This window comes from Marinobacter azerbaijanicus, assembly GCF_030250645.1.
GTDB lineage: Bacteria > Pseudomonadota > Gammaproteobacteria > Pseudomonadales > Oleiphilaceae > Marinobacter > Marinobacter azerbaijanicus.
The window spans coordinates 461,374-519,044 of record NZ_JASSVS010000003.1 but is presented as its reverse complement, the minus strand read 5'-3'; the positions used below and the strand labels follow the sequence as shown (position 1 = coordinate 519,044).

Here is a 57,671-nt window from a genome sequence, read left to right as displayed (position 1 = left end):
ATTGAGCGCAAGGTCATCCCCCAGTACGCCAGCGGTTTTCTTGGTAGCGGCTTTGGTCATCAGCGCAACGTCGTCCAGGACCGTTGCAATGTCATCAATCAATACCAGAAGACTGCTGCCAGCCATATTCCATTCCTTTGTGATTCAACTGTTCCGGGGGTAACCATGAAATCCTTTATCAGGCGTCCAGTCCCATGGCCTCTGCAGCAATGCGGTTCTTGATAGGGCCAAGCTGATTCAGCCAGCGCATTCCGGTATTGCGCAGCCAACGCACGGAGAGCTCATCACGGCCAAACAGCTGCTTGAAGCCTTCCATGGCTGCCATCATAGCGAGATTCTCACCTTTGCGGCGACGCTGGTAGCGAGCCAGCACCAGATCATTGTCAGGGGGAATGCCTGCTTTTCTGGCCCGCGAAAGCTCATCCAGCAGGGCGCGCACATCACCATAACCCAGGTTAGCACCCTGCCCCGCCAGGGGATGGATGGTATGAGCCGCATCGCCCACCAGCGCAAATCCGCCAGCGATGTAATCCTTGGCGTGGCGCTGGCGTAACGGAAACGCGAATCGGCGCGAGACCGCCTCTACCGATCCCAGTTCGCGCTCAATGGCTCTTTCAAGTTCTGCCCTGAAGGCGTTGTCATCAAGCGCCATCAGGCGGCGGGCCTCTTCCGTATCCTGAGACCACACAATCGAGCAGAAATGCTCGTCACCGGACTCCGCCATTAGCGGCAGGAACGCCAGCGGCCCGGTAGGCGAAAACCGCTGCCAGGCGGTAAAACGGTGACTCTGGGTGGTCTGTACCGTACATACAATCGCCTGCTGGCCATAATCCCATTCCCGGGTTGGTAATCCCACCCATTGGCGCAGACGGGAATGGGCACCATCGGCAGCCACCACCAGCTGGGCAGCCACCACACGGCCATCTTCAAGGCGAATGCCCCGCTCCTTGCCATCCTGCCACCAGCCAGAAACCTTGACGCCATCAATCAGCTCAACACTGCTGTCGGCCAGGGCGGCAAACAATGCCCGTACAATGCGGCGGTTCTCAATGATGGTGCCCAACGCCGGAGCCCTGAGCTCTGCAGCCTCAAATTGGATACGGCCGGTGCCGTCGCCGTCCCATACGGTCATGGTCTGATAGGGGCAGTGCCGACCGGCTGTGATATCCGACCACACATCCAGTTGCTGGAGCAGGCGCTGGCTGGCAACCGAAATGGCGCTCACCCGCGGGTCAAAACTGTTCACGTCAAAGGCTTCGGCTGCCTCCTGCAGCAATGCGTTGCGGCTACTGCCTTCTACCAGCCCGACGTTCCAGCCCTGCCGTGACAGCCCCAGTGCCAGAGCGGAACCGACCATGCCGCCCCCTACAACAAGGATGTCGAAGTATGCCTGTTCATTCATGGCTGCTACGTTCCGTTGATGTGGTTCCGGGCGATCGGATTTCAGCACGTCGACCACCCAGGCCCATGGCCTGACGGGCAAACCAGCGTTTGGCGCCGGGCAGCAGGTCCAGTCCCATCAGGCCGGCATCACGTGCGGTGGTCACCAGCGGCAGGTCGGTGCCAAAGAGCTGAATCAGGGAATCGGAGAAGCGTACCGTCTGCTGCCAGTCCTGGCGATGGCGGTTCTGATAGCCTTTCAGCACCGGGAGACTGCCCAGGGCCTGCTGGCGCTCTGTTGCCAGCCGGAACTGCTCGACCAGGGCCATCAGCCCACGCAGGGCCAGGTTAAAGCCCTGCCCGGCCACGGGGTGCAGGGCATGGGCAGCATTACCGACCAGGACAACACCGGGGCGGACAGACTCATCCACTGTTTTCAGGGTCAGGGGGTAATGGCTGCACTCGCCAATGCGGGTAAATCGTCCCAGCCGCCAGCCAAACCGATGTTGCAGGCGCTGGCACTTGTCGTCGTCGCTCAGCGCCAGAAGCTCGTCCAGGGCGTTACTGTCCAGTGTCCATACCAGCGCAGCCGTGTTTCCCGCGCGGGTTGTTGAACCATGGGGCAACAATGCCATGGGGCCGGCGTCCGTGAACCTTTCAAAGGCAGTGTAGTCATGGCTGTGGGAGGTGGACACGTTGGCGATGAGCGCGTGCTGATCGTAGGCCTGTTCATCGACCCGGAAACCCAGCTTTTCTCGCAGTCCGGAGCGGCCGCCATCAGCCACCACCAGGCATTGTGCCGTCAGCTCCCGCTCGCTGTCCGCAGAGCCCAGAGTCACGCGAACGCCGTCGGGCAAGGGTTGCATGTCCCTAACTTCCGCAGGCGCTTCCCAGATCACGCTGGTCTGCAGCAGCTCCCGCATCAGGCACAATCCCATCCAGCGATTATCTGCAACGTAACCCAGAGCTTCCTGGCCATGATCATCCGCGTTCAGACGTGTGGCACCAAAATGCCCACGATCCGATACATGGATGTGACGAATCGGGGTTGCGTGTTCCGAGAGGCGCTGCCACAGCCCCAGCTCTTCGAACACCAGCCGTGAACCCCACGCAAGCGCCGTGGAACGGGCATCGTAGCTGGGCTGGTAGCTCTCCGGTAACGCGTCCGGAGACAGCGGAAACGCCTCAACAACGGTCACCCGTAATTGTGGCAGGGTTCTCGCCAGCGCCAATGCCAGGGTTGCTCCCGCGAGACCGCCACCGGCGATGATGATGTCAGTATCGTGCTGATTCACGGTCAGTCGGCCATCAACGCTTCAATGTCGTGGATAGTTTTGGGAGCAGCATCGGTCAATACCCGGCAGCCCTCCTTTGTAACCACAACATCGTCTTCAATACGGATACCGATACCACGCCATTTCTCATCTACATCGGTGTTGTCTGGCGCCACATACAGTCCGGGCTCAACGGTCAACACCATGCCGGGCTCAAGCTGACGCCAGGCATCGCCTACCTTGTAGTCACCCACATCGTGCACATCCATGCCCAGCCAGTGGCCTGTGCGGTGCATGAAGAAAGGCTTGAATGCCTGATCTTCAATGGCCTGTTCCACTGTTGTGTCCCTCAGCAGGCCAAGATCGATCAGCCCCCGGGTTAGCACTTTCAGTGCCGCCTGGTGGGGATGGTCCCAGTGATTGCCGGGACGCACTTCATCAATGGCCGCGTACTGCGCTGCCAGTACAACCTCGTAGAGGGCACGCTGCTCGTCGCTGAACCTGCCGCTGACAGGGAAGGTGCGGGTAATATCGGAGGCATAGCACTCCAGTTCGCAACCGGCGTCGATCAGAACCAGATCGCCTTCCTTCAATGGCGCACTGTTTTCAATATAGTGCAGGATACAGGCGTTCTGACCGCTGCCAACAATGGAGGGGTAAGCCGTAGAACGGGCACCGTTCTCCATAAACGTATGGATCAGTTCGGCTTCCAGGCTGTACTCAAAACCGCCCTTGCGGGCACGCTTCATGGCCCGCTTGTGAGCCTCGCAGCTGATCTCGCCCGCCTTTGCCATGACCCGGATTTCCGCCGCGCTCTTGTAGAGGCGCAGATCATGGAGCAGGTGTTCCAGGGCAATGAACTCACCGGGAGGATGGGCGCCGGAGCGAACCTTGCTACGGATGACCTTGACCCAGTCCATCACCCTGGCGTCAAAGCTGTGGTCCTTTCCCAGCGGGTAGTACACCCGGCTTCGGCCCTCGATCATGCCCGGCAGAATATCGTCGATATCGGAAATCGGGAACGCGTCGTCAAGACCAAACTTCTCAATGGCACCTTCCTGACCGGCAAGGAAACCATCCCAGAGCTCTTTTTCAGGGTTACGTTCCTTACAGAACAGTACTGACTCTCCATGCTCCCGGCCCGGGATCAGCACCAGTACCGCTTCCGGTTCGCCAAAACCGGTCAGGTAATGGAAGTCACTGTCCTGGCGAAACGGATGCAGCACGTCGCGATTACGCACCCGCTCGGGGGCGGCCGGCAGGATGGCAATACTGTCTGGTGCCATCAGCTCCATCAGCCGGCGCCGGCGGTCGTTGAATTCCTTCACAGGTATCAGTGAGGCCATGATCTCTCCCACGGTTTGTAGCGTTGCTCAGTGCAGCGTCGGGGTGTTCGGTGATGGCTTCTCCGGCGGGTTGAATTCAGTAAACACCGCAAGCGCACCCAACCGAACATATTCGACAATTTCCATCAGTTGCTGTTCGCTCTCATCGTCCGGTTCGTCATCGTCGGCGACCTGGCTGATGGCCACCATATCTTCAATCAGCTCGCGAATCTCGTCCGGTGCCTCACCCAGGGATTCACCGGCGGAGAGGGCCATACCCTCAAGGAAACCCCGCACCCAGGAGGTAAGGGCCTCCAGGCGCTGTTCGATGGCGTAATCGTCATCGGGCAGCAAAGGCTGAAAGCTCATATCCGTCGCTTTCAGAAGCTCCAGCGTCTGCTCGTAGGCGGCGACCATGAAATCCCGCAAGTCGTCTGACTCATCGGTCGCAGTCGGGGGCAGGCCCATGTGTTCGCAGACCATCGCCAACCATTCATCTTCATTGATACGGTCGCCGGCGGCAAGTCGGCCACAAAGGACCCCGTGAAGCTCGGACGGATGACTGAAAGCCTTGTGGGCAGTGAACACATTTGCCCAGCGCTCAAAGGCTACGGCGCGGGCGTTGGAGGTGTCGGTTTCGGACATGAAACGGGACGATCCTGTATGAATGAGTGAAGGGCCTATCCTAGCATTCAGCCACGTTTAAGGCACTTGCCCTCTTGATTCCGGGCCGGGAAAGAGTAAATTATGTTATAACATATCAAAATTGACGAGAGCATCGGACCCATGCCCTTCCGGATATCCATCAATCGCACCCAATATACCCGCCGAACCCATCAATTTCTGGCGCTTGGCTGCCTGATCACAGCCAGCACCCTGGCACCAAACCTCCTGGCTGCCAACAACCCCGGCGCCCACCAGCATGGCCATGCCCTTTTGCAAATGGCCGTGGAAGAGAACCGTATTGACCTGATGTTCAGCTCACCGACCCACAACCTGGCCGGATTCGAGCATGAGGCACGCACGGAAGACGAGAGAAACCTGCTGGCTGACGTCAGGGCCTGGCTGGAAAGCACACCACTGATCAATACGGATACCGGCGACTGCCGGGTGAGCGCCGCCACAGTTGAACTGGGAGGGAATGAAAATGGGCACGGCGATGATGATCATGGCCATCACGACGAAGACCACCATGACCATGACCACCACCAGGAAGAGGAGACAACCCATCGGGACTACGATGTATCACAGCTGCTGGTATGCGACCGCATTGCCAGCCAACAGGCATTTACCTCGGCCCTGTTGGATCGGTTCCAGGAACTGGAAGAGCTTACAATTGAGTGGGTAAGCCCATCCGGTCAGGGCAGCGCGCGGCTGACTTCCTCCAACCCGGTTTTTAGCATCAGCAACTGACCGGCGGCGCCCCGCGACGGAATCACTCCTCGTAGGGCGTGACGTTGTCCGCAACGATGGAATAGGAAGACGAAGCGATATCGTTCTCCGTTCGCTGAATCTGCAGCGTGCCCTCAATCCAGACCGGATCGTACAGGGCTTCCAGTTTGAAGCCCTCTTTGTACTTCACATGGATGATCTGGTTCGGGGGCGGAGGTGGCACATGGATACAGGCACCGTAATAGGGCACCAGGAAAAACTCGAGAATACGCATATCCTGGGTGGTTTTCAGTGGCACCACGAAGCCCGGGATCCGGCCCGACCGACCATCCATTTCAGGCACCACACGGCCGGTCATGATTTCGTCTGGCAGTGCAGCGGGACCATCACCTTCGTGGGTGACTTCTGGCATACTCTCGAGCAGATTGAGATCCTCTGCCGGCATCAGCTCCAGCCAGTCGATCTCCTCTGATGCCTCTTTTGCGTTGGCTGAGGTAAACAGACTGAAAACCGCAACCAGCACCACAACAGACAGGGAACCAGACAAGCGGCGCGGCTGCAAACGGAACTCCAAAGGCTTTGACATAAAACTGACTACTCCTGTGACATTGCAGGAATCATACACCGGATGACCAATGCCTGACATGACCAGCAAGACAGACGTACAAGGGGATAGTTCCACACCCCGGCAACAGGCGCTCCACATCAGTAACCTGGCCTTTCGCTGGGATCAGACCCAGCCGCCACTGAGCTACCCGGACATCACGCTGAATGCCGGCGAACACCTGTTCCTCAGAGGCCCCAGCGGCAGCGGAAAGAGCACACTTCTGAGCCTGCTGGGCGGGCTGATCGTGCCCGATGCGGGAACGCTGACATTGCTGGGCACTGAACTGGCCGGCCTGACCAGTGGCCAACGGGACCGCTTCAGGGCCGACCACATGGGTGTGATCTTCCAGCAGTTCAATCTTGTGCCCTACCTGACCACACTGGACAACGTTATGCTGCCCTGCCGGCTTTCCCGCAAGCGTCGGGCGCAAGCCCTGCCTACCCCGGCGAAGGAGGCGGAATCCCTGCTGACCGAACTGGGCATTCCCGAGAGCCACTGGCATCGCCGTGTCACCGGCCTCAGCGTTGGCCAGCAGCAACGTGTTGCGGCAGCGCGGGCCCTGACAGGAGCCCCGGAACTTATCCTGGCAGACGAGCCCACCTCCGCCCTGGACAGCGACAACCGCGACCGGTTCATAGAGCTGCTGCTCGGGCTGGCTGCTGAGAAACGGTCATCAGTCGTCTTTGTCAGCCACGATCAGGGCCTGGCGAAGCGGTTCGATCACCAGATCGCACTGGAGACGATACAATGAGTATAAGGCTGGCATTTTCACTGGCTATGGCGAGTCTCTGGTACCGGCGCAGGGTGCTGGCTCTGGTCACCCTGACCCTCACCCTCAGCATTACCCTGCTGTTGGGCGTTCAATATCTTCGCACCGAGGTCAAACAGTCCTTCTCCAACACCATATCAGGCACCGACCTGATCGTGGGTGCCCGAAGCGGTCAGTTAAATCTGCTGCTGTACACCATCTTCCATATTGGCGACGCCACCAATAACATTCGCTGGAGCACCTACCAGAAACTGCAGGAAGACCAGCGTATAGACTGGCTGGTTCCCATCTCACTCGGTGACAGCTATCGCGGTCATCGGGTTGTCGGCACCAGTGATCAGTTCCCGGAACACTTCCGTTACGGTCGCGATCAGAAACCCGAGCTGCTCGCAGGTGAATGGTTCAGCGATGTATTCGAAGTGGTGCTGGGAGCCAGGGTGGCTGACCAGCATGACCACCAGCCGGGTGATGACATTATTCTTTCCCACGGCGGCGGCAAAACCAGCTTCTCCAACCACAAGGACACTCCCTTCAGGGTCACTGGTATACTTGCACCCACCGGCACACCAGTGGATCAGGCGGTTTACGTCAGCCTGCAAGGCCTGGAAGCCATTCATATCGGCTGGGAATCCGGCGTTGCCATCCCCGGGCGGACGGTTACCCCCGAAGAGGCCAGGAAGCGGGACCTGACACCGGACGCCATAACGGCTGCACTTGTTGGCATCGACCGCAAGGTTCTGACTTTCCAGGTCCAGCGACAGATCAACGAGTCACAGGCTGAACCACTGTCAGCGATTCTTCCGGGTGTGGCACTCAGCGAGTTATGGCGCATTATGGGCCAGTTTGAAAAAGCCCTTCTGGGCATCACCGGCTTTGTGGTGATCATCAGCCTGATCGGGCTCATTGCGGTATTGTTGACACTCCAGGTGCAACGAAGACAGGAAATTGCCATCCTCCGGGCCACCGGCGCCTCCCCCATGCTGATTGCCTCTCTTCACGTGATCGAGTGTGTGATACTGGCCGTGTCCGCTTGCGGGCTTGCGCTGATCGTTGGGGCGGCGGGCATTGCCGGGCTCAGCCCCTGGCTGCTGGAAACCTGGGGCATCCAGGTGACCCTGAGGCCACTGAACCAGACAGAATGGCTGATCATCACCAGTGTGCCCCTGGCGTCACTGATCGTGGGCCTGGCTCCGGCACTCCTGGCCTGGCGCGGCAGTCGTAAACAGGGGCTGGGCCATGTGATGCCGGAGTGATGGCAATCACGCATCACGGGCCATGACATCCCTGTAAATTGACCAACTTGCAGTCCACACTTATAGTTAGTTCACCTCTTTGATACAGGCGTTGGACGACTCATGGAACAGTCCGAACTACAGGCATTGGCGGACAAACTCGACAGACTGATCGAACACTGTCAGAAACTGGAACGTGACAACGCGATGCTGCGCGAGCTGCAGGACGACTGGAACCGTGAGCGTGCGCAACTTATGCACAAGAATGATCTTGCCAAAAACAAGATCGAAGCCATGATAGGACGCCTGCGGGCCCTGGAGCACCACTGATGCCAAAGCAGCCGACAACCGTCGAAGTAAAGATTCTCGACAAGGAATATCTGGTCGCCTGCCCTGAAGAAGAACAGGACGCCCTGTTGCAGGCCGCCAGACACCTGGATATCAAAATGCGTGAAATCCGCTCCAGTGGCAAGGTCTTCGGCACCGAGCGCATTGCGGTAATGGCCGCCCTGAACATCACCCACGATTTGCTGGAACGGGACACCATGTCGGACGCCGCCAGTTCGATCCTCAATGCCATGGACAAGAAGCTCGATACGGCCCTGAACGAATCCTCTGGTAACTAAGCATTACACAAGGATCCGATTCAGGTGTTGCAATCAGCCCCGGCAATGCCCGTATAATGACAACAACTTCCTGGGCTGTTCGCTGGTCGGATTCGTCCTCGAGCCGATGCGCACTACCCAGGTGGCTACTCTAGGGCATTGTGAGCACGTCCCCTCACGGGGAAAGCCTAATATGTCACAGCGGCCACCGACCTTGAACTTTGGGTTCAAGGGCCACATCCGATAACGGCAGCCCGGGAAGCTTATTTTGACCAACGTTATCTCCCCCCAGCCTTTTGAAGACCATCCTGATACCCGATCACGCACCAGACTTCGCAAGACCCTGCGGAAAAAACGCCAGTCCCTGTCTGTGGAAGAACAGCAGGTAGCTGCCGAACAGCTTGCCCTGAATCTGCTGCGACATCCCGATCTTTACCGGGCGCGCCATGTGGCAATCTATCTGCCCAACGACGGCGAAATCGATCCCCGGGTCTACGCCCATATTGCCCGCAAGCGCGGCATCCGCTTTTATCTGCCCGTGTTGCACCCGGTTCATCATGGACGATTGGTTTTCAGCCACTACACGGACGACACAGTGCTCACAGCCAACCGTTTCGGTATTCCCGAGCCACCCTTCCGGAAGGGATTGCGCCGGCCGCCATGGGCGCTGGATGCGGTTCTGTTTCCATTGGTCGGTTTCGATGAGTTCGGAGGAAGGCTTGGAATGGGGGGTGGTTTCTATGACCGTACCTTCGCGTTCACACGAGTACGACCACGGCTGGCGCCCAAGCTGATCGGGCTGGCCCATGAATGTCAGAAGGTATCGGAATTACCGCTGGAGCCCTGGGACATTCCCCTGCACGGCGTGGTGACTGACAGGAAACGTTACCGGGTGAAGGTGAAACATTCGTTGTAAGATTCAGTCCCGAACGGACGACACGATAACGGCTTCGCTTCCGGAAGCTGTTGGCTCGTCATCAGACGCCTGAAGCGAAGTAAAGCCGGTAATAACAAGGCCAACGGCAAAAATCAGCACAACCGTCCGGATAATGTCAGGCTTGCGGCCCATGTGGGAATCTCCGGTATCCGAAAGAGTAAAATTGATCTAAATCAGGGAGCTATTCTTGTTTTAAAGAATCAGACGAAAGACTAACACCTATCCTGCATTTTACAATTTTTCACAGGTTAAATATTTGTAAGGTTTCTCAAAGTCTGCTGAACAGGGTAGGGAGGCCCCTCCCGAAACTGTGCGGAGCCATGGATGGCGGAGCTCAAGCGTCACATGGATGTGCTTGAGCGTGTTTCGGGAGGGGCCTCCCTACCCTGTTCCCGCACCCAGTTCTGATCCGCATTATTCAGACTTTGTGTTACCAGCTCCCAAAAACAGCTGGTAAGCCTCGTTATCAGTCATGTTTTCGTAGCGGAAACCAACCTTGTCCAGCATTCTCTCGAAGTCTTTTACTTCGTCGTCTTCTACCTGAGCGCCCAACAGAACGCGGCTGTAGGCAGCACCATGGTTGCGGTAGTGGAACATGGAGATGTTCCAGCGGGTGCCCAGCGACATCAGGAATTTCAGCAGGGCGCCGGGGCGTTCCGGAAACTCGAACTGGAAGACCTTTTCGTTGGTGATAGTGGGCGCGTGGCCGCCGACCATGTGACGGATGTGCTGTTTGGCCAGGTCGCTGTCGGTCAGGTCAATCACCGAATAACCGGTTTCACGAAGATCCTGGATCAGGTCTTCGCGACCGTGGCCGCCGGCCTGGATCTGGATGCCCACAAATATGGTCGCGTTGGTAGCATCGGCGTAGCGGTAGTTGAACTCGGTGATGCTGCGCTTGTGCAGGGCGTTGATAAACGTCTTGAACGCCCCCGGCTTCTCCGGGATGGTCACCGCCAGGATGGCTTCGCGTTTTTCACCAATTTCCGTGCGTTCGGAAATGTAGCGCAGGCGGTCGAAGTTCATATTGGCACCGCTGAGGGTGGCAATCAGGTTTTCGTTCTCGATCTGCTCACGCTCGATGTACTTCTTGATGCCCGCCACGCCCAATGCGCCCGCAGGCTCGGCAATGGAGCGGGTATCTTCAAAGACGTCCTTGATGGCAGCACAGATTTCGTCGGTGGAGACGGTGATCACCTCGTCCACATGGTCCTTGCAGATCTCCCACGGGTACTTGCCGATCTGTTTGACCGCCACGCCGTCGGCAAAGATACCCACTTCATCCAGAATCACCCGCTTGCCTGCCTTCAGGGCCGCCTGCAGGCAGTTGGAGTCTTCCGGCTCGACGCCGATGACCTTGATTTCCGGGCGCAGGTACTTGATGTAGGCTGCCATGCCGGCAATCAGCCCGCCCCCACCAACGCAGATAAAGATGGCGTGGATGGGCTTGCTGAACTGCCACATGATTTCCATGGCCACCGTGCCCTGACCTGCGATCACATCCGGATCGTCGTAGGGCGGAATGTAAGTGTAGCCATGCTTCTGGATGAGCTCCTGGGCGTGGGCAGCGGCCTCGTCGAAGGCGTCGCCTCTCAGCACCACCCTGGCGCCATGGTCCCGTACCGAACGCACCTTGATCTCCGGTGTGGTCTGCGGCATCACGATTACCGCCTTGATGCCGAGATTCTTGGCTGCCAGGGCAACACCCTGGGCATGGTTGCCGGCTGAGGCACAAATCACGCCTTTAGCTTTCTGTTCCTCCGAAAGCTGTGCAATACGGTTATAGGCGCCACGAATCTTGAAAGAAAACACCGGCTGAAGATCTTCACGCTTGAGCATAATATTGTTGCCAAAGCGCTTTGAGAGGCTGCGGGCCTCGGTCAGCGGTGTCTCGATGGCCACGTCGTAGACGCGGGCGTCGAGGATTTTCTTTATGTAGCGTTGCGGCATGGTTCCGTCCGGAGGTTGATGTTTTGTTGGAAAAACGCACAGTGTAGAAACTTTGGCGGGGTTCCGTCTATAAGCAGGTCGCCCGGAAGCGCTATAATGACAGCCACTGTGACCATTTCCCGCAAAATATAACGGAGTTCCCTCGATGAATCAGGACGAACTGAAGAAAGCCGTCGCCCAGGCCGCACTGGACTATATCAGGCCCCATCTTGACCAGGACAGCATTATTGGCGTGGGTACCGGCAGCACGGCCAACTGTTTTATCGACCTGCTGGCCAACGTTCGCAATGATTTCGATGGCGCTGTTGCCAGTTCCGACGCCACAGCTGAGCGCCTGAAGAGTCACGGTATTCCGGTGTATGACCTGAACAGTGCCGCACCGCTTGAATTTTATGTGGACGGTGCCGATGAGACCAATGAACACCTGGAACTCATCAAGGGAGGCGGTGGTGCCCTGACCCGCGAGAAGATCGTTGCGGCGGTATCCAAGACGTTCATCTGCATTGCCGATGAGTCCAAGCTGGTGGGTATCCTGGGTGAGTTTCCGCTTCCGGTGGAGGTGGTGCCCATGGCTCGCAGCTATGTTGGCCGCGAAATAGTGAAGCTGGGCGGTGATCCGGTTTACCGCGAGGGTTTCATTACGGATAACGGCAATATCATTATCGATATCCATAACCTGGATATTTCCCGGCCGATCCAGGTGGAAGAGAAGCTGAACAACATTGTGGGCATTGTGACCAACGGGCTGTTTGCCCGTCGGCCTGCGGATTTGTTGTTGCTCGGTACTGCAGATGGCGTTAAAAGCATTTCCCGCCAGGACGGCTAGCTCCGGGAAGCCGCAAAGGGGTAGGGCTGTCAGGGGCACGCTGTAAATACGTCCCTGTACGCTCGACAAAAACATCCATGTTTTTGACGTCCCCTGACAGCCCTACCCCTTTGCGGCCCAGACTCTTTTCGGGCCTGCCTGAACCAAGCGCTTGCTTGGTTTTTCAATTTGGGTGAGACTGCTTCTATGGTTTTTGATCACAGGGAGCATCACCGTGTCCGATTATTTCAACGATACCCATGAGCAGGTTCGTCAGAGTGCCCGCAAGTTTATTGCCACGCATGTCCTGCCTTTCATCGACGACTGGGAAGAGGCCGGTGAGTTTCCCCGGGAGCTCTATAAAAAGGCTGGTGATGCGGGACTTCTTGGGGTCGGTTTTCCGGAAAGTCTCGGCGGTGTCGGGGAAGGCGATGTGTTCATGAAGGTCGCTGTTTCGGAGGAGCTGATGCGTTCGACCTCCGGGGGGCTGGTGGCCGGTCTGGGGTCGCTGGATATCGGTCTGCCGCCGGTGGCGAAATGGGCCCGGCCGGAAGTGAAGGAAGCCATCGTACCGCCGGTGTTGCGCGGCGAGAAGATCGCCGCGCTGGCGGTCACCGAACCCGGTGGTGGCTCCGATGTGGCCAGCCTCAAGACGAAGGCGGTCAGGGATGGCGATCATTACATCGTCAACGGTAGCAAGACCTTTATCACCAGCGGCATTCGTGCCGATCACTACACGGTGGCAGTGCGCACCGGTGGCGAAGGTCACGGGGGTGTCAGCCTGTTGCTGATTGACCGCGACATGCCGGGCTTCTCCAGGGGCAAGAAGCTTCGCAAAATGGGCTGGTGGGCCAGCGATACGGCGGAACTGTTCTTTGAAGACTGCCGGGTACCGGCCAACCGCCTGATCGGCGCCGAAAACGCCGGCTTTATTGCCATCATGAGCAATTTTCTGGCGGAGCGCCTGAGCCTCTCGATTATGGCGTACATGACCGCCGAAATAGCCCTGGAAGCAGCCATGGCCTGGGCCGGGCAGCGGGAGGCGTTTGGTCGCCCGGTCAAAGGCTTCCAGGTAACACGCCATAAGCTGGTGGACATGGCTACCCAGGTGGATGTGGCGCGGGAGTACACCTACCGCTGCGCAGCGCTGATGCAGGCGGGCAAGAACCCGATCAAACAGGTGGCGATGGCGAAGAACTTTGCGGTGGAAGTTTGCGAGAAGGTCACCCGCGAAGCGGTGCAAATTCATGGTGGTATGGGGTATATGCGGGAATCGGTGGTTGAGCGGCTGTACCGGGATGCGAAGATTTTGTCGATTGGTGGCGGTACCGATGAGATTATGAAGGAGTTGATTGCGAAGCAGATGCGATTGTAGTGTTTCCGCTTGTTCTTGTCGGATTACGCCTGCGGCTAATCCGGCCTACGTAAAAAACTAACCTGCCGGCAGGCGACTCGGAGCTTTGAGGCCTCTGGTGGGGACAGGCTTCCAAAACCGTGGAGGGCCAGGGATGGCCCGACCGAGCCTACATGGAAGTACTTGCGGCGTGTTTTGGAAGCCTGTCCCCACCAGAGGGCATGCACCGAAGCTTGCAACACCCCAAAGCGAGACCAACGTTTAGTTTCGATCCATACCATTGTGCCGTATAATTGCGCCCACTTTTTAAACGCAGTCAAACGCACTTCAGATAAGGATCACCCATGAACTTTGACAACATCCCGGTTGGCAAGAATCCGCCAGAAGACATCTACGTGGCCATCGAAATCCCGGCAAACAGCTCTCCGGTCAAGTACGAACTGGACAAGGACATGGGTGCCCTGCTGGTAGACCGCTTCATGGCCACCCCCATGTTCTACCCGGCCAACTACGGCTTCATCCCCCACACCCTGGCCGATGACGGCGATCCTATCGATGTACTGGTCGTCACTCCATACGCCGTACAGGCCGGCTCCGTTATCCGCTGCCGCCCGGTCGGCGTACTGAACATGGAAGACGAAGCCGGTGGCGATGCCAAGCTGATTGCGGTTCCCCACGACAAACTGACCACTTCCTACCACGACGTGAAGGAGATTGATGACCTGCCGGAACTGCTGCGGGACCAGATCCATCATTTCTTCGAAAACTACAAGACTCTTGAGCCAGGCAAGTGGGTCAAGGTTCAGGGCTGGGGCAATGCAGCAGAAGCCAGAAAAGCTATTGAAGACGCCGTGAACGCCTACAAGGGCTGAATCCATCGCCTTCAGGCGAAGATAAAAAAACCGGGCTGAAATTTGGCCCGGTTTTTTTATGGCAGAGTGCTTTGCTGACGTTAACCCCGGGTCAGCAGGTCACGCATGTCGCTGATGGCAGCGCTGGCACGGGACAGGTACGCCGCCATGGTCAGGGAGTGGTTGGCAAGCACACCGAAGCCGCTACCGTTAAGAATCACAGGGCTCCACATTTCTCCCTGTGTACCTTCCAGTTCGATAATGATCTGCTTGGCGCTCGACAGGGCATTCTTGTCTCTCAGCACCTTGCGGAAATCCACCTCGACGGCGCGGAAAATGTGCAACAGAGCCCAGGCGCTGCCGCGGGCTTCGTAAAACACATCGTCTATTTTTGTCCAGGGGGTTTTCACTTCTTTACCCAATACATCTTCTGACAGCGGATCGTTGGGGTTGATATTGGCAACAGCATCAGACACCGACGCCTTACCAACGCTTTCCCCCAGCGTGCGGGAAAGGCTTCCCAATCGGGTTTCCAGGTCCGCCAGCCAGTTTGCAAGGTTGTCTGCCCTGGCAAAGAACTGGGCATCGGGCTGGTCAGGACGGGAAAGCCGGTCAAGGTAGCTGTAAAGGGCCTTGATACCCCGACGATACTCCGCCTCTGTGGACGGAATCGCCCAGCTGCCACTGTCGAAGTGGAATTGGGGCTCGGCAATCGTCAGGTCGGGATCTTCGGCGGACTGGCTTTGAGAACGACTGATGTCTTTGCGCATTGCCCGGGAGAAGTCGCGAAGCTGTACCAGCGCGCCGTATTCCCAGTTGGGCATGTTATCCAGCCAGACTCCCGGCGGGAAAATATCGTTGGAAATATAGCCCCCAGGCTTGTCGAGAAGCGTTTCAGCCACCCGGATCATGGTTACCGTGGTAGCAAAGCCAGTGACCGGCTCACGCTGCATCTCGCTGGCAACCGCCCGGGTGTGCTCACGAACCGAGAATATCTCCGGCTCACTGCTCCAGATCATCCCAAGTACAATTGCAACCAGCAGATAAACAACAAGAACAGCCAGGATGAACTTTCCGACCACCCCACCACCGCCGAAAAAATCCCGGAGGTCGTCTTTGCGATCACTGAAATACTGTCTGATGTTTCCTGGCATTGGCTGTTTTTCCCCTGTCTGTCCGTTGTTTCCGTCTGCGATCGTCAATTACCATGACGCAAAGGCAGGTTTTATGCAATTTGCGACGTCACTGCGAACGACCTCCCTGCCCCGCCTCAAACGGCCGCCCGAGATGGTACCCCATTGCGCCATCGATACCGATACCGCGCAGGGCCGAATATTCACTCTCGGCCTCTACGCCCGTGACGTACACCCGAACACCGCGGCTGTGTGCAATTGTGGTGACGGACTCAAGATAAAAACGATTGTCCTCGTGGCTGTCAATGTTGTGGATGAAGCTGCTGTCAATACGCAGTGCCTGGAATCTCAGATTCCTCAGGTAACTGAACGGCACGCCGCCAACCCCGAAACGGTCGACAATCACCGGCACCTGCAATCGATTCAGGGCACGCACCCAGAGCCCCACCTGAACACGGTGATGATGAATGGCCTGTTCGGAGATCCCGATCTGCAACCGCTGGCGCTCTGGGCCCGACGTCGCCAATTTCTCCAGAAGTTCCTGACGAAACTCGTCGCTGGCGACCGAGACCACCCCCAGGGCCATGGCCAGGCGTATCCCGGGCTGGGCCCGAAGCATCGACAGAGAGTGCTCCAGCACCCAGCGGTCAATATCAGGAATCATGCCAAAGCGTTCGGCCATGGGCACATAGATGCTCGCCTTGATCCATCCATCGGTCGTTTTCATCCGGGAGAACACCTGATGAAAAAGCACTTCACCGTCACCCTCGCGAACCATCGGCTGCAGCCAGAGCGACAACTGGTTATTCCTGATGGACTGTTCAATGATTGTGCGCCAGGTTTCACTATTGTAGTGCTCATGCCTCTCGGTATCAGCGGCATGGCAGGCGGACGATGCTTCTGCCTGGGCCTGGCGAAGGGCCTCATCGGCAGCTGCCATCAGGTCACGGACATTGCGATTCCCCGCAGCCTGGGCAATACCTGCATGGACCGAAACCTCCATCGGGGCTGACAGGTCACAGTAGATACCGTCAAGTTCCTCAACCAGATTGCGACTCCATATCAAGCCATCTGCCCGCGAAACACCGGGCAGAAACACACCGAATCCGGCGCCGGTTAACCGCCCCGCAAAGGAGTCGCTATGCTGACGGGTAAAGGAATCAATTGCAGCAGCAATGCGAACCAACAGGCGATCGGCCTCTTCACGGCCATAGGTCTGGTTGTACAGGACAAAATCCGCCAACTGGATCAGGAGTAGAACGCCGGGCGCTGCCCGCTCTTCGGACTCCACTTCCACCTTGAGCCGCTGTTCGAATGCCCTGCGGCTGGCAAGACCGGTCACGCTATCCTCGTTGTTGATCTTCCGCAGGTGCTGGATCAGCTTGGCCTGGCCCTCGAACAGCTGGCCAAGGTCGTCTGCCATCTGGTTCATGGCGTGAGTGACCTGGTTCAGTTCGCGGGTGGAGGTGATGTCTACCCGACGCCGGAAATCACGCCGACCGAGGGCTCGGGCCTGCCTTTCCACTGCCCTGAGTGGTCGCAGGAGGCGGGTAATAGTCCAGAACAGGCCGACCAGCCCAGCAGCGGCTATCAGTGTGGTGCCGGCGGCTGTGCGCACGGTGACCTTCCAGAGATCCTCGTAGGCGCGGCCAGGGTGACTCACCACCCGTACCTTGCCTAGCCGGCTCCAACCTCGCACTACTTCTGCCTCCCCCACAGGCAAGGGCAGGTCAGCCAGGGAAACAAACCAGTCCGGTACATCTATTTCTTTAAGTGATGCCTCCCTGCCGGCAATTTCCTCACCGTTGTTGTCAAGGTAAACCACAGACAGGTACCGGCCACTGTCGAATACCGCGTCAATCAGCGATGAGGCAGCCACCGGGTCGCGACCGTCAATGGCATTGGACAGGGACAGACCGATCGCGGTGGCACCATCCCGTGAGTGCCCGCGAAGCTGGTCTGTCATGTAATCCCGGAACCGGTCAAAGCTCACACTTATGGCGGCAACCAGAACCAACAGCAAGAGCCCCCCGGCAAACAGCAACAACAGGCTACGCAGGGTAATCACACCCCGCTGTCGGGGAAATTGAAGTGTTTTTTGCATCCGTGCCATAACTGGCAACCCCTGACTGAAGGAACGGTTACCGGGGAGCTGATGTGACCTGCACCGCATAGTTGACAAACATTTACATAGAGTCACCTACGCCGACAACAATAAACACTATAGACTCTCCAAAACGACTAATGTTGAAAATATCTGTCCGTGACGGAGATGTGCGGCAAGGAACGAAAAAAATACAGGCCGGAGCACAATGAACGACGAAAGCCAGAAAGACAAACTCAGGCAGCACTTCGCTCGCCGTGTCACCACCCAGGCGAGGGTTGTCCTGGATACATGGCAGAAGATCCACGAAGACGCAAGCCAATCCGCCGCATTCAGAAGTGATTTTGCCAGGGCTGCCGACAAGCTGGTCCGCTATGCCAGACGGTTCGAGATGGAAACCCATGCCGACTCCGGGCAAAAAGTGTTTGATCTGGTTGGCGAATGGCCCGAAGGCGAGGCTCTGCCAGACGGCCTCGACCGCAAACTGCAGGATGCCATTGAACAGCTCTCCCGATGCACCCTTCGGCGCACCGACCAGACAACCAGTGAGACGCCCCAGCAGTATCGACGCACCCCGGTTTACATTGCGCTGTCCAGCGAGGAAATGGCCAGCCGGCTTATTCGCCAACTGGAATTCTTCGGCTTCCGTGCATCAGCTTTCCATACGGCGGAGAAACTGATCGAAGCCTGCGCTCTGCACAAGCCCGAAACCATCCTGATGGACGTCAACTATGGTGGAGAACCGTTGAGTGGCATTGCCACGATTGAACGCCTGCAGGAACGTCACGATACGCCTATCCCGATCATTTTCATGAGTGATGAGGACGGCACCATTGAGACGCGACTGCGAGCCTCCCGCTGTGGTGGCGAGGAGTTTTTCTATCCGGCGGTAGACCCGGGCCAGTTGATCGAAAAAATCGAGACCTACACCCACGGCAATACGGTGGAACCCTACAAAGTGCTGGTTCTGGATGACTCCCGGGCCCAGGCAAAGTTCATGGAGACGGTGCTCAAAAAGGCCGGCATGACCGCTCACATCATCACCGACCCCATGCAGATCATTCATGCGCTGGAAGACTTTTCTCCGGAGATCATCATCCTCGATATGTACATGCCGGGTTGTACCGGCATGGAGATCGCCCGTGTAATCCGCCAGCAGGACCGCTTCCACAGCGTCCCCATTATCTATCTTTCTGCCGAGGAAGATGTCAGCAAGCAGCTCCACGCCATGAGCCTCGGGGGCGATGACTTCCTGACCAAACCTATCGATCCCAAACACCTGATTGCCACTATCCATAACCGTGGCAGGCGTGCCCGGTCGCTGCTGGCACTGATGATTCGTGACAGCCTGACTGGCCTGTTCAATCACACCCACACGCTGCATCTTCTGGACCAGGAGATTGTAAAGTGCCGACAGAAAGACCAGCCGCTCTGCTTCGCGATGATCGACATCGATTACTTCAAGAAAGTGAATGACACCTTTGGTCATCCTATCGGTGACCGCGTTCTGAGAAGCCTGTCCATGTTCCTCAAACAGCGACTGCGCAAGACCGACCACATAGGACGGTACGGGGGGGAGGAATTTGCCATCATCCTGCCGGATACCCGCGAAAGCGATGCCCGCAATGTGCTGAACGAAATCCGCGAGCGTTTCTCGGAACTACTGCAGCCTGCCGGCGACAGGGAATTCAACGTTACTTTCAGTTGCGGTGTTGCCGCCTGGAAGGGTGACACATCCCAGGCGTTGTGCGAGCGGGCAGACAGGGCACTCTACCGCTCCAAGGAGCAGGGCAGAAACTGTGTGACAGCGGCTGGCGACTGAGCTGTTCCGGCTCAGTCGTCACCTTCGACAGTGAGGAAAACGGCAGTCTGGTTCATTAGCTGGTAAGCCACCTCACCAAACGTAATGGGACCTGTCAGTTGTGCCGTTTTTCTTCCCTTCAGACCGGAATGCAGGTAGTTCAGGATACAGTTGCAACCAAACACCAGATTTCCGGAATGCCTGGGCATGGCGGCAATGAACTTGGCCGGGTAATCTGCAACCGGCCTCGCAAAACGGTAAGGAACACCCTCAAATACCGGCGCATAAAGATTCACCCTGCCTGCCGATTCATCTATCGACTGAATGCTCACATTGACCACCGCCCCACAGTAATCTGCCACCAGGGGCAGCTCGGGGCCAATTTCCTGAGCCGCTATGACTTCCGCCAGATTGCCAACCACACCATCCACGCGACACTCGCCCGGGGCGTCGCCAGTTGCGCCAAAGGTCAGCTCCGGCCCGAAGCCCGCCTCGAACAGATTGACCGTGTGCACCATGGCTGAACGACCTTCCGGTAAGCGCACGTGCAGCACCACCGCCTGGTCGGTATGAAGCTCCCCGCTGGAGCCATCGAGCACTGCAGCACTGCGATTTCCCAAGTCATCCAGGTGAACGCCGGAGACCCATCCGACAATAGGCTTGATGAACATATCAGGGAAATCGGGAGCGTGGTGGGCGTAGACTTCCAGCACTGGGCTTCCGGCAGGAAGGATTATGATCGAATACCCATTCTCCGGCGCATCCTCCAGCACATTCGCAAGGATCTCCACATCATAGCGGGCGACAGCGACGTCCATGGTATCCAGGCATTGCACGAACACCACATCCCTGCGGCACTGACCACCTTCCGACGTCATGAAATAGGGAGTGGTGCCACCGATCCACTGACCGCGGGGCAACTGTTTCAGGAGTGATTCATCACCGGCGATGGTCAGCCCCAGCCCCCGTTCGATCAGCACGGCGGCACTTTCCACGGACATCAAACCATTCCTTTTCTCGCCTTTCATGATTCTGCCCCCGCCGGGCCGCCGTGTCTCAATTCCAGTAGTTGGGAAATTTCGTGGGCGAGCTGTTTCTCATGCTTGATGAAGAATCGACGCACGGTGTTGACTCTCATGATTCTGGCGTCATTACTGGAAAGGGTGGGGAATTCCTGACGACACCGCGCCAGCAATAGTCGCAGACCCAGCAAACGGATATCTATGGACTCCTCTGATTCCAGCAATCGCAACCAGACCGGGTCGCCAGTTGGTGGAATCTGTCTCGACGAGGACGGCTCCATGCTCCTCTCGACCAGGTTTTCATCACCACCCCACTGACCTTCGCTGATGGCATGGCGTATCTGCCATGCCAGGTAGACGTCGATCTCCAACAGATTGCAGACCTGTCGATAACCCAGGCCAGCCTTGAGGCACTCAACGACTCGCTGTGCCAGACCATGGGTAAAGTCTCTGTCTACCTCCCCCAGAAAAGGCGAGTTCTGCCGCTGTGCCTGATCATCCGGCAATGTCGCGTGAACAAACGTCTTGAAAGCGCCGATATTGGCATGCCGCCAGCGCATTTTAGGGCGCACGAACGTGGGCCGGCCGAACCACGATTTGCCGGCCACCAGGTAGGCATGAAGTTCCCTGGTCTCCACGTCGACCTTCACCCGGTCAACGCTCCATGGTTCTTCCAGTTGCAGTAATTTTCGGCAGATCTCGGTATCTCGCATGATTCCTCCCTGGACTCGCAGACTTCTGAGATCATCAGTCTCTGCCGGATCGACGGCCACGGACAGACCACCATCGCGTTGATCCGATTAAACTTAGGGAGTAAATCCGGGGTACCGGGCTGGTATGAGAGCAACTTTGTTCGCATACGGCAAAAACCGAACATGAAACCAACGTCTTATAGCGCTCCTTCTCGTCGTTCACGACAATAGCCACGTAATCGGCAAAAATCGCGCGGGTATCGCCAGGATACTTTTTGACACACGGCAGAATGTCAAAAAGTGTTGATCTGAAGGCCTCAAGCACGCACCATTGGGTGAAAATGTCGCTAAAGTCGGCGATCCTGTAGACAAGTCAGCAAGGCAGATACAATCATGGCGACCATCCTCGTCCTGCATGGACCCAACCTGAACATGCTCGGAACCCGCGAGCCAGAGGTCTATGGCCATGAGACGCTGGCTGACATTGACGAGCGATTGCACCGGAAAGCCGCCGAAGGTGGTCATCACCTGCTACATTTACAGTCAAACGCGGAATATGAACTGATTGAGCGGATACATGAAGCCAGATCAGAAGGGGTGGATTTCATCATTATCAACCCGGCGGCATTCACCCACACCAGTATTGCACTACGGGATGCCATGCTGGCATCGGGCATTCCGTGTATTGAAGTACATCTTTCCAACGTGCATGCGCGGGAAGCTTTCCGCCATCACTCTTATTTTTCTGATATCGCCGAAGGCGTTATCTGCGGGCTGGGCAGCATAGGGTACGACCTTGCACTCGAAGCCGCCCTGCAACGAATTCATCGATAGAACTGATTAAACGGGATCGGACTGACTATGGACATTCGCAAGATCAAGAAACTTATCGAGCTGCTGGAGGAATCCGACGTCGAGGAGCTGGAGATTCACGAAGGTGATGACTCGGTGCGCATTTCCCGCCGTCGAGAGCAACTGGCCGCACCGCAGTATATGGCCCAGTACCCCGCACCGGCACACCAGCCAGCGCCATCCTCACAGCCAGCTGCGCCGGCCGCCGATGAACCCGCCAAGCCAGCAGAGCCTTCGGGGCATGCCGTGAAGTCGCCGATGGTGGGTACTTTCTACCGTTCGCCCTCACCAACTGCCAAGGCCTTCGTAGAAGTGGGGCAGTCAGTAAAAGCTGGTGATGTGGTTTGTATCGTGGAAGCCATGAAGATGATGAACCAGATCGAGGCGGACAAGAGCGGCACCATCACCGAGATCCTGGTAGAGAACGGGCAGCCGGTCGAATTCGACCAGCCACTGATCATCATTTCCTGAACCCGGTGATATCCTCATGGCTATGTTAGAAAAAGTTCTGATCGCAAATCGCGGCGAGATCGCCCTGCGCATCCTGCGTGCCTGCAAGGAGCTGGGAATCAAAACCGTGGCCGTCCATTCGCAGGTTGACCGCGACCTCATGCACGTGCGCCTGGCGGATGAGTCTGTCTGCATTGGTCCCAATAGTGCCGCTGACAGCTACCTGAACATCCCCACGATTATCAGTGCGGCAGAAGTGACGGATTCCGTCGGTATTCATCCGGGTTACGGCTTCCTGGCCGAGAACGCGGATTTTGCCGAGCAGGTGGAGAAAAGTGGATTTCGCTTCATCGGCCCCAGGGCTGAAACCATTCGCCTGATGGGGAACAAGGTCTCGGCCATCAACTCCATGATAGAAGCCGGTGTTCCCACCGTTCCTGGTTCCGATGGACCGCTGACGGACGATGACCAGCGCACCCTGGAAGTCGCCAGAAGAATCGGCTACCCCGTGATCATCAAGGCAGCATCCGGTGGTGGCGGTCGCGGCATGCAGGTTGTCCATTCCGAAGCAGCCCTGCTGAAAAGTGTGCAGATCACCCAGAGCGAAGCCAAGAACACCTTTGGCGATGCCACAGTGTATCTGGAGAAATACCTGGAACGGCCCCGGCATGTTGAAGTTCAGGTGCTGGCCGACACCCATGGCAACGTGATTCACCTGGGCGACCGGGACTGTTCCATGCAGCGTCGACACCAGAAAGTACTGGAGGAAGCGCCAGCACCGAACATTGATCCCGAAGCCCGGGAAGTGACCCTGAAGGCCTGCGTCGATGCCTGTAAAAAAATTGGCTATGTAGGGGCCGGCACGTTCGAGTTCCTTTACCAGGATGGCGCCTTCTACTTTATCGAGATGAACACCCGTGTACAGGTGGAGCATCCGGTGTCGGAGATGGTGACGGGCGTGGACATCGTGCGCGAGCAGTTGCGGATTGCCAGCGGCCTGCCGCTGCAATACACCCAGGACGAGATCAAGATCTCCGGACACGCCCTGGAATGCCGCATCAACGCCGAAGACCCGCAAACCTTTGTGCCAAGTCCGGGTAAGGTCAAGCATTTCCATGCCCCTGGCGGCAACGGCATACGGGTAGACTCGCATCTTTACAGCGGTTACACCGTGCCCCCCTTCTACGACTCCATGGTGGCCAAACTGATCACCTGGGGCGACGACCGGGAGATTGCTCGCCGCCGCATGAAGAATGCGCTGGACGAGCTGGTGGTTGAAGGCATCAAAACCAATCAGGCGCTGCACAGGAAACTGGTACGCGATGGCGGCTTTAAACAGGTAGACTTCACTATTCATTATCTGGAGAAACTGATACGGGACTGACCCGTACAGTCAATTTGTCTACCTGACAGGACACCAACATGCCCTGGATACAACTACAGATCCCGGCTGATCCCGACAATGCGGACCAGCTTGAGGATCTGCTTATGGAAATGGGCGCCGAAGCCGTCTCCATGGAAGATGCCGCTGACCAGCCGCTGTATGAGCCCGACCCGGGCACAACGCCACTATGGCACCAGACCAGCGTAACCGGACTGTTCGGCGCGGAGCGGGATATTGAAGAGCTTTGTGCTGCGGTCAAGGACGCCTGGCACCAGCAGACACAGCAGTCCCTGCCGGACATCGACGTTACCCTGGTGGAAGACAAGGATTGGGAACGGGAATGGATGGACGACTTCAAGCCGCTCCGCTTTGGCGAGAGGCTCTGGATCGTACCCAGCTGGCACGATGCACCGGACCCGCAAGCAGCCAACCTGCTGCTGGATCCGGGGCTGGCGTTTGGCACCGGCACCCATCCCACTACCGCACTGTGCCTGGAGTGGCTGGATGGGCATGATGTGTCATCGCGACAGGTGATTGATTACGGGTGTGGCTCCGGCATTCTCGGCCTTGCCGCCCTGCTGCTGGGCGCTGATCACGTCATCGGCATTGACACAGACCCCCAGGCCCTGGAGGCCAGCCGTGAGAACGCTCGACGCAACCGGGTGGAGGAAGAGCGACTTGATCTTTTCCTGCCTGCCGATGAACCGGACACCATGGCTGACATCATGCTGGCGAACATTCTCGCCCAGCCCCTGATCAGCCTCGCGCCCCGGCTGGCTGCAAAGGTGAAACCGGGCGGTGACATTGTGTTGTCCGGCATACTCTCCAATCAGGCCCGGGAGGTAATGGCAGCCTACGAGCCCTGGTTTATCATGGATGAACCGGAGCAACGTGAAGAGTGGATACGACTCACAGGACGGCGCAATGACAGGTGACGGAAACCGCTGAACCGACTAAACTCCGTGACTCGTAGTCGACGTCGCTTACAGGAACGAAGCATGACCCAGAGCAGCCTGCAGACACGATGCCCGAAGTGCGAAACCCGCTTCCGGGTGACAGACGCCCAGCTTGGCGTAGCCGGGGGTAAAGTGCGCTGCGGCAACTGCATGGCAGTGTTCAACGCGGTCGAACACCAGGTCAGAGGTAGCACTTCGTCCGACAAGAGCCAGCCCTCCACCCCAACACCGGAAAAGCAGGACAAGCCGGCTGACCAGAATTTCACCTCGGACGACGATCTGATCTTTGCGGACAACCCCGAAGAAGATGCCGCTGAAGGCCCCTATGCCGGTACCAGACTGACCTTCTCTGAGGACGAACTGAGCGACAGCTTCCGCACCATTGAGGAACGCGGGAGCGGCAGCTTCGACGCCGAAGATGACGAGAATCACGAAAAAATAGACGAAAGCTGGGCAGAAGCAATACTGTCCGAAGACGAGCCGTCACGCAAACCGGCTCACTCGACACAGGAAACCGGGGAACCGCCCAAACCACACGGATCCGAGGCGGAAACGGAGCCACCACTTTCTGCCGGGCACACCGAAGAGGAAACACCGCAGCAGCCCGCCAAGGCATCACCAGCGGAGCGGGAGGACCTGACGCACGGGCCCACAGAACATTCGGATGAATTCTATATTGACCAGCCCCCATCATCCTCGTTCGACTACGATACCGGCCCGGTATCCGACAGCGAGCCCATGGTTGCCAGTTCACCCTACAACAATCTCCGCAGGGAGCCTGTCTCTGTTGCCGGCAATGGAGGGGGGCGTCTGAGAACCGCCCTGTGGACCCTGGTGGTACTGGCATTGGTTGGTGTTCTGGTGGCCCAGGTCATCTGGTTCCAGTTTGACCGACTGTCCTCCATACCAGAGCTGCGCCCCTTCTATGAGAAAGGTTGCGAAATCGTGGGTTGCGATTTGCAGCCACTGGTGGACGTAGACGCCATCCAGAGCCGCAAACTGGTGGTAAGAACAAATCCCGAGAACCGCAGTCAATTGGTTGTCGACGCTGTCATCATCAACCGTGCGGCATTTGAGCAACCATTCCCGGCCATAGCGCTGACCTTCTCCAACCTGAACGGTGACGTGGTCGCCCAGAGCATCTTCACACCGGACGAATATCTTTCCGGGGAAGGCAGGGAAATGGAGGCCATGCCTACGGACACTCCGGTCAGGATCGCCATCAATATACGGGACCCGGGCAGAGATGCCGTGAACTACAATATCGCCTTCCGCGCCAATCAGGAGTAAGCAAGCCCTCACTTGCAAAACAGTGGGGACCGCCATCGAATTGCCTGAAAGTCAACCAGACAGAACGAAAAATAATCAACTTTTTCATGGCCTCGCCCCTTCAATAGCATCTCTCCCGGCGGTATCATTACCGCCCTTCGGATCAGAATCGGTTACTTATTGAGCAACCGTTCACATCCGGCGTTCGCTTAACCCGCTGTGACTCGGACTCAGATCATGCTGCCAACGGCAAACATCGGGCCGTACACCCTGCCCAATCCATTGATCGTTGCACCCATGGCTGGTGTGACTGATCGCCCCTTCCGGCTTCTCTGCCGGCGCATGGGTGCAGGGCTGGCAGTATCGGAAATGGTCATTGCGGACAGCAAGCTCTGGCACACCCGCAAGTCACAAACCCGGATGAACCATGAGGGGGAACCGGAACCCAGGTCAGTGCAGATCGCCGGCGGTGATCCGGACATGCTGGCCAACGCTGCCAGGTTGAACGCCGAATTTGGCGCCCAGATCATCGACATAAACATGGGCTGCCCGGCCAAAAAGGTCTGCAACAAGGCCGCCGGCTCGGCTCTGATGAAAGATGAAGCACTGGTACGGGAGATCCTGGAAGCTGTTGTGGCTGCCGTGGACATACCGGTAACGCTCAAAATGCGCACCGGGTGGGACCGCGAACACCGGAACGCACCGCTGATTGCCCGTATGGCGGAAGACGCCGGCATACAGGCTCTTGCCGTCCATGGCCGCACCCGCGCTGACGCTTACAGGGGCGAAGCGGAGTACGACACCATTGCCGAGGTGAAGTCACGGGTTGGCATTCCCGTGTTTGCGAACGGCGATATCACTTCGCCAGAGCAGGCAAAACATGTGCTGCACCACACCGGGGCGGACGGCCTGCTGATTGGTCGCGGTGCCCAGGGCCGGCCCTGGATATTCCGGGAAATCCTGCATTTCCTGGAAACCGGCAGGCATCTGCCGGCACCACCGGTCGACGAGGTGGAACAGGTGCTCAGCGAACACCTGAGCGCCCTGCACGCCTTCTATGGCGAAACCATGGGCGTGCGTATTGCCAGAAAACATGTGGGCTGGTATCTGCAGTCCCACGATCAGGACAAACGATTCCGCAAACGCTTCAACGCCATTGATTGCGCGCTGGAGCAGAAAGACAGCATTCAACAGTACTTTGCAGGCTTACGAAATGGAGAGGTATTCGCAGCATGACCGCTGAGACTTTGGCTAAAGACAACCTGACTCAACCCGCCAACGATGATATCCATCAGTTGCAGACAGTGAATAGCAGTGGCAACACCGTTACCCTGCGCGATAGCGTGGAAGTTGCTCTGAAAAACTATTTCGCCCAGCTTGATGGCGCCCCCGTAACCGAGGTTTACCAGTTGGTATTGTCGGAAGTGGAAGCGCCACTGCTGGAGCAGGTGATGAAGTACACACGCAACAACCAGACCAAGGCGTCGACGATGCTGGGCCTGAACCGAGGCACACTGCGCAAGAAACTCAAGCAGTACGGTCTGCTATAATCCAGCTACCCGGTTGAAACGAGGGCCTCCCGGACAACATTCGCGAGGCCTTCATTCGTTCATATCCAGCAGAAATAAGTGACCCATGGCAAATCAGGCTAATACCTCCGTTCGTCGCGCGCTGATCAGCGTGTCCGATAAAACCGGTATCGTGGAATTCGGCCGTGCGCTGACTGAACGCGGTATCGAATTGCTCTCCACCGGCGGCACCTTCCGGCTCCTGCAAGAAAACCAGGTACCGGTGACCGAGGTGAGTGACCACACCGGTTTCCCCGAAATGATGGATGGCCGCGTAAAAACCCTGCACCCGAAAATTCACGGCGGTATTCTGGGGCGACGCGGCACTGACGACGAAGTAATGGCAGAGCACGGCATTACTCCGATCGACATGGTGATTGTGAACCTCTACCCCTTCGAGGAGGCCGTCGCCAAACCGGACTGCGACCTGGCCACAGCCATCGAGAACATTGATATTGGCGGGCCGACCATGGTTCGCGCTGCCGCCAAGAACCACGACGACGTCGCCATTGTGGTAAATGCTTCTGACTACAGCCGGGTATTGAAGGAACTGGAGGCCAACGATGGCCAGCTCAGCTACAGGACCCGTTTTGACCTTGCCGTAAAGGCCTTTGAACACACTGCCGGTTACGACGGCGCAATCGCCAACTACCTCGGTGGCCGTACCGCAGACAACGACAACGCCGATTTCCCCCGTACCTTCAATGCCCAGTTCGTCAAGGTTCAGGATATGCGCTACGGCGAGAACCCGCACCAGCGGGCTGCCTTCTACACCGAGCGCAATCCGCGGGAAGCCTGTATTGCTACCGCCAAACAGTTACAGGGCAAGGAACTGTCCTACAACAACGTCGCGGATACTGACGCCGCGCTGGAGTGCGTAAAGCCTTTCGCCGACCCGGCCTGCGTTATCGTCAAACACGCGAACCCCTGTGGCGTGGCCATTGGCGCAGACATCCAGCAGGCCTATGACCTGGCGTTCGCCACTGATCCGACCTCCGCATTTGGCGGCATCATCGCCTTCAACCGCGAGCTGGATGCTGACACCGCAAAGGCCATCATCGACCGTCAGTTTGTGGAAGTGATTATCGCTCCCACCATCGCGCCGGAAGCGGTGAAACTGGTGGCCACCAAGAAGAACGTACGCCTGCTGGCCTGCGGCGAGTTTGATGGCGAGCGCGCCAGATCCATGGATTACAAGCGCGTCACCGGCGGCCTTCTGGTTCAGGATCGTGACCTGGGCATGGTGGCCATGGAAGACGTCAAGGTTGTCACCGAGCGCCAGCCGTCCGAGCAGGAACTGAACGACCTGCTGTTTGCCTGGGAAGTGGCCAAATACGTCAAATCCAACGCCATCGTCTACGCTAAGGCCGGTCGTACCATTGGCGTGGGCGCAGGCCAGATGAGCCGGGTATACAGTGCAAAAATCGCCGGTATCAAGGCCGCTGACGAGGGTCTTGAAGTGAAGGGGTCGGTAATGGCTTCCGATGCGTTTTTCCCGTTCCGGGACGGCATCGATGCTGCCGCTGAGGCTGGCATAACCGCCGTTATCCAGCCGGGTGGTTCCATGCGCGACCAGGAAGTTATCGACGCCGCCAACGAGCATGGTATTGCCATGGTGTTTACCGGAATGCGTCATTTCAGGCATTGATTCGGAGTAGGCCCAGTGTCGGATTACGCCAGCGGCTAATCCGACCTACTGTAGCTTAAGAATTGGACCGTAGGTCGGATTAGCCGCAGGCGTAATCCGACAACCAGGAATATAACTATGAACATTCTAGTAATAGGCTCCGGCGGCCGCGAACACGCCCTCGCCTGGAAAGCCGCACAGTCCCCTGAGGCTGATCGGGTCTTCGTGGCCCCGGGCAATGCCGGTACCGCCCGCGAGCCGGGCCTGGAAAACGTCAACATCGACGTCATGGACCTCAACGGTCTGGCAGACTTTGCCGCTGCCAACAACGTGGGCCTGACCATTGTCGGGCCCGAAGCGCCACTGGTTGCCGGCATTGTCGATCTGTTTGAAGAACGTGGCCTGCGGGTATTCGGCCCCAGTGCCGGCGCCGCCCAACTGGAAGGATCCAAAGCCTTTACCAAGGACTTTCTCGAGCGCCAGAAGATTCCAACAGCCGCCTACGGCAACTTCACCGATGTCGACCAGGCGCTGGCCTACGTGCGCAAGCAGGGTGCGCCCATTGTCGTAAAAGCCGATGGCCTGGCTGCAGGCAAGGGCGTCATCGTTGCAATGACCCTCCAGGAAGCAGAAGACGCGATCCGCGATATGCTGGCGGGCAACGCCTTTGGCGACGCGGGCAGCCGCGTGGTTGTCGAGGAGTTTCTTGAAGGCGAGGAAGCCAGTTTCATCGTCATGGTGGACGGCGAGCACGTGCTACCCATGGCCACCTCCCAGGACCACAAACGTGTGGGCGACGGCGATACCGGCCCCAACACCGGAGGTATGGGCGCCTACTCACCAGCCCCGGTGGTCACACCCGATGTCCACAAGCGCATCATGGACGAGGTGATTTATCCGACCGTTCGTGGCATGGCGGCAGAGGGCCATCCCTACAAGGGCTTCCTCTACGCCGGCCTGATGATTGACAGCTCCGGCGCCCCCAAGGTAATTGAGTTCAATTGCCGCTTCGGTGACCCGGAAACCCAGCCCATCATGCTCCGCATGAAGTCGGACCTGGTCGAACTCTGCGGTGCGGCAATTGATGGCAAACTTGACCAGTGCAGCTCGGACTGGGACGACCGCCCTGCCGTAGGTATTGTGCTGGCAGCAGGCGGCTACCCCGGCAGTTACAACAAAGGGGATGTTATTACCGGGTTGCCTGAGGCGGAAGCGGAAATAGACGGTGAGAAAGTGTTCCATGCGGGAACCCGGCTCAACGGCGAGAAGGTCCTTACCAATGGTGGCCGCGTGCTATGCGCCACTGCGCTCGGGCAGACCGTTACGGAAGCCCAGCAGCGTGCTTACGAGGTTGCTGGAAGAATCCAGTGGGAGGGTGTCTTCTACCGTAAGGACATCGCTTACCGGGCCATTGCCCGGGAAGACTCAGCCAGTGACTGATGTTGTATTATCACTAATAAGCCCGGTTACTTGCCGGGCTTATTAGTGATTGATACCCGGGGCGCCTCAGGAAATCAGGATGCGCTCAAGCGCCCCGCGAATATTTTGAGGAATCGCAACTGCGCGATTCTGTTCACGGTCAACAAACACGTGGACAACCTGACCAAGCGCAGCCGGCTCCGCGTCACCACTCCTGAACAGGCCCAGCTCGTAGGTCACTGAGCTGTTTCCAATCCTGACCACCCTGAGCCCAGCTTCCAGTGTATCCGGATACGCCACCGGTTTCTTGAACTGGCAGTTGGAGCTGACCACGTATCCAACCACTTGAGAATCATTGATATCGAGCCCGCCCACCTCGATCAGGTAGCGGTTGATGGTGGTGTCAAAGTAGGAGTAGTAGGTCACGTTATTCACATGGCCGTAGATATCATTATCCATCCACCGGGTTGTGATGGGGTACAGCACATCGAACTCACCTCGTTCCACAGATTTCTCCACTTACCGGTTTTATTTCATACCACCAAGGCACAGATATTTCAGCTCAATAAACTCATCGAGTCCGTAATGCGAACCTTCGCGTCCGAGCCCGCTCTCCTTAACGCCTCCAAACGGCGCCGCCTCGGTCGAGATAATGCCCTCATTGATACCTACCATCCCCGATTCCAATGCCTCCGCCACATACCAGATACGCTTGATATTATTGCTGTAGAAATAGGCCGCAAGCCCGAATTCAGAGTCATTGGCCATTGCAATGACTTCGTCCTCGGTTTCAAAGCGGAACAGCGGTGCGACGGGCCCAAAGGTTTCCTCCCTGGCAACCAGCATATCCTGGGTTACATCGGTGAGAATGGTCGGTTCAAAAAAGGTGCCACCCAGTTCATGATGCTTGCCGCCAAGGGCAATGCTGGCGCCCCTGGAAGTGGCGTCTTCAATGTGCCTCTGGACTTTCTCCAGCGCGGCCCGGTTGATTAATGGGCCTTGCTGAGCCTCGACGTCCAGGCCGGCACCGACAACCAGCCTGCTGACCGCTGCTTTCAATTTCTCGACAAAAGCGTCATACACACCAGACTGGACATACACCCGGTTTGCACAGACACAGGTCTGCCCGGTGTTGCGATATTTCGATGCCATCAGACCCGTAACGGCAGCGTCCAGATCGGCATCGTCAAACACAATGAACGGCGCGTTGCCCCCCAGTTCCAGGCTGACCTTCTTCACCGTGTCACTGGCCTGGCGCATCAGCAACTTACCGACAGGGGTTGAACCGGTGAAGGATACCTTGCGCACCACCGGGTTAGCCGTGAGTTCTCCACCAACCTCCGCTGCATGCCCTTTACTTGCAGTGATGATATTGATCAGTCCGGCAGGCACACCAGCCTGTTCTGCCAGGAAGGTGATCGCAAGTGCTGACAACGGGGTATCCTCCGCTGGTTTGACCACAACCGGACAACCCGCCGCAAGGGCCGGTGCTACTTTGCGGGTAATCATCGCGATCGGGAAGTTCCATGGCGTAATGGCGGCCACGACACCAATCGGCTGCTTGATCACGATAATGCGCTTGTCCCTGCCATGCCCGGGGATGACATCGCCATAAGCGCGCTTTGCCTCCTCGGCGAACCACTCAATAAAACTGGCACCGTAGGCGACCTCGCCTCTGGATTCAGTAAGTGGTTTGCCCTGTTCTGCGGTCATCAGACGGGCAAGATCTTCCTGATGCGCCATCACCAGGTTGAACCACTTGCGAAGAATATTGGCCCGTTCCTTGGCCACAGTTGAGCACCAGGCCGGCCAGGCGGTCGCTGCGGCGTCAATAGCCTGACGGGTATCGTCGCCCCCCATATCAGGAACGTTTGCAAGGCGCTCGCCGTTGGCCGGGTTCACGACAGCAAACGTCTGGCCGGACCTGGCCGGAACCCATTGACCGTTGATGAACCCCTGCTCCCGCAGAAGTTCCGGTTTTGTCAGATTTACGGACATACTGTGCCTCTGTTTAACAGGTGGGAGTTGTCCTGGTTTCCGGGTGCCCTAATCAAACAACACAACCTGACGAACGGCTTTACCCGAGGCCAGTTTTTCAAAACCGTCATTGATCTCATCCAGTGTCAGGGTATCGCTGAGCAATCTGTCCACCGGCAACTTTCCCTGGCGAAACAGTGTGACATAACGGGCCAGGTCACGTACGGGCACACAGCTGCCCACATAGCTCCCCTTGAGGGTGCGTTCCTCCGCTACCAGGCTGACCTGCTGGATAGACACTTTCTTTTCGGGATGGGCAAGGCCACCGGTGACGGTGGTTCCGCCACGGCGGGTGATCTGGTAGGCGAACTCCAGCGCCTTTTCAGACCCGGCCATTTCAATGGCACAATCGACGCCGCCGTTCGTCAATGCCTTGATCTTATCGACACACCCTTCTTCCCCGGAATTAAAGGCGTGGGTTGCACCCAGCTCTTTGGCCAACGCCAGCTTGCTGTCATCCAGATCAATGGCAATCACCTCGCCGGCGCCGGCCACCAGTGCGCCCAGCACGCTGTTCAGGCCGACGCCACCGAGGCCGATGACAGCAACCGTCTGGCCGGCCTTGATGTCTGCGGAATTGATTGCCGCCCCTACACCGGTGAGTACGGCGCAACCGAAAAGGGCCGCGTGGTGCAGTGGCAGATCAGCATCAATCTTGACCAGCGAATCCCGGGACACGACCGCGTGGTCCGCAAAGGCAGACACCCCCAGGTGGTGGTTTACCGAAGTGCCGTCCGCACGGTGTAGCCGGTGCTCACCACTGACCAGAGTGCCCGCGTTATTGGTTTTTGCCGCTGGTTCACACAGGGCCGGACGCCCCTCCGCACAGGGTGCGCAGTGTCCACAACTGGGCACAAACACGGCAACCACATGATCGCCTGCCTTCAGGTCGCGGACGCCATTGCCAACTTTTTTTACGATGCCGGCCGCCTCGTGGCCGAGTGCCATGGGCACAGGCCGGGGGCGGTTGCCGTCAATAACGGAAAGATCAGAGTGGCACAGGCCGGCCGCCTTGATCTGGACCAGCACCTCGTTGTCGCCAGGGGGAGACAACTCCAGTTCCTCAATCGCCAGGGGCCTGGTGTCCTGGTACGGGCGTTCCGCTCCAATGGTTTGCAAAACTGCGGCTCGAATTTTCATGGCGTATTTCCTCAGTCGATTTCTGTTCTATGGTCATGCCAACGACGCAGACGGATCCTTGCGCCCAGCAGATACGGATCCGCGCTCAATGCGCCAGGTGGCATCCACCAGATCGGCAGAGTGGCTGTCATCGGATTCCGCAATCAGAACCGTCAGGCCCTCCGCTCGCAGGTCGGCAATGACTTCCGATAAACGTCGGGCTAATACCGGCGCGACACCTTCAAACGGCTCATCCAGCAGTATCAGTTCCCTTCCCGGAATCAGCGCCCGGCCCAGGGCCACCAGCTTCTGCTGGCCGCCGGACAACTGCAGCGCCTTGCGCTCACCGAAGTCGGCAATTTCCGGCATCAGGGAATAAACCCATTTCAGTCGCTCCTCACCATCCTTGATGTTATTGGCCCAGGCCGGCATGAGCATGTTCTCCGACACAGTCAGGTCCGGTATCAGCCTGCGGTCCTCCGGCATGTAACTGATGCGCAGATTGGCCCGTCGGTGGGACGGCAGTTTGCTGATGTCCTGGCCCTTGAAAGCAATGGATCCCCGGGTCGCAGACAGAAGGCCCATAATGGCACGGATCAGCGTGGTCTTGCCGGCGCCGTTGTGGCCGATCAGACCTGCCATCTGGCCCTGCGGAATGCTCAGATTAATGTCCCGCAGAATACTGATACCTTCAATGGAAACGTCGAGATTAGCAATTTCAAGGCTCATTTCAGGCGCCTCCTTCGGTTTTAGGCGTCTTCGGCTTGCCGGTCACCAGTTCCTGGACCTTCTCATCCGCCAGCACTTCGTCCACCGGGCCGTCCTTGATCACAATACCACTGGCAAAGGCCAGTACCCGCGTAACGTATCGCTGAACAATTTCCATGTCATGCTCAACGAACAATACCGTCAGGCCCCGCTGGCGAACCGCCTCCATCACCGTGTCCATCAGGGTGTATTTCTCTTCCATGCTGACACCGCTGGTGGGCTCATCCAGCAGTAACATCCGAGGACTGCCCAGCATGGCAATGGCAATGTCCAGCAGCTTGCGTGCCCCCTGAGGCATGGCGGTAACCATTTCATTACGGTACTGGGCGATGTTCATCTGTGCCAGAATTTCTTCAGCCGCTTCCAGCCGCTTTGTCGTGTGCACCGGCCGAATCATCTGGAACTGTTGATGGTCAGCCGCCGCCAGGGCGATGGCCAGGTTGTCGATCACCGGAAGTTCCAGAAACAATTGCGGAATCTGGAAGGACCGGGTCAATCCCTTTCTCATCAGCTTGCGTGGTCCGAGGCCCTTTATGGGTTTACCCCCGAATTCAATGGTGCCGCTGGACGAGGCCAGGTAGCCGGTCACCATATTGATAAAGGTGGTCTTCCCGGCGCCGTTAGCCCCGATTACCCCGACAATTTCACCTTCGGTGATGGTTACATTGATGTCTTCTGCGGCTGTCACCGCGCCAAAATAACGGGACAATCCGGTGGTTTTCAGAATCTCGGTCATGAGGCCACCCTTTTCTTGCGGGTAAACAGACTCCAGATCCCCTTCGGCAGGAAGAGAATGATCAGCAGCAGCACGATACCCAGGATCATTTGCCAGGCATTGGGTGCCAGTTCAATGGCGTAGGTCCGTACCAGCGTGAAAATCAATGCTGCGATGAAGGGCGCTGCCACGTGCCCGGTACCGCCAAGGATGGCGATGAATACAAACTCACCTGATACGGTCCAGTAGGCCATGGTCGGGTCCACATGGCCGGCAGCCAATGCGGTCAGTGAGCCGCCAATGGAACCGACGGCGGCCGCGATCACATAGTTGATATAGAGCACCTGTTTGCGGGATATCCCCATGTACTCTACCCGTACCTCATTTTCCCGGATTGCCTCACAGGCCAGGCCGATGCTCGAGCGGAAGTAACGATTGAGAAACAGGGCCACCCCCAGCGCCAGCGCAAGCGCCATCAGCAATGCGATCCTGGAACTGCTCTCGCCCGAACCGGGCAGGAATCCCAGAATAGTCCAGTCCACCACGCCGAAGCCGTCCGTGCTTCCGAGCCCATGGCTTTTCACCAGAACCCCATAGAGAATCATCGAAAAAGCCAGGGACAACATCGCAAAGAATATTTCCCGATATCGCGTAACAAGCAGCCCCAGAATCATGGCAACGCCAACCGTTACCGCAACGCCAAGAACAATCAACAGCAAGGCATCCGTTATGCCAAAAAAACGGCCACCCAGGCCCACTGCGTAGCCGCCAAGGCAATAGAACAGCCCCTGGCCGAACGACACCAGGCCCGCCCGCATAAGCATCACCACCCCCATCACCACCAGTGCGGTGGAAATAGCCAGAGTAGTGGTAAAGATAAGCCAGTTCGGAGCCACCAGGGAGAGCAGGGCAAGGGCCACAGCGACACCGATCAGGGAGACTTCAGTTTTTTCCAGGGTCATCAGATTTTCCTCGCAATCACCTGGCCAAACAGGCCATTGGGTCGGAAGATCAGCACCGTCGCCATCACAGCGTAAATGATGAACAGCTCCAACTCGGGCATAGTGTGAATAGACGTCGCTCGCGCCAGGCCAACAATGACAGCACCCACTGCCGCGCCTGTGATGCTGCCCAGGCCTCCGGTCACCACAACTGCAAAGGCCATTACGATGACCTCGACCCCGAGCCCGGGCACAACGGAGATGATTGGGGCGGTAATACCACCGGCGATAGCGCCGAGGGTTGCACCAATCATGAAGGTGATGGTGAACATGCGGCGCACGTTAACGCCCATGGCCTCGGATACTTCCCGATCGTGGATAATAGAGCGCAGGATTTTGCCCACCTTGGTACGCTCGAGCCAGAACCACAGTCCTACGCCGATCACCAAAGAAACCGCCAGCACCATCAGGTCATAGCCCGATACCGTCAGTACGTCGATGTTGATGCGCCCCATCGCTGCATAGGGTTGATAGGCAGAATAGGGGGTCGTGCCCCAGATCAGCTTTATGACGTCTTCGAGGATTAGCAGTACGGCGAATGTGACGATCAGCATCAGCACCTCATCGCGACCATACATAAGCCGCAGCAGGCCCCTTTCGATCACCAGCCCGGTCAGTGCACCGACCATTATTGCAGAGGCTGCAATGATGACAAAAGCCATGATCAGCTGGTCTCCGCCGCCGGCGTAATACCAGCCCAGCGCCGAAGCAGCAGCATAGGCCCCGAGGGCATAAAGGCTGCCGTGAGCCATGTTGAGAATTCGCATAACGCCATAGATGACCGTTAAACCTGCCGCAACCAGAAACAACCAGGACGCGTAGATGAAACCGTCGATCAGTATTGCCCAGACCGTTAACATCAGTGTTTACTCCTGCTATCGGACCGCCGTCAGCCTCGCGGCCGACGGCGGTTGATCAATGGATCAGTTACAGTCGACTCCCGGGAAGCCTTCCTTGATCCATTGCTGGGCGTTGTACCCATCCGGAGCAGACACGCACTCACCCGGGTAAGACCGGACGTTGCGCAGCTCAGCCTCGCCATCTTCAAAATGGTATTCGCCATACGACATGGGCTGCAGGGCCTGGTGGCCACCAGCCAGGGCCATGCGTACGGTGCCGCTAACGGATTCGAACTCGGCGCCTTTCAGCGCTTCTGCCAGTTGCTCTGAACTGGGCACGCCATCGGTGCCGGAGTTATCAGCAGCGAATTTCAGGGCCAGGACAGCCTGAGCCGCCTTGGAGGCAGGATAGCTTGGAGGTGTGCCATGCTCGGCGATATAGGCTTCGGTAAACCATTCGCTCAGGTCATTTTCCGGCATGAAACCACCGAAGGGCCCGCGCCCACCCAGAATGGTGCCGTTGGGTGCCTGGCCGTCAAAACGGTGCAGGCCGGATTCACCGGTGGTCAGAATCGCGGTTGCCTGCGACAGCAGACCACGGACGTTTGCCTGGGCGGTGAAAGACTCCATATCGCCGCCCCACATGGAAGAGTGAACAATATCCGGACGCTGGGTCTGGAGTGCGGAAATCTCAGTGCTGTAGCTGCCCTGGAAGAGCTGTGGCGTCTGGTTATTGACGATTTCGGCTTCGGGCATCAGCTGTTCCATGGCGAGGGTGAAATCCTGCCAGGAATCCTGGCCCCAGGCGTAGTTCTGCTGGATACCAGCAATCCGAACGGCATCAGGGCGGGTTTCGGCCAGGTACCGTGCCGCGCCCACATTGTCCGCAACCGCGTCGAGGCCGGTGCGGAACATGTACTGGGGATCTTCAATCTCCTGGAACAGGCGTGACGTGCCGCAATCGAAAGCGATGGTGAACATCTTCATTTCTTCCGCCACCGGGCCAATCGCCAGGCAGTCGCCGGATGAGATATAGCCGATCACTGCATTAACGTCCTGGCGCTGGACCAGATTCCGGTACTCTTCAACCTGTTTGGTCGGGCCACCCGCTTCATCGACAACCACGGATTCGAGCGTCAGGCCATTAACGCCTTTGGTGTTATAAGGCGCTGGCAGACTGCCTTCGTTGATCGCCTTGATGACAATATCCGCTCCCTGGGCAGCAGGCACACCAAACGGTCCCGAGGCACCACCGGAGAGGAAGGTCACGAAACCCACTTTAAAGGATTCTTCGGCACTGGCGGTTGCTGCCATACCCATGACACCGACCGATGCCATGGCCACGGAGGTTGCGGTGCCCAGAAGCGTCTTCTGCCAGATGGGACGTTGATTGGATTTTTTCATTTTGTTCTCCTTGATTGTTGTTTTCTGTCGTACTTCAGGTTGTGCTTGTGCGTTGCCTTCTATCGTTTGGGCAGTGACCAGTCACGGTCAGCCACCGGGTTCACCGCGTCGCTTTTTCACCAAAGCGGGGGACGGTTTCAGGGATTCAGCATCGTAGACAACCCAGTTGCCCAACATGACGCGGGCAGGAGGGTATTGATCATTGGCCACAGGCGTTCCGATGGCCTGGGCCTGAACTATCTGGTGGGTATCCGGATCGATGTAGGAAACGTAGCCCTCGGGATCTTTAGGCAGGGGTATTTCCAGCCCTTCCAGCGCCTCGATCATGGCGTCGGTATCGGTCACATCGCCGGCAATACGGATCGCCCGGGCTATGGCCAACATGCCAGCGTAGGCCCCCTGGGCAGAATAGCTCGGGTAACGGCCGGATAACTCGTGAAAGCGGGTAACAAACCGGCGGTTCTGTTCCGTATCCGGCCAGTTCACGTGGTGACGTGCAGACAGAACGAGCCCTTCGGGTGGATCATCCTTCAGGCTGACCAGGGTTTCGTAATCTCCACCAGCATCAAAATTGGCCACACGCATGCGGCTGAACAATTGCGTGGTACGGGCCTGCTCCAGAAAAGCAATGAAATCCCCGCCCCAGAGAGAAACCACCAGTACATCCGGCGGGGACTCCAGTAGTGACTGAATGTAAAGTGAATAGTCCGGCTCATACAGTTTGGGCCAGTAGGTACCGGTTACCTCGTAGCGGATGTCGTTCTGATGCAGGGCTTGTCTGAGATCGCGCCACGCGACCCGACCGTACTCATAGTCAGGCCCCAGAAAGGCGAGTTTCTGCCAACCGTTTTTCTCCTGCAGTTCTGCCAGGTAACGGGCGCCCGCTGCATGTGAATACCAGGTGTCACTCGACACCCTGAAATAGTAGCGATGCCCCTCCTCGAGGGAGGCTCGTGAAGACGCGTGGTCGGTCCCCACCATTATGATCTTGCGCTGTTTCGCCAAGCGGCTGACGGCCATCCCCACGCCGGAGCTGACCATGCCGCAGAGAATATTCGCATCGTCGTTCTGAATGAAGTCTTCAGCCATCCGCACCGCGAACGATGCCTTGGAGCGGGAATCGTCCACAATCACCCGCAGGCGCGGAGCATCGGGGTCAGAAGAGAGTTCTTCGAGAGCAAGCTGGATGGCAACGATGCTGTCCCGGCCAAAGCTGGCAGAACGGCCGGTCATCGGATACATGCAGGCAACGGTGGCATCGGCATGGCTGTCTTCCGCCCCAAGCTCTACCCTGCCCACCGGTGGAGTCGATGGCTGGGCCGGCGCTTCTGCACGGAGGGCGCTACTGGCCAGCAACACAATCGCTGCCAACCAGAATTGCCATGGCCGCTGGCAAGACCAGAAGCGGTGCAAAAGAGTCGGTACTGTCTGGTACAGGCAGGTGTTCAGTCCCGGCAAGTCAGCCTCCCGAGCCGGTCGTATCCGGCGTATGGTTTTGGATTATTGTTGTAAACCATTCACAAGGGTGTGTAGCAAGAGTGAGGCCAATGCACTAAAACGGGGCCGGAGTCTGGCCTGGAAGGCCTTCCACTTCGCTATTGAGCGGTAAAAACAGGAAAGATGAGCGATATCCGCTCATCTTTGACAGTAAGGATGAGCGGATAACGCTCATCAATCCATGCCCAGCTTCTGCAAACGACGCTTGAATGCGTGCCGGGACAACCCCAGGTGTTCAGCGGCTTTTCCTTTGCGGCCGCCGTTTTTCTCAAGGGCACCCAGCAACAGCTGACGCTCGGTCTGCTGTAACTGCTGATCAAAAGATGCACTGGCGTGATGCTGATCGGCCGGTGGTGTGCTGGCGGCCAGAAATTCACCGGGCAATTGATGGGGGCGAATCAACTGCCCCGGATAGAGAATGGTGAGTCGCTCTACCAGATTTCGCAGCTCCCGTACGTTACCTGGCCAGTTGTAGGCGCTCAGGCGGGCCAGCGTTTCAGGCAGCATGGTGATAGGTCGGCACCCCTCTTCCCGGGCCTGGGATTCGATGAACATTTCCAGCAGTTTACAAACATCGTCCTCCCGGTCCCTCAATGGCGGAATGGTAAGCTCGATAACGTTCAACCGGAAATACAGGTCCTCGCGGAAGTGCCCGTTACGGACCTCCGCTTCCAGCGATCGATTGGTCGCCGCAATCACCCGGACATCTGACGTTGCGCTGGCGCCGCCGCCCACAGGGCGGTAGTCACCGTTTTCAAGGAAATGCAGGAACTTGGCCTGCAGAGAGAGCGGTAGCTCCCCGATCTCATCCAGGAACAAAGTGCCGTTATGCGCCAGAGCCACAAGACCGGCCCGCTTCTGGTGGGCGCCTGTGTACGCCCCTTTTTCCGCGCCGAAGAGTTCTGCCTCAATGAGCTGCTCTGGCAGGGCCGCGCAGTTAATTTCGACAAAAGCTTCGGAGGCCCGCGGGCTGTGTTCGTGAATGGCCTTCGCCACAAGAGCTTTACCGGTTCCTGATTCACCCAGCAAAAGAATCCGGCCAGCGCTGCTGGCCGATACCCGTTGCACCTTCTGCCAGAGCTGCTGCATGGCGTCACTATCGCCCATCAGGCCGGAAGACGAGGCAGCCCGGCTGCGATGGTAGGCCAGCTCATCACGCATACGGGTGCGCTCAGTGACCGAGTCAACCAGGTGCAGCAACTCATCCAGGGCAAATGGTTTGGTCAGGTAATCCGTAGCCCCGGTTTTCACTGCCTGGACAGCTGCCCGGGTATCCCCATGGGCCGAAATCATCACCACCGGCACATCCGGGTACAGGCAGACCGTTTCGTCCAGAATTTCCATGCCACTCTTTCCTGGCAGCCGCAAATCCAGCAGCATCAGGTCGGGGAGACCCCCTTCGAGGATGGCCAACGCTTCCTCGCCGGTATGAGCACAATTGGTACTGTACCCGGCTTCTTGCAGTGCGAAGGTCAAAGACCTCACAAAACTCTTTTCGTCATCAACGATCAGGATGTTCAGGCGCATAATGGTTTTCACGTTCTCTCTTTTTATTGGTCTGTCTCTTTTAACGGACTGTTGTCAGGTTACCACTCTTGGCGGCAGGCAGGGTTACAAACACCGTTGTTCCCTGCCCCGGCAGGCTGCGAATATCCATTTCCCCTTCATTGATCTCGATAAGCTGACGAGTAATGCTCAGGCCAAGCCCTGTACCGTCGGAACGGGTAGTAAAAAACGGCTCGGTTACACGCCTGAGAGTTTCCGGGGACATACCGCAACCGTTATCGGTGACCTCCACCGTCAGACGATGACCATTGCGATAGGCTCTGAGGTGCACCATCCCTCCCGGCTTACAGGCGTGAACCGCATTGGCCACTAGATTAACGAGGCATTGAATGATCTGGTCCGGACTGGCATGAATCGTAAAGCTTGAATCGCCTGTGGCACTGACTGTCACCTGGCGACTGTCCGCCAGCCCGGAGGTAAGTACCGAGGCATGGTGGAAAATTTTGCGGATCTCCACCTGCTGGGCCTCCCCTGGCACCGGCCGGCCATAATCCAGCAGGTCTCCGACGACACGATTAAGGCGATCAATTTCATCCTCGACTGAAACCAGCAAATCCCTGCGCTGCTTGTCTGGCTCGCGCTTCTCCAGAGCCTGAACCGTCAACTTGATGGTGGCCAACGGATTACGCACCTCATGGGCTACACCCGTGGCAAACTCCCCGAGCACAGCCATTTTCTCCGCCTGGACGGTGCGTTGGATCATGTCCTGTAAGCGGTCTGCCATTGCGTTGAAGGCGTGTGCCAGAACGTCGATTTCGTCCTTGTCATTTTTGGGAGCCTGCAAACGAAAGTGCAGGTCGCCCGAGGCAAAGGCTTCGGCCCCCTCCGTCAACCGGGCGACCCGACGGCGCAGGCTTCTGGCAAGGGCCCAGAACAGCAGCACCGTTCCCAGGGCCAATACCCCGGCCAGGGCGTATAGCCCCAACTGGGCGTTACGCAACGGACTCAGGATCTCGCCCGCGGAAACCACATAGTCAATGCGCCACCCGGGTAACACTTCCGGACCGGTACGCAGGTCTTTGGGCACCGTTGCCTGAAGGTTACCCGTGGCATCCAGCAGTTCGCCGGTGGGCGTACGCAGGAACGGCCTCAACACCGCGGCCAGATTTTCTGTACGCATCAGTTCGGTCAGCGATGCCAGCCGCACATGCAGGGCAATCGAGCCCTGCACTGCCTGCTCTGCCCCGGTCCGTAGCGGCTGGCGTATGAGCAGCCAGGCCGGGCCGCCGGTATCCGGCAGCTGCGGCCCGATAATCTCGCTGATGCCGAAATCCACAACGGGCAACCCCGCCAGCGACCAGCCTTCACGGTTCCAGTATGGGCTTCCGGAAGCAGCCTGGCCCGGAACCACTTCAAGCAAGTTATTGCCACTATCAAAAAACAGGATGCCATAAAGATCTGGTGAGTCAGCCTCTACCCGCACCAGTTCCCTGACTCCTTCAGGAACCCCGTCGCCGTAGGCCAGATACAGTGGCATGGATGGGTGGGTAGACAGTGTTTCCAACTGATAAACCCGATTTTCGATGAAATTGGTTAGCCGGTTAGCGTTACCGGCAACCTGTGCCTCAAGACGCTCGCCAGCGAGCCGTTCGTTAACCGAATCCGACACTGCCGTATACAGCGCACTGAGCACCGCGACAGAACCAATCATCAGGGTCAGGGAAATGAACGAATAACGGCCAACCAGACTGAACCTGGGTTTCATGACAACCTCATGATGATTGTTATCGGCAAACGGTAACCAGAATAGATGCTTTGATGGATTTCACAAACACTCATACCGCCTTCAATATCTGAATATAAATGATAATTTTTGCTTGTTGTTAATGATTATCGTTTGTATAGTTGCCCTCCTCATCTACACACGCTGTAACAGGAGAGCAATATGCCGACACCATTTTCCCGAAACCTGCTTGCCCTGGCGGTCCTTTCCGCCTCGGCACCTACCATGGCCCAGGAACAGACCCTGAACGAACTCGTCATCATCGGCGATGATGCCTCCGCATCCGCCCTGCCGGGTTCCGCTCACGTGGTTTCCAGCGACGATCTGGAAACCATGAAGTACACGGATATTCACAAGGCCGTACGTGAGGTTCCAGGCGTTTATCTCAGAGAGGAAGATGGCTACGGTCTGCGCCCGAACATTGGTATTCGCGGTTCCGGTTCCGGTCGCTCGTCCAAGATTACCCTGATGGAGGACAGCGTGATGATTGCGCCGGCGCCCTATTCCGCGCCGGCAGCGTACTACTCACCAACGTTCGGCAGAATGAACGGCATAGAGGTTCTGAAGGGGCCGGACCTGTTGCGTTACGGCCCGTACACAGTGGGCGGGGCGATAAACCTGCGGTCGACACCGATCCCTGCGTCTGAAGCCGGCCATGTAACGGCAGAGGTCTCGGAGAACGCAGGCAAGCGCATTCACAGCTGGTTCGGCAACAGTACTGATAATGCCGCTTTTCTCATTGAAACCTTCCAGGAAGAAACCAACGGCTTCAAGGAATTGCAGCAATCCAGCCGTGATACCGGTTTCGAAAAAGAGGATTACGTCGCCAAGGCACGCTTCAACTCCGATGCTTCCGCTGACGTTTATCATCAGCTTGACCTGAAGTTCCAGTACAGCGAGGAATTGAGCAACGAAACCTACCTTGGTCTGACCGACGACGACTTCAGACGTGACCCGAACAAGCGTTATTTCCTGTCACGGCTCGATAACATGGACAACCGCCACAAGGGCTACTCTGCCAGGCATCTGGTGGAACTGACTGAAGACCTGTCACTGACCACCACGCTCTACCGCAACGAGTTCAAGCGCAACTGGTTCAAGGGCAACTTCAACAGCCTGATCGAAGCGGCCAACAACGGCGACCAGACCGCCTACAACCAGCTTCAGGGTACCGAACCGGTTGGTCCCTTCACGCTGACCAATGGTGCACGGGAATACCTGTCCCAGGGTATCGAAGTGAAAGTCGACTATGGCCTTACACTGGCGGGCGTGCGCCACAACATTACCGTTGGCGCCCGGGTGCACGAGGACGAAGCGGACCGCTTCCAGCCCAAGGATCGCTATGAACAGGTCATCAACAATGGCCGCCCGGCCTTTGAGTTCATCGAGCAGATTGCGCCCACCGGCGGTGACAACCGTATTGACGAGGCCGAAGCCCTTAACCTGTTCGTGGCAGACAGGATCGCCATTAACCCGGATCTTACCATCACCGCACTGCTGCGCTACGAGGATATCGAAACTTCCCAGACTCGATGGAGCACACCAGAACGAACTTCCGCCAGTGAAACCGAAACCGCCAGCAACGACACAAGCGAAGTTCTGCCCGGCCTCGGCGCAACCTATCGCCTGACCCCGACGGTTACACTGATCGGTGGCGTACACCGCGGCATGGCTCCTGCCGGCTCAGGCGGCACCAATGTGGAGCCGGAACTGAGCACCAACTTCGAGGCCGGGGCCCGGTATAACGACGGCGCGCTGCGTGCCGAAGCCATCGCATTCTACAGCGACTACGAGAACACCGTAAGAAACTGCTCCATCGCCAACCCCTGCAGCGTGGGCACCGGTTCCATCGACTCCGGAACAGTCAGTGAAGGCGAATCGGAGATCCAGGGCCTTGAACTGCTGGCCTCCTATGAGTTCACACTGTCCAACGGCCTGACTGCTCCAGTACAGGCCACCTGGACCTACACCGACGCCGAAGTTACCAAAGACAGCGATGATGGCAGCGTTCTGAAGGGAGACAACCTGGCTGACCTGCCAGAAAATGTTGCAGCTGTGCGTGCAGGCCTGCGGGACGGTGAACTCTGGGATGCCTATGTGAATGTCTCGTATGTTGATGAAACCTGCACCGATAATACCTGCGACCGCTCCGGCACTGACAACACCTTCCGCAAAACCGACGACTACACAGTGGTGGACCTGTCCGGCAGCTACGCCCTGAATCCGTCTACCCGTGTTTATGCCAAGGTGGACAACGTTCTTGATGACCAGGAAATCGTTTCCCGCAGCCCCCATGGCGCCCGCCCCAACCTGCCCCGCACGGCTTACGTGGGTATCAGCGTCGACTTCTGATGTCTGAAAGGGACAACTCCCGTCGTCGGACAGGTTAACTCGGCATTCCTTCGACCCGGTTCTTGACCGGGTCTTTTTTTGGGGTAGTGTAAGCGCTTCCGTAAACGGACGTTTGAAACCCTTCCGCAAGGAGCATGACCTGAATGAAAGCCAGCCCCATCTTTCCCATCATCGCATTGCTAGTCAGCACACTGCTTGTCAGTGCCTGCTCCCGTCATACCCTCTACGATAACGCGATAGACTGGGAGCGCTCCGGCGCCGGACTTGAGGCGTCTACTGTTCAGGTAGATAACATGACCATTGCGTACCTGAGCAACATCAATCCCGTGGACGGTGAAACCATCGTGCTCATCCACGGGTTCGGGGCCAACAAGGATAACTGGACCCGACTGGCGCGGGAACTGACCGACGAGTTCAACGTCTACGCCATTGACCTCCCTGGCCACGGCGACAGCAGCAAGACGCTGGATCTGGGGTACCGGTTTGAGGACCAGGTGGGACACGTATCGAAAATCCTTGCAACCCTTGATATTGATGAAGCCCACATGATGGGAAATTCCATGGGCGGCGCGATTACCGCACTTTACGCGGCCACCTACCCGGAACAGGTTCGTTCCGCCGTGCTGTTCGACCCCGCCGGCATCTTTGAATACGACAGCGAACTGGTGGAGCTGGTAATGGGTGGCGATAACCCCCTGATTCCCTCTAAGGAGGGGGATTTCAAGCGCCTGATTGACTTTGCCCTGGAGAAAAAACCTTTTGTACCCTGGCCCATCTATGACGTGATGGAAGAAAAGGCCATCGCCAACCGGGAAGTCAACGAGGTGATCTTTGCAGCTATCCGGGACTCCGGGTACGAACCGGATTTCCGCGAGACTATTACCCGTATCAAAGCGCCAGTACTGGTTGTCTGGGGCAAGGAAGACCGGGTTATCAATTACCGTAATGCCGACGTGTTCGTTGAGCAGATTCCCAGGGCCCGCAAGGTTCTGCTGGACGGGGTGGGCCATGCTCCGATGGTAGAAGTGCCAGAGGAATCCGCAGAGTTGTTTCGTGAGTTTCTGGCAGAAACGAGGTAGCCTTGCCGTAGCCTTGTTTCCAAACCGTGAAGTAAACCATGCCTGAAGCCATCTGGATTTCTTTTGCCTTTGTCCTGGGCCTGCTGATGAAGGCTGTCGGCCTGCCTCCCCTAGTGGGCTACCTTGCCGCCGGATTCGTTCTAAGTGGTATCGCGGCCGCCACCAACATTGCCATTGAAGCGACCGATGTCCTTGCCCACATCGCCCATCTGGGCGTTCTGCTGCTTCTTTTTACCGTGGGCCTGAAACTGAAGCTCCGCTCCATTGTCAGCCCGGAAGTCATTGGTGGGAGCCTGCTGCATTTCGGTATCACCTGTGCGGTCTTCACGCCCGGGCTCCATATGCTGATGGAGCTGGATTGGCAGACCGCGTTTCTTCTCGCGATTGCCCTTTCATTCTCCAGCACCGTACTGGCGGCCAAGGTACTGGAAACCAAGCGGGAACTGAGAGCGTTTCACGGCCGTGTCGCCATTGGCATCCTGATCATGCAGGATCTCATTGCGCTGGTCGTGATGAGCATTGCGGCTGGCCAGACTCCCTCACAGTGGGCGCTGATCGTTTTCGGCCTGCCGTTGCTGAGACCTCTGCTATTCAGACTTCTTGATGCCAGTGGTCACGATGAGCTTCTGGTGCTTCTGGGGCTTCTCCTGGCGCTGGTACTCGGCGGTCTGGGATTTGAAGCCGTCGGGCTCAGCTCGGAACTTGGGGCTCTTATATTTGGCGCCATGCTGGCCAACCATCCCCGCTCCCAGGAGCTGGCAAAGTCTCTCTGGAGCGTAAAAGAAATGTTCCTGGTGGGCTTCTTCCTGCAGATCGGCATAGGCGGGTTGCCGGACCAAGGAGCGCTCATCTTTGCAGCCGTTGCTATCCTGGTTATGTCTCTCAAGGGGGCCCTGTTCTTCTTTGTGCTGCTGGCCTTCCGTTTACGGGCCCGCAGCAGCTTCCTGAGTGCGCTGTCGCTTACCAATTACAGTGAGTTCGGGCTTATTGTGGCCAGCGTTGCATTGCCGCAGTGGCTGGTTCCACTGGCTATTACTGTGGCAGCGTCCTTTGTGGTTTCTGCCCCTCTTAACCGGCTTTCACATACCATCTATGAGCGCGTTGGATCCCGCCTCACACGGTTTGAAAGCCAGCGCCGTCACCCGGATGAGCAGCCAATATCGCTGGGCAGTACCAAGATCATGATTATGGGCATGGGACGAACCGGCACGGCTGCCTATGATCAACTGATAAAAGATGAGCCCCTGATTATCGGCCTGGACTCGGACCCGGCAAAGGCGCGCACTCATGAAAGGGAGGGGCGGAATGTGGTGTTTGCGGATGGGGAAGACACATCCTTCTGGCAAGGTCTGTATATGCCAGCTGTTGAATCCGTCATACTGGCCATGGGTGATATCGAGGGCAAGCTGATTGCCGCCAGAAATCTCCGAAAAAAGGGCTTCACTGGCTTTATTGTGGCCCATACTCTGTACGCCGATGAAGCCAAGCAGATTCGGGAAGCTGGCGCGGATGAGGCTTACCTGACCATGAGCGAAACCGGTGTTGCGCTGGCGAGCCAGGTGTTACACCGTACCAGATCAATCAAGCCAGTGATGTCCTGATGTACGAGCCTAGGGGTTCTGAAGAAAACACCATGACCCAGATGACCTCCCTGCATGAGGAGCGTCTGGATTTTGTGTTCCGCACCATAAAGGCGACCGGAGCCAGGCGCGTGCTCGACCTGGGGTGTGGGTCAGGCTCCCTGCTTTACCGGCTGTTGGCAGATGGCCAGTTCGAGCGTGTTACCGGGCTGGAAGACTCTGGCGTTTCCCTGCGCCAGGCCCGGTCCGTCCTGGCAAACTATCTGAACGAAACGCCCGACAGAATCCGCCTGATTCGGGGGTCCTATGCCGAAAGCAATCCGGACCTCGTGGGCTATGAGGCTGCCGCCATGGTGGAAACCATTGAGCATGTTCATCCAGAGCAGCTTTCCCGGGTTGAACGGACCGTGTTCGGTGAGTACCGGCCAGGCAGCCTGTTTATGACCACACCCAACCGGGAATACAATCCGCTGTTCGACCTTGCACCCGGAGAGTTCCGCGAGGAGGACCACAAGTTCGAGTGGGATCGAATCAAGTTCCAGCGCTGGGCCCGGGGTGTGGCTGACCGAAACGGCTACGATGTGCGTTTTGGCGGCATCGGAGAATTTGTCCCCGATGTTGGCCACCCCACCCAGACAGCCTTCTTTACCCGCAGAGACTGACCGGTATTCCGCCTTCTTACTAGCGAATGTCAGCGTACCCGGCGCCAGGCACTGAGCTCAGCAATTGTATGCTGAAACTTGCGACGGGTTTCCCGGATTACAAAGGGCACGTCCTGGGGTGGCTGGACTTCTTCAAAGTGACTGGACAGGACCTCACGCATGCCATCCAGAACCGTGCGCGGCTGGCCGTTACGCTCAAACCCGCCAATCCAGTTGGCCCTGGGTGTAAACTCCTCCATCAGGGTATAGGGCGAGCTGATCACCAATGTGCCCCCCTCGGCCAGGCGCTTGTGAATATCACCCAGAAATGCGCCCGGATCCTGAAGGCGGTCAATCAGATTGCCAGCAAAAATCAGGTCGTAATCCCGGTGTTGCTCCCCTAGTTGACAGGCGTCACCTGTGGAAAAGGATACCCGCTCGGCCGCTCTCGCCAGGCCAAGATGTTCGAGGCTTACGGTGACCCGGGTTCCCAGCTCACCTTCATCCCGGCGAAAGTAATCGATTTCTCCGTCCTGCCGGAGGCTGTGTGCCGCATCCACAAAACTTTTGGACAGATCCACCCCTGTTACCTGTTCGAACACCCTGCCGAGCTCGAAGGCCGTGCGGCCGACGGCACACCCCAGGTCCAGAGCCTTGCGTTTGTCCCGGCCGGCCATCAGTTCCTGGCAGATGCCTGCGCAACGGGCCGGATAATTGCCCACGCCGAAGTAGCTGTCCCCGAAATGGAAGCCCAGATACTGGCTCAGCAGTTCGTCGGTTTCGTACACATTCATGGCTGATCCTCAGCGGTTATCCAGTCAGGTTTGCGGGAGCGCGCAGGTGCGGAACCCGGTATAGACGTCGTTTCTCTGGGCCAGGTACGCCTGGCGATAGGTCCCACGGATGAGGTTTGGCGACGTGGCGCAGCTGCCACCGCGAGTGACCTTGTGATCACCGAACTGCAGCGTCGACATGAATGGGTACACGTCAATGCAGAAGCCGTCATAGGGGAAAAACTGGCTGTTTGTCCACTCCCACACACCGCCGATCATCTGTCGGCAGCCAAACGGGCTGTCACCGGCGGGAAAATCCCTGACCGGGTTTCGGGCCATTGCCCGTCCACCCATATCGGCATTTTCCGGGTTCACCGGGTCGTTGCCCCACGGGAAACGCTGGAAGGGCTCGCCCGCCCTGTTGCCCAGGGCCGCCACTTCCCACTCGTATTCAGTCGGCAGTCGTCGACCCGCCCAGTTGCACCACGCTTCCGCTTCCCAATAGGTGACATGGCAGACCGGGGCATCAGGATCCGGTGTCAGCCATTGATCGAAAAACCGTTCCTGCCAATGGTTATCGTGCCAGCGCCAGTAAAGTGGGTGCTTCGGAGTATGCAGAACAGGTTCAGAGTTGCCGTGAACCAGCGATACGTCCCTCTCAGTCTGTAACCATTTACGACCCCCAAAGGACCAGAGTTCCGGGCGCCGGTAACCGCCATCGTCCACAAACGCCATAAACTCCCGGTTGGTCACCGGGACACGGGAAATGGCGAACGAGTCCAGTTCGACTTCGAACCGCGGCTTCTCGTTGTCGAACGCAAAATCGGAGGTGGCGTAATCTTCGGACTCACCAGGCATACCGATCAGCCAGCGCCCGGCCGGGATCACGGCGTCACCGTCTATCGGTTCACCGGGGGCTCGCCGTTCACCTGTGTAATCCGGCGCTGGCGGATAACCCACGGTTTGGCGGCACCAGATAAGGGATTCGATGTGCATGTTCTGGTGGAAGATGGCGTAGCGATAGAGGTACAGATCTTCATCCGTAAGCGGTTTGCTGTGGATGCGCTCGGCCACACGGTCGTAGATGGTGTCAAAGTAGGCCAGGGTTTCGTCGCGCCCGGGAAACAGGTCCCGGCACCAACGGTCCCGGTGCTCCACATGGAATGAGTCCCAGAGGTCGTCCATGGCCGGGTTGTAACTGGGGATGCCATCAAGCAGATTGAACACAAACACTTCATAGAAGAAAGCAGCGTGTCCCATCTCCCACAACGGCGGGTTAACGCCGGGGTGATAGGGCACGTCCAGTTTCTCTTCCGGCAACGTGGTGATCAGTGCCCGGGTTCGTTGCCGGGCGGTTTCCAGTTCTGCCAACAGAGTTGTCTTGTCCACGCTAGTCTTCTCCCAATACTCTGACATTCACTCCAGATACTAACACCGGGTCGACTCAGGCCCACACCCACAAAATCATGGGTACCGCGACGACAGTCACCAGAATCGACAATGGCAGGCCCAGCTTCCAGTAGTCGCCGAACTGGTAGCCACCGGGCTCCATCACCAGAGCATTGGACTGATGTCCAATGGGCGTCAAGAAAGCGCAGGATGCCCCCACCGCAACCGCCATCAGCACGGCGTCCGACGCCAGTCCGAGCTCCGCCGAGAGGCTCAGGGCAATGGGAGCAACCAGTATCGCAGCTGCTGCGTTGTTCACTACATTCGACAACAGCATGGTACCCACCAGCACCATGGCCAGAACAGCCGCCGGGGCGAGCCCGCCACCGACCGCGAGCATACTGCCGGCGATCAGCTCGGCGCCACCGGTCGTTTCCAGTGCCTGTCCCACCGGTATCATGGCCGCCAGTAATACAATCACCGACCAGTCGATGGCCTTGTAGGCTCCGGGTGCATCAATCAGTTTCGTCAGAACCATAGCAACGGCGCCAGCAACCAGTGCGACCGGCGCTGACAGCCAGCCGCTGACAATGGCGACGATAGTGGCGATAAAAATACCACCGGCCAGCACGGTTTTTCGGGGTGACCCGAGGCGGAGACCTCGCTCTGCAAGCGGCAGGCAGCCGAGGCTGGAAAGCGTGCTGGTAAGAGTATCCTCCACACCCTGAACCAGCAGAATATCGCCGGCGTTGAAACGGATATCGCCCAGCCGCCGCTTGAGCCGTTGTCCCTGTCGGGCCACGGCGACAATGTTGATGCCGTGCCGCTCCCGGAGATTGAGCCGGTTCGCGGTTTGTCCTATCAGGGAAGACTCAGGTGTGATCACAGCTTCTGTCAGCTGAACATCACCTTCCTTGAGCTCCTTTTTACGGTATTCAGCCTGCTTTTCTCCCTCACTGGCATCCGACTCATCATCTTCCCGGCCACCCAGCTCCAGGCCGGTATTATCCAGGAACGCCTGCAGGCTTTCGGTATCCGACTCCACCAGCAACAGGTCATTTTCCTTCAGTACCTTATAAGTCGAGGGTGCCAATTGACGTTTATCGTCACGGATCAGTGCCAGCACTACCACGTCTTTGTCTTCCCCGCTCTCAGAAAGCAGGTGATGAAGGGTGGAGCCGGCGAAGGACGAACCTTCAGGAATCTTCAGTTCCGTCAGATAGTCGCCAACACTGAAGAGTTTTTCATCATCTCCGCTTTCATCGCCCCGCTGCGGTGTCAGACGCCATCCCACCAGCGCGATAAAAGCAATGCCGGCGATGGTGATGGCCGCACCGACGGGCGCAAAATCGAACAACCCGAATGAGCCGGGACCTTCCCGATAACTGGCAATGATAATGTTGGGAGGCGTGCCTATCAGTGTCATGGTGCCACCAAGAAGCGAACCGAAAGCCAGCGGCATCAGCAGCAGTGACGGCGACCGCCCCGCCTCCCGGGACATCCACACCGCTACCGGCATCAACAGGGCCAGTGCGCCCACATTGTTGATGAATCCTGAACACAGGGCGACTACACCAGTGAGGGTGAGAATCTGCAATGTCGGTCGATGCCCCACCCTGCCCAGGAACTGGGCGATATTGTCCACAACGCCACCGTTCACCAGGCCCTGGCTGACCACAAGAACCGCCGCCACCGTAACCACGGCCGGGTGCCCGAACCCTGCAAATAGTTGCTCAGGGGGGAGCAGCCCGGCGATGGCAATGGCGAGCAATGCCAGCATGGCAACCACATCGAACCGTAGCCTGTTCCAGGCAAACAGTGCCAGTGTGGCCGCCAGTACGGCAAAAACAACTCCCTGTTCGGTGGTCAACTGCGGTTTCTCCTGAATCTTACTGGTGACGGTTTACTGCCGCTTTGAATGACGCCAGTTGTGCCTATCGTCACGCATATTCCATGAATTTCTGGTAACTTTCACCCTGTGAGCGCACCTGTGCGAGCACGGAAGCACTTCTTTCATAGTTCTTCACACAGAAGCGGGTGACATGAACACCCCAGGGAAAACAGGTTTAAGGGAAGTCATGACCAAGGAACGCTACAACGAACTCTACCAGATAACGTTTGCCGGAAAGACTCTCGAAGGATTCAGCAACACGGAAGTGAGGGATAATGTTAAAGCCCTGTTCCGGATATCCGACGAGAGAACCGCACGCCTTTTCTCAGGTACCCGCACAACGCTGAAGTCCGGGCTCAGCCACAACGATGCCCTTGTTTACCACCGCCGGCTTACAAAAGCTGGTGCCGAGGTACAGATTTCAGTACAGCCCCGAACAGCGACGGTCGCTCCGCAGGCTGAGGCCAGCACCCCACCACCAGCGCCACCCGCTGACAGACAGACGCAACCCGGTCCGATGGGATCGCAACAGGAAACGCCACTGGAATTTACCGGCAGCGGTCGCGAGTATTTTGGCATCTGGATCGTCAATATCCTTCTGACCATCGTCACCCTTGGGATTTACTCCGCCTGGGCAACGGTGCGCAATAACCAGTACTTCTACGGCAACACCCGAATGGACGGTGCCAGTTTTCAATACCTTGCCAGCCCCGTCACAATTCTCAAGGGCCGGCTGATCGCGCTTGCGGTGCTGGTTGCCTACGTTGTGCTTTCGGAGATGTACGTGGAAGCGGCCGTGGTCTTCGCCATTGCCTTTATCCCCCTGGTACCCTGGATTATGGTCCGCTCCCTTCGCTTCAAGGCGGTCAACAGCGCCTACCGTAACATCCGTTTCGATTTCCAGGGCAGATACGGTGAAGCCTTTATGGTGGCCTTCGTATGGCCGGTGCTCAACGTGCTGACCCTGCTGCTGCTTACCCCGCTGGTGATGAAGAAGACCCACGAGTTTATCGCCAACGGTAGCCGTTATGGCACCACTGAGTTCCAACTGAAAGCTGATACCGGCGACTATTACCGCTTTTTTGGCAAGGGCCTGCTCATTGCCATCGGCTTTGGCGTTGCGGCCTTTCTGGCCATGCGCCACGTCGGTTTTACCGTCGGCTCCATCATTGCCGCCATCGGCTACCTGACACTGTTTGGCTACTTCATGGCGGGCATTGCCAACCTTTTCCTTGGCTCGGTACATCTCGCCAGCCACGGCTTCGAGTCGCGACTGCAACCTCTGCAAATGATCTGGATCTACTTATCCAACAGCTTCCTTGTGGTCATCACCCTGGGCCTTTTCACCCCCTGGGCCAAGGTGCGCATGGCACGGTACCGTGCCGACTGCACGGCCATGCTGGTTCGCGGCGATCTGAACCACTTTGTGGCCGCAGAACAGAACCGCACCAGCGCTCTGGGCCAGGAACTGGGAGATGCCTTCGATGTCGACTTCGCCGCCATCTGAAGTCACCATCGAAGGCCAGTTCTACTCAGGCAGGAACTCCAGCCGGCAGAGTGCCGTTTTACGCTCCGCCGGTGGAGTGATCATTCTGGATGCTGGCGAGGCGCGCATGCAGCTTTCGCCAGGGGATGTGGAGATAGCACCACGGATTGGCAACACGCCACGTTACCTGCACCTCCCTGGCGATGGTGTGTTCGAGACTGAAGACAACAACGGCGTGGATCAACTGGCCAGGCAGTCCCGCCATGGGCGTGGCAATCGCCTGCTCCACCAGCTGGAAAACCACCTGGGATTGATCCTGGTTGCGGTCGTGATAACCATTGCAACCACCGGCGCAGCATTTGTCTGGGGTGTGCCCTGGGCTGCCAGGGCTGTGGCGAATGCACTTCCGGACTCCGTTGCCGAGCAGGTAGGGGAGTCCACACTCAGCACCCTGGACGGTACCTGGCTTGAGCCATCCCGCCTTTCGGAGCAGCGCCAGCGAGCTCTGATGGCAGATTTTCAGCCTTTCCTGACAACGGTTTCAGGCCAGAGCATCAATGTTATTTTCCGCTCGTCCCCCGCTATCGGCGCTAACGCCATGGCGTTGCCGGACGGTACCTTGATTTTCACCGACGACCTGGTGAACCTGGCCCGGGATAACAAGGAACTCACGGCCATTCTTGCTCATGAGATCGGCCATGTGGCTCATCGCCATGGCATGACGGGAATGGTGCAGTCGTCTCTCACCTTCTGGTTGATCGTGATGATGACCGGTGACCTGTCCGCCTTTTCTGACGCTACGGTAGTGGTGCCGGCCGTGTTAATGAGCCTGTCCTACTCCCGCGACATGGAACGGGAAGCCGACACCTATGCACTCAAAACCCTGGAAGAGAACGGTATAGACCCGATCCACTTCGCCAACATCATGGAGCGCCTGATGACCTCCCGCAGTAATCGCGAAGCTTCAGAGACGGAAGAAGGGAGCAGCCGGTGGGATGCACTTCGTGACATGCTATCAAGCCATCCGGAAACCGGGGAGCGCATTGAGCGCTTTAAACAGAGCCCCTGAGCGGTATAGTAGCGGTACATACACCACGGGGAGAAAGCTCCATGCCAGCGAGACCCAGCAGGCCGGTTTCGGCATCCGCCATCGACAAGCATGTCTACAAGGTTTTCCCGAATGACATGAACTCCCACCAGACGGTGTTCGGCGGCATGATCATGGCCAAGTGCGACCGTCTGGCCCTTGTGGTTGCGGAAAGACATTCCGGCCATGTCTGCGTGACCGCGGCAGTGGATTCCATTCACTTTCGTGCCCCCGCCAAGGGCAACGACACTCTGCTGTTCAACCTGGCGCTCAATCGCAGTTGGGGGTCGTCCATGGAGATAGGAGCGCGAGTGGAAGCTGAGAACAGCTACACCGGACAGTGCCGACACATATTGTCGGCGTTTTTCACTTTCGTGGCACTGGACGAGAACGACAGACCCATTGACGTGCCTGCAGTGAAACCGGAAACGGAAGAACAACAGCGCCGCTTCAACAATGCGGAGATTCGCCGGCAGGGACGGCTGGAAACCCGTAAGAAACTCAACGAACGGTGAACGGTGAACGGTGGCCAGGATCAGGCCACTCCCCCATTCGCGCCTGGCACTCGCAGTGTGTCGGCAAACTTTACAAAAAATGTTCTGTGACAGAGCTCTCACTTCTTAACCCTCTGAAACGAAAGCAAGTATTAAACCTGGCACACAATCTGATAACCCAACATGTAAATCTTCCTCCTGTCTACCCAGCCGTTTGCGGTTACAGGGCAGCGACTAGATCAAGCCGTACCAGCAGTTACTAACATTGCGCAGTCAGTTTTCCCGGCATGAACTCAAGGAGAGTAGCCATGATGGAGAAACGACCGCTTGTCTGGTTGTCGGCGGAGCAATCCGGTTCACCAAAGCAGGATACCGTGCTGCCAGAATGGCAGCTGATGCCTCTAACCATCAGGGGCGACCTGAACCCGGGTGAGCTGGCCGGTTACAACGCATGGGTTGGAGTGTTCGATCTAGGCAATATTTCCGGTGAACAATTGGCGCTGGCCAGCAGTTGGCTGGAGGCGCTACCGGTAGAGCAATGGATAGCGATTCTCGAACCCGACCAAACGGATAATCCGGAGGTATGTAGGCTTATCAACCGCTACTGCGGGGACTATCACACCCTACCAATCCAGCCAGAGCGCCTCCGCGTAGCACTTGGCCATCTCTGGGGCATGGCGGAGCTCCAGGCACGGATTTTCCATAGCCAACCACTGAGTTATCGCGATTTTGCCCTGGAAGGCGACTCTCCTGCCATCACGCAGACAAGAGAGCTGCTTTCCAGATTTGCAAACACCGAAGAGCCCGTATTGCTCTACGGTGAAAGTGGTACCGGCAAAGAAGCGGCCGCAACGTTCATCCATAACCACTCGTCCCGAAAACGCAAACCACTGGTTGTCGTCAACTGTGCCGCCCTGCCCGTTTCACTGACCCAGAATGAACTGTTCGGGCATGAGAAGGGCGCGTTCACTCATGCCCTATGTACACACAAGGGAAGAATCGAGACCGCGGACGGTGGCACGCTTCTGCTCGCTGGTGTTGATGAACTCAAACCAGAACAGCAATCAGCCATTCTACGCTTCCTTCAGGAGGGCCAGATTGAGCGTATCGGAGGAGTCGACCCTATAAAGGTCAATGTGCGGTTGATCGCCACCAGCACGAGCCCTCTGGAACAGTTAGTGGCTTCGGGGCAGTTCCGCAGTGATGTTTTTTACCGGCTTGGCAGCCTGTTTGTGCTGCTACCACCTTTGCGGGAGCGCAAGGAAGACATCCCGATACTGGCAACACGGATCCTCAATGCAGCACCGGCTTCCGTGGTGCCAAAACGGCTGTCTGACATAGCCACAATCTGCCTTGCCGAGCATCCTTGGCCCGGTAATCTCAGGGAGCTTCAGAACCGGCTGCGCCAGGCTATGTTGCTCGGGCAGACTGCACTGATTGAGCCGCATGACATGGGATTCGGACAGATTCCG

53 protein-coding genes and 1 other RNA gene (2 of these 54 only partly in view) are annotated in these 57,671 nt (G+C 57.6%); 28 read left to right on the top strand and 26 right to left on the bottom strand.

The window, feature by feature from the left end:
* The 5 genes in view from QPM17_RS08800 to QPM17_RS08780 are tightly spaced (at most 52 nt apart) and all read right to left on the bottom strand, a layout consistent with a single transcriptional unit that may run on beyond the window.
* Positions 1 to 126, bottom strand: the 5' portion of a protein-coding gene (locus QPM17_RS08800; RefSeq protein WP_285390280.1) for a DUF808 domain-containing protein. The gene continues 789 nt to the left of window position 1, outside the view; only the first 126 of its 915 coding nucleotides appear in the window; the start codon lies at positions 124 to 126; its stop codon lies off the left edge, out of view.
* A gap of 52 nt (positions 127 to 178) precedes the next feature.
* Positions 179 to 1,402: a UbiH/UbiF/VisC/COQ6 family ubiquinone biosynthesis hydroxylase gene (locus QPM17_RS08795; RefSeq protein WP_285390279.1), complete on the bottom strand. Its 1,224-nt coding sequence runs from the start codon at positions 1,400 to 1,402 to the stop codon at positions 179 to 181.
* A complete protein-coding gene (gene ubiH, locus QPM17_RS08790) occupies positions 1,395 to 2,675 on the bottom strand; it encodes a 2-octaprenyl-6-methoxyphenyl hydroxylase (RefSeq protein WP_285390278.1) in 1,281 nt (426 codons plus the stop codon). The genes QPM17_RS08795 and ubiH overlap by 8 nt, the downstream gene beginning before the upstream one ends.
* Before the next feature lie 2 nt (positions 2,676 to 2,677).
* A complete protein-coding gene (gene pepP / locus QPM17_RS08785; RefSeq protein ID WP_285390277.1) occupies positions 2,678 to 4,000 on the bottom strand; it encodes a Xaa-Pro aminopeptidase in 1,323 nt (440 codons plus the stop codon).
* A 27-nt stretch (positions 4,001 to 4,027) separates the two neighbouring features.
* The gene (locus tag QPM17_RS08780; protein WP_285390276.1) at positions 4,028 to 4,624 is read right to left on the bottom strand and encodes a UPF0149 family protein; all 597 of its coding nucleotides are present in this window, start codon (positions 4,622 to 4,624) and stop codon (positions 4,028 to 4,030) included.
* A 141-nt stretch (positions 4,625 to 4,765) separates the two neighbouring features.
* Between QPM17_RS08780 and QPM17_RS08775 the strand changes: the two genes are divergently transcribed.
* A complete protein-coding gene (locus QPM17_RS08775) occupies positions 4,766 to 5,392 on the top strand; it encodes a ZrgA family zinc uptake protein (protein WP_285390275.1) in 627 nt (208 codons plus the stop codon).
* Positions 5,393 to 5,414: 22 nt separating this feature from the next.
* Here QPM17_RS08775 and QPM17_RS08770 read toward each other — a convergent pair whose 3' ends face one another.
* The gene (locus QPM17_RS08770) at positions 5,415 to 5,957 is read right to left on the bottom strand and encodes a DUF3299 domain-containing protein (protein WP_285390274.1); all 543 of its coding nucleotides are present in this window, start codon (positions 5,955 to 5,957) and stop codon (positions 5,415 to 5,417) included.
* Positions 5,958 to 6,015: 58 nt separating this feature from the next.
* Between QPM17_RS08770 and QPM17_RS08765 the strand changes: the two genes are divergently transcribed.
* The 6 genes from QPM17_RS08765 to QPM17_RS08740 all read left to right on the top strand — a co-directional run bounded on the left by QPM17_RS08765 (position 6,016) and on the right by QPM17_RS08740 (position 9,500).
* Entirely contained in the window at positions 6,016 to 6,729 is a 714-nt protein-coding gene (locus QPM17_RS08765) for an ATP-binding cassette domain-containing protein (protein WP_422732745.1), read from the top strand.
* Complete coding sequence (locus QPM17_RS08760) at positions 6,726 to 8,000, top strand: ABC transporter permease (protein ID WP_285390272.1); 1,275 nt, start codon at positions 6,726 to 6,728, stop codon at positions 7,998 to 8,000. The genes QPM17_RS08765 and QPM17_RS08760 overlap by 4 nt, the downstream gene beginning before the upstream one ends.
* 102 nt (positions 8,001 to 8,102) lie before the next feature.
* Positions 8,103 to 8,309, top strand: coding sequence for a TIGR02449 family protein (locus QPM17_RS08755; RefSeq protein WP_285390271.1), 207 nt, complete (start codon positions 8,103 to 8,105; stop codon positions 8,307 to 8,309).
* On the top strand, positions 8,309 to 8,605 hold the full coding sequence (locus tag QPM17_RS08750; RefSeq protein WP_285390270.1) for a cell division protein ZapA: 297 nt from the start codon (positions 8,309 to 8,311) through the stop codon (positions 8,603 to 8,605). Before QPM17_RS08755 ends, QPM17_RS08750 begins: the two co-directional genes overlap by 1 nt.
* Before the next feature lie 64 nt (positions 8,606 to 8,669).
* Positions 8,670 to 8,849, top strand: a non-coding RNA gene (gene ssrS, locus QPM17_RS08745) — 6S RNA.
* The gene (locus QPM17_RS08740) at positions 8,850 to 9,500 is read left to right on the top strand and encodes a 5-formyltetrahydrofolate cyclo-ligase (protein ID WP_422732744.1); all 651 of its coding nucleotides are present in this window, start codon (positions 8,850 to 8,852) and stop codon (positions 9,498 to 9,500) included.
* A gap of 3 nt (positions 9,501 to 9,503) precedes the next feature.
* On the opposite strand, the gene QPM17_RS08735 is transcribed toward QPM17_RS08740, so the two are convergent.
* Together QPM17_RS08735 and ilvA are read right to left on the bottom strand one after the other, a co-directional pair.
* Positions 9,504 to 9,653, bottom strand: a complete 150-nt coding sequence (locus QPM17_RS08735) for a hypothetical protein (RefSeq protein WP_285390268.1) — start codon at positions 9,651 to 9,653, stop codon at positions 9,504 to 9,506.
* Between the two features lie 282 nt (positions 9,654 to 9,935).
* Positions 9,936 to 11,471 carry a threonine ammonia-lyase, biosynthetic gene (gene ilvA / locus QPM17_RS08730; RefSeq protein ID WP_285390267.1) on the bottom strand — a complete coding sequence of 512 codons (1,536 nt, stop codon included), beginning with the start codon at positions 11,469 to 11,471 and terminating at the stop codon, positions 9,936 to 9,938.
* A gap of 145 nt (positions 11,472 to 11,616) precedes the next feature.
* Here ilvA and rpiA point away from each other — a divergent pair, with 145 nt between their 5' ends.
* From rpiA to ppa, 3 genes are all read left to right on the top strand, one after another.
* Positions 11,617 to 12,297 carry a ribose-5-phosphate isomerase RpiA gene (rpiA, locus tag QPM17_RS08725; RefSeq protein ID WP_285390266.1) on the top strand — a complete coding sequence of 227 codons (681 nt, stop codon included), beginning with the start codon at positions 11,617 to 11,619 and terminating at the stop codon, positions 12,295 to 12,297.
* Between the two features lie 214 nt (positions 12,298 to 12,511).
* A complete protein-coding gene (locus QPM17_RS08720) occupies positions 12,512 to 13,651 on the top strand; it encodes an acyl-CoA dehydrogenase family protein (RefSeq protein WP_285390265.1) in 1,140 nt (379 codons plus the stop codon).
* Positions 13,652 to 13,974: 323 nt separating this feature from the next.
* A complete protein-coding gene (gene ppa, locus QPM17_RS08715; protein ID WP_285390264.1) occupies positions 13,975 to 14,502 on the top strand; it encodes an inorganic diphosphatase in 528 nt (175 codons plus the stop codon).
* Positions 14,503 to 14,582: 80 nt separating this feature from the next.
* On the opposite strand, the gene QPM17_RS08710 is transcribed toward ppa, so the two are convergent.
* Both QPM17_RS08710 and QPM17_RS08705 read right to left on the bottom strand, forming a co-directional pair.
* Positions 14,583 to 15,635: a DUF2333 family protein gene (locus QPM17_RS08710; protein WP_285390263.1), complete on the bottom strand. Its 1,053-nt coding sequence runs from the start codon at positions 15,633 to 15,635 to the stop codon at positions 14,583 to 14,585.
* Between the two features lie 88 nt (positions 15,636 to 15,723).
* Positions 15,724 to 17,727 (bottom strand): bifunctional diguanylate cyclase/phosphodiesterase, encoded by a 2,004-nt coding sequence (locus QPM17_RS08705; RefSeq protein ID WP_285390262.1) that lies wholly within the window; start codon positions 17,725 to 17,727, stop codon positions 15,724 to 15,726.
* A 199-nt stretch (positions 17,728 to 17,926) separates the two neighbouring features.
* On the opposite strand from QPM17_RS08705, the gene QPM17_RS08700 reads away from it, so the two are divergent.
* Positions 17,927 to 19,540, top strand: a complete 1,614-nt coding sequence (locus QPM17_RS08700; protein ID WP_285390261.1) for a diguanylate cyclase — start codon at positions 17,927 to 17,929, stop codon at positions 19,538 to 19,540.
* Positions 19,541 to 19,551: 11 nt separating this feature from the next.
* Here QPM17_RS08700 and QPM17_RS08695 read toward each other — a convergent pair whose 3' ends face one another.
* The gene (locus tag QPM17_RS08695) at positions 19,552 to 20,547 is read right to left on the bottom strand and encodes a DUF6976 family protein (protein ID WP_285390260.1); all 996 of its coding nucleotides are present in this window, start codon (positions 20,545 to 20,547) and stop codon (positions 19,552 to 19,554) included.
* Complete coding sequence (locus tag QPM17_RS08690; RefSeq protein WP_285390259.1) at positions 20,544 to 21,254, bottom strand: hypothetical protein; 711 nt, start codon at positions 21,252 to 21,254, stop codon at positions 20,544 to 20,546. The genes QPM17_RS08695 and QPM17_RS08690 overlap by 4 nt, the downstream gene beginning before the upstream one ends.
* A 372-nt stretch (positions 21,255 to 21,626) precedes the next feature.
* On the opposite strand from QPM17_RS08690, the gene aroQ reads away from it, so the two are divergent.
* From aroQ to purD, 9 genes are all read left to right on the top strand, one after another.
* Positions 21,627 to 22,067: a type II 3-dehydroquinate dehydratase gene (gene aroQ / locus QPM17_RS08685; protein WP_285390258.1), complete on the top strand. Its 441-nt coding sequence runs from the start codon at positions 21,627 to 21,629 to the stop codon at positions 22,065 to 22,067.
* A 27-nt stretch (positions 22,068 to 22,094) separates the two neighbouring features.
* Positions 22,095 to 22,556 (top strand): acetyl-CoA carboxylase biotin carboxyl carrier protein, encoded by a 462-nt coding sequence (accB, locus tag QPM17_RS08680; RefSeq protein WP_285390257.1) that lies wholly within the window; start codon positions 22,095 to 22,097, stop codon positions 22,554 to 22,556.
* Between the two features lie 16 nt (positions 22,557 to 22,572).
* The gene (gene accC, locus QPM17_RS08675) at positions 22,573 to 23,919 is read left to right on the top strand and encodes an acetyl-CoA carboxylase biotin carboxylase subunit (RefSeq protein WP_285390256.1); all 1,347 of its coding nucleotides are present in this window, start codon (positions 22,573 to 22,575) and stop codon (positions 23,917 to 23,919) included.
* A 38-nt stretch (positions 23,920 to 23,957) separates the two neighbouring features.
* Positions 23,958 to 24,854, top strand: coding sequence for a 50S ribosomal protein L11 methyltransferase (prmA, locus tag QPM17_RS08670; RefSeq protein WP_285390255.1), 897 nt, complete (start codon positions 23,958 to 23,960; stop codon positions 24,852 to 24,854).
* 63 nt (positions 24,855 to 24,917) lie between these two features.
* The gene (locus QPM17_RS08665; RefSeq protein ID WP_285390254.1) at positions 24,918 to 26,165 is read left to right on the top strand and encodes a DUF3426 domain-containing protein; all 1,248 of its coding nucleotides are present in this window, start codon (positions 24,918 to 24,920) and stop codon (positions 26,163 to 26,165) included.
* Between the two features lie 216 nt (positions 26,166 to 26,381).
* Positions 26,382 to 27,380, top strand: a complete 999-nt coding sequence (dusB, locus tag QPM17_RS08660) for a tRNA dihydrouridine synthase DusB (protein ID WP_285390253.1) — start codon at positions 26,382 to 26,384, stop codon at positions 27,378 to 27,380.
* Complete coding sequence (gene fis, locus QPM17_RS08655) at positions 27,377 to 27,694, top strand: DNA-binding transcriptional regulator Fis (RefSeq protein ID WP_285390252.1); 318 nt, start codon at positions 27,377 to 27,379, stop codon at positions 27,692 to 27,694. Before dusB ends, fis begins: the two co-directional genes overlap by 4 nt.
* An 85-nt stretch (positions 27,695 to 27,779) precedes the next feature.
* Positions 27,780 to 29,360, top strand: a complete 1,581-nt coding sequence (purH, locus tag QPM17_RS08650; protein WP_285390251.1) for a bifunctional phosphoribosylaminoimidazolecarboxamide formyltransferase/IMP cyclohydrolase — start codon at positions 27,780 to 27,782, stop codon at positions 29,358 to 29,360.
* Between the two features lie 117 nt (positions 29,361 to 29,477).
* Positions 29,478 to 30,779 carry a phosphoribosylamine--glycine ligase gene (gene purD / locus QPM17_RS08645; protein WP_285390250.1) on the top strand — a complete coding sequence of 434 codons (1,302 nt, stop codon included), beginning with the start codon at positions 29,478 to 29,480 and terminating at the stop codon, positions 30,777 to 30,779.
* A 66-nt stretch (positions 30,780 to 30,845) separates the two neighbouring features.
* On the opposite strand, the gene QPM17_RS08640 is transcribed toward purD, so the two are convergent.
* The 11 genes from QPM17_RS08640 to QPM17_RS08590 all read right to left on the bottom strand — a co-directional run bounded on the left by QPM17_RS08640 (position 30,846) and on the right by QPM17_RS08590 (position 43,409).
* Positions 30,846 to 31,265, bottom strand: coding sequence for an acyl-CoA thioesterase (locus QPM17_RS08640; RefSeq protein WP_340366365.1), 420 nt, complete (start codon positions 31,263 to 31,265; stop codon positions 30,846 to 30,848).
* 21 nt (positions 31,266 to 31,286) lie between these two features.
* The gene (locus QPM17_RS08635) at positions 31,287 to 32,756 is read right to left on the bottom strand and encodes an NAD-dependent succinate-semialdehyde dehydrogenase (protein WP_285390249.1); all 1,470 of its coding nucleotides are present in this window, start codon (positions 32,754 to 32,756) and stop codon (positions 31,287 to 31,289) included.
* A 48-nt stretch (positions 32,757 to 32,804) separates the two neighbouring features.
* A complete protein-coding gene (locus QPM17_RS08630; RefSeq protein WP_285390248.1) occupies positions 32,805 to 33,935 on the bottom strand; it encodes a zinc-dependent alcohol dehydrogenase family protein in 1,131 nt (376 codons plus the stop codon).
* Positions 33,936 to 33,968: 33 nt separating this feature from the next.
* Complete coding sequence (locus tag QPM17_RS08625) at positions 33,969 to 34,643, bottom strand: ATP-binding cassette domain-containing protein (RefSeq protein WP_285390247.1); 675 nt, start codon at positions 34,641 to 34,643, stop codon at positions 33,969 to 33,971.
* A gap of 1 nt (position 34,644) precedes the next feature.
* The gene (locus QPM17_RS08620; RefSeq protein ID WP_285390246.1) at positions 34,645 to 35,418 is read right to left on the bottom strand and encodes an ABC transporter ATP-binding protein; all 774 of its coding nucleotides are present in this window, start codon (positions 35,416 to 35,418) and stop codon (positions 34,645 to 34,647) included.
* The gene (locus tag QPM17_RS08615; RefSeq protein WP_285390245.1) at positions 35,415 to 36,359 is read right to left on the bottom strand and encodes a branched-chain amino acid ABC transporter permease; all 945 of its coding nucleotides are present in this window, start codon (positions 36,357 to 36,359) and stop codon (positions 35,415 to 35,417) included. The genes QPM17_RS08620 and QPM17_RS08615 overlap by 4 nt, the downstream gene beginning before the upstream one ends.
* Positions 36,359 to 37,258 (bottom strand): branched-chain amino acid ABC transporter permease, encoded by a 900-nt coding sequence (locus tag QPM17_RS08610; RefSeq protein ID WP_285390244.1) that lies wholly within the window; start codon positions 37,256 to 37,258, stop codon positions 36,359 to 36,361. The genes QPM17_RS08615 and QPM17_RS08610 overlap by 1 nt, the downstream gene beginning before the upstream one ends.
* Before the next feature lie 63 nt (positions 37,259 to 37,321).
* Positions 37,322 to 38,641 carry an ABC transporter substrate-binding protein gene (locus QPM17_RS08605; RefSeq protein WP_285390243.1) on the bottom strand — a complete coding sequence of 440 codons (1,320 nt, stop codon included), beginning with the start codon at positions 38,639 to 38,641 and terminating at the stop codon, positions 37,322 to 37,324.
* 87 nt (positions 38,642 to 38,728) lie between these two features.
* Positions 38,729 to 40,099, bottom strand: coding sequence for an ABC transporter substrate-binding protein (locus QPM17_RS08600; RefSeq protein ID WP_285390242.1), 1,371 nt, complete (start codon positions 40,097 to 40,099; stop codon positions 38,729 to 38,731).
* Between the two features lie 213 nt (positions 40,100 to 40,312).
* A complete protein-coding gene (locus QPM17_RS08595) occupies positions 40,313 to 41,677 on the bottom strand; it encodes a sigma-54-dependent transcriptional regulator (protein WP_285390241.1) in 1,365 nt (454 codons plus the stop codon).
* Positions 41,678 to 41,705: 28 nt separating this feature from the next.
* Positions 41,706 to 43,409: a sensor histidine kinase gene (locus QPM17_RS08590; RefSeq protein ID WP_285390240.1), complete on the bottom strand. Its 1,704-nt coding sequence runs from the start codon at positions 43,407 to 43,409 to the stop codon at positions 41,706 to 41,708.
* A gap of 180 nt (positions 43,410 to 43,589) precedes the next feature.
* Here QPM17_RS08590 and QPM17_RS08585 point away from each other — a divergent pair, with 180 nt between their 5' ends.
* From QPM17_RS08585 to QPM17_RS08570, 4 genes are all read left to right on the top strand, one after another.
* Entirely contained in the window at positions 43,590 to 45,779 is a 2,190-nt protein-coding gene (locus tag QPM17_RS08585) for a TonB-dependent receptor family protein (protein WP_285390239.1), read from the top strand.
* 143 nt (positions 45,780 to 45,922) lie between these two features.
* Positions 45,923 to 46,858 carry an alpha/beta fold hydrolase gene (locus QPM17_RS08580; RefSeq protein WP_285390238.1) on the top strand — a complete coding sequence of 312 codons (936 nt, stop codon included), beginning with the start codon at positions 45,923 to 45,925 and terminating at the stop codon, positions 46,856 to 46,858.
* A gap of 38 nt (positions 46,859 to 46,896) precedes the next feature.
* Positions 46,897 to 48,459 carry a cation:proton antiporter family protein gene (locus QPM17_RS08575; RefSeq protein ID WP_285390237.1) on the top strand — a complete coding sequence of 521 codons (1,563 nt, stop codon included), beginning with the start codon at positions 46,897 to 46,899 and terminating at the stop codon, positions 48,457 to 48,459.
* Between the two features lie 32 nt (positions 48,460 to 48,491).
* Positions 48,492 to 49,100, top strand: coding sequence for a methyltransferase domain-containing protein (locus QPM17_RS08570; protein ID WP_285390236.1), 609 nt, complete (start codon positions 48,492 to 48,494; stop codon positions 49,098 to 49,100).
* Positions 49,101 to 49,129: 29 nt separating this feature from the next.
* Here QPM17_RS08570 and QPM17_RS08565 read toward each other — a convergent pair whose 3' ends face one another.
* Genes QPM17_RS08565 through QPM17_RS08555 form a run of 3 tightly spaced genes read right to left on the bottom strand, consistent with a single transcriptional unit; the run spans position 49,130 to position 53,111 of the window.
* A complete protein-coding gene (locus QPM17_RS08565; RefSeq protein ID WP_285390235.1) occupies positions 49,130 to 49,873 on the bottom strand; it encodes a putative 4-mercaptohistidine N1-methyltransferase in 744 nt (247 codons plus the stop codon).
* Between the two features lie 24 nt (positions 49,874 to 49,897).
* Positions 49,898 to 51,241, bottom strand: a complete 1,344-nt coding sequence (gene senA, locus QPM17_RS08560) for a selenoneine synthase SenA (RefSeq protein ID WP_285390234.1) — start codon at positions 51,239 to 51,241, stop codon at positions 49,898 to 49,900.
* Between the two features lie 55 nt (positions 51,242 to 51,296).
* A complete protein-coding gene (locus tag QPM17_RS08555) occupies positions 51,297 to 53,111 on the bottom strand; it encodes an SLC13 family permease (RefSeq protein ID WP_285390233.1) in 1,815 nt (604 codons plus the stop codon).
* Between the two features lie 208 nt (positions 53,112 to 53,319).
* Here QPM17_RS08555 and QPM17_RS08550 point away from each other — a divergent pair, with 208 nt between their 5' ends.
* The 4 genes from QPM17_RS08550 to QPM17_RS08535 all read left to right on the top strand — a co-directional run.
* Positions 53,320 to 54,639, top strand: coding sequence for a YjgN family protein (locus tag QPM17_RS08550; RefSeq protein ID WP_285390232.1), 1,320 nt, complete (start codon positions 53,320 to 53,322; stop codon positions 54,637 to 54,639).
* The gene (locus QPM17_RS08545; RefSeq protein ID WP_285390231.1) at positions 54,617 to 55,687 is read left to right on the top strand and encodes a M48 family metallopeptidase; all 1,071 of its coding nucleotides are present in this window, start codon (positions 54,617 to 54,619) and stop codon (positions 55,685 to 55,687) included. The genes QPM17_RS08550 and QPM17_RS08545 overlap by 23 nt, the downstream gene beginning before the upstream one ends.
* A gap of 41 nt (positions 55,688 to 55,728) precedes the next feature.
* On the top strand, positions 55,729 to 56,220 hold the full coding sequence (locus QPM17_RS08540) for an acyl-CoA thioesterase (RefSeq protein ID WP_285390230.1): 492 nt from the start codon (positions 55,729 to 55,731) through the stop codon (positions 56,218 to 56,220).
* Between the two features lie 287 nt (positions 56,221 to 56,507).
* Positions 56,508 to 57,671: the 5' portion of a sigma-54 dependent transcriptional regulator gene (locus QPM17_RS08535; RefSeq protein ID WP_285390229.1), read on the top strand. Its footprint extends 213 nt past the window's final position; the window shows 1,164 of its 1,377 coding nt (coding positions 1–1,164); it begins with the start codon at positions 56,508 to 56,510; the stop codon falls past the right edge of the window.

Bases quoted from the DNA above. Each gene is read 5' to 3' on its own strand.
- QPM17_RS08795 (WP_285390279.1), bottom strand. From the start codon at position 1,402: ATGAATGAACAGGCATACTTCGACATCCTTGTTGTAGGGGGCGGCATG.
- pepP (WP_285390277.1), bottom strand. From the start codon at position 4,000: ATGGCCTCACTGATACCTGTGAAGGAATTCAACGACCGCCGGCGCCGG.
- QPM17_RS08780 (WP_285390276.1), bottom strand. From the start codon at position 4,624: ATGTCCGAAACCGACACCTCCAACGCCCGCGCCGTAGCCTTTGAGCGC.
- QPM17_RS08775 (WP_285390275.1), top strand. From the start codon at position 4,766: ATGCCCTTCCGGATATCCATCAATCGCACCCAATATACCCGCCGAACC.
- QPM17_RS08770 (WP_285390274.1), bottom strand. From the start codon at position 5,957: ATGTCAAAGCCTTTGGAGTTCCGTTTGCAGCCGCGCCGCTTGTCTGGT.
- QPM17_RS08765 (WP_422732745.1), top strand. From the start codon at position 6,016: ATGACCAGCAAGACAGACGTACAAGGGGATAGTTCCACACCCCGGCAA.
- QPM17_RS08760 (WP_285390272.1), top strand. From the start codon at position 6,726: ATGAGTATAAGGCTGGCATTTTCACTGGCTATGGCGAGTCTCTGGTAC.
- QPM17_RS08755 (WP_285390271.1), top strand. From the start codon at position 8,103: ATGGAACAGTCCGAACTACAGGCATTGGCGGACAAACTCGACAGACTG.
- QPM17_RS08750 (WP_285390270.1), top strand. From the start codon at position 8,309: ATGCCAAAGCAGCCGACAACCGTCGAAGTAAAGATTCTCGACAAGGAA.
- QPM17_RS08735 (WP_285390268.1), bottom strand. From the start codon at position 9,653: ATGGGCCGCAAGCCTGACATTATCCGGACGGTTGTGCTGATTTTTGCC.
- ilvA (WP_285390267.1), bottom strand. From the start codon at position 11,471: ATGCCGCAACGCTACATAAAGAAAATCCTCGACGCCCGCGTCTACGAC.
- rpiA (WP_285390266.1), top strand. From the start codon at position 11,617: ATGAATCAGGACGAACTGAAGAAAGCCGTCGCCCAGGCCGCACTGGAC.
- ppa (WP_285390264.1), top strand. From the start codon at position 13,975: ATGAACTTTGACAACATCCCGGTTGGCAAGAATCCGCCAGAAGACATC.
- QPM17_RS08710 (WP_285390263.1), bottom strand. From the start codon at position 15,635: ATGCCAGGAAACATCAGACAGTATTTCAGTGATCGCAAAGACGACCTC.
- QPM17_RS08705 (WP_285390262.1), bottom strand. From the start codon at position 17,727: ATGGCACGGATGCAAAAAACACTTCAATTTCCCCGACAGCGGGGTGTG.
- QPM17_RS08700 (WP_285390261.1), top strand. From the start codon at position 17,927: ATGAACGACGAAAGCCAGAAAGACAAACTCAGGCAGCACTTCGCTCGC.
- QPM17_RS08695 (WP_285390260.1), bottom strand. From the start codon at position 20,547: ATGAAAGGCGAGAAAAGGAATGGTTTGATGTCCGTGGAAAGTGCCGCC.
- QPM17_RS08690 (WP_285390259.1), bottom strand. From the start codon at position 21,254: ATGCGAGATACCGAGATCTGCCGAAAATTACTGCAACTGGAAGAACCA.
- aroQ (WP_285390258.1), top strand. From the start codon at position 21,627: ATGGCGACCATCCTCGTCCTGCATGGACCCAACCTGAACATGCTCGGA.
- accB (WP_285390257.1), top strand. From the start codon at position 22,095: ATGGACATTCGCAAGATCAAGAAACTTATCGAGCTGCTGGAGGAATCC.
- accC (WP_285390256.1), top strand. From the start codon at position 22,573: ATGGCTATGTTAGAAAAAGTTCTGATCGCAAATCGCGGCGAGATCGCC.
- prmA (WP_285390255.1), top strand. From the start codon at position 23,958: ATGCCCTGGATACAACTACAGATCCCGGCTGATCCCGACAATGCGGAC.
- QPM17_RS08665 (WP_285390254.1), top strand. From the start codon at position 24,918: ATGACCCAGAGCAGCCTGCAGACACGATGCCCGAAGTGCGAAACCCGC.
- dusB (WP_285390253.1), top strand. From the start codon at position 26,382: ATGCTGCCAACGGCAAACATCGGGCCGTACACCCTGCCCAATCCATTG.
- fis (WP_285390252.1), top strand. From the start codon at position 27,377: ATGACCGCTGAGACTTTGGCTAAAGACAACCTGACTCAACCCGCCAAC.
- purH (WP_285390251.1), top strand. From the start codon at position 27,780: ATGGCAAATCAGGCTAATACCTCCGTTCGTCGCGCGCTGATCAGCGTG.
- purD (WP_285390250.1), top strand. From the start codon at position 29,478: ATGAACATTCTAGTAATAGGCTCCGGCGGCCGCGAACACGCCCTCGCC.
- QPM17_RS08635 (WP_285390249.1), bottom strand. From the start codon at position 32,756: ATGTCCGTAAATCTGACAAAACCGGAACTTCTGCGGGAGCAGGGGTTC.
- QPM17_RS08630 (WP_285390248.1), bottom strand. From the start codon at position 33,935: ATGAAAATTCGAGCCGCAGTTTTGCAAACCATTGGAGCGGAACGCCCG.
- QPM17_RS08625 (WP_285390247.1), bottom strand. From the start codon at position 34,643: ATGAGCCTTGAAATTGCTAATCTCGACGTTTCCATTGAAGGTATCAGT.
- QPM17_RS08620 (WP_285390246.1), bottom strand. From the start codon at position 35,418: ATGACCGAGATTCTGAAAACCACCGGATTGTCCCGTTATTTTGGCGCG.
- QPM17_RS08615 (WP_285390245.1), bottom strand. From the start codon at position 36,359: ATGACCCTGGAAAAAACTGAAGTCTCCCTGATCGGTGTCGCTGTGGCC.
- QPM17_RS08610 (WP_285390244.1), bottom strand. From the start codon at position 37,258: ATGTTAACGGTCTGGGCAATACTGATCGACGGTTTCATCTACGCGTCC.
- QPM17_RS08605 (WP_285390243.1), bottom strand. From the start codon at position 38,641: ATGAAAAAATCCAATCAACGTCCCATCTGGCAGAAGACGCTTCTGGGC.
- QPM17_RS08590 (WP_285390240.1), bottom strand. From the start codon at position 43,409: ATGAAACCCAGGTTCAGTCTGGTTGGCCGTTATTCGTTCATTTCCCTG.
- QPM17_RS08585 (WP_285390239.1), top strand. From the start codon at position 43,590: ATGCCGACACCATTTTCCCGAAACCTGCTTGCCCTGGCGGTCCTTTCC.
- QPM17_RS08580 (WP_285390238.1), top strand. From the start codon at position 45,923: ATGAAAGCCAGCCCCATCTTTCCCATCATCGCATTGCTAGTCAGCACA.
- QPM17_RS08575 (WP_285390237.1), top strand. From the start codon at position 46,897: ATGCCTGAAGCCATCTGGATTTCTTTTGCCTTTGTCCTGGGCCTGCTG.
- QPM17_RS08570 (WP_285390236.1), top strand. From the start codon at position 48,492: ATGACCCAGATGACCTCCCTGCATGAGGAGCGTCTGGATTTTGTGTTC.
- QPM17_RS08565 (WP_285390235.1), bottom strand. From the start codon at position 49,873: ATGAATGTGTACGAAACCGACGAACTGCTGAGCCAGTATCTGGGCTTC.
- QPM17_RS08550 (WP_285390232.1), top strand. From the start codon at position 53,320: ATGACCAAGGAACGCTACAACGAACTCTACCAGATAACGTTTGCCGGA.
- QPM17_RS08545 (WP_285390231.1), top strand. From the start codon at position 54,617: ATGTCGACTTCGCCGCCATCTGAAGTCACCATCGAAGGCCAGTTCTAC.
- QPM17_RS08540 (WP_285390230.1), top strand. From the start codon at position 55,729: ATGCCAGCGAGACCCAGCAGGCCGGTTTCGGCATCCGCCATCGACAAG.